The 45,915-nt window shown below is 67.6% G+C and carries 45 protein-coding genes; 19 read left to right on the top strand and 26 right to left on the bottom strand.

Annotation, left to right across the window (positions count from 1 at the left end; genetic code table 11):
• Positions 1–63: 63 nt before the first annotated feature.
• From D3261_RS15555 to D3261_RS15515, 10 genes are all read right to left on the bottom strand, one after another.
• Positions 64–1,698: a cbb3-type cytochrome c oxidase subunit I gene (locus D3261_RS15555; RefSeq protein ID WP_120073928.1), complete on the bottom strand. Its 1,635-nt coding sequence runs from the start codon at positions 1,696–1,698 to the stop codon at positions 64–66.
• A 6-nt stretch (positions 1,699–1,704) separates the two neighbouring features.
• Positions 1,705–2,982: a transporter gene (locus D3261_RS15550; RefSeq protein WP_120073926.1), complete on the bottom strand. Its 1,278-nt coding sequence runs from the start codon at positions 2,980–2,982 to the stop codon at positions 1,705–1,707.
• Positions 2,983–3,261: 279 nt separating this feature from the next.
• The gene (locus tag D3261_RS15545) at positions 3,262–4,713 is read right to left on the bottom strand and encodes a permease (RefSeq protein WP_120073924.1); all 1,452 of its coding nucleotides are present in this window, start codon (positions 4,711–4,713) and stop codon (positions 3,262–3,264) included.
• Between the two features lie 292 nt (positions 4,714–5,005).
• Positions 5,006–5,980, bottom strand: a complete 975-nt coding sequence (locus tag D3261_RS15540; protein WP_120073922.1) for a hypothetical protein — start codon at positions 5,978–5,980, stop codon at positions 5,006–5,008.
• Entirely contained in the window at positions 5,977–7,209 is a 1,233-nt protein-coding gene (locus D3261_RS15535; protein WP_120073920.1) for a hypothetical protein, read from the bottom strand. Before D3261_RS15535 ends, D3261_RS15540 begins: the two co-directional genes overlap by 4 nt.
• The gene (locus tag D3261_RS15530) at positions 7,206–8,282 is read right to left on the bottom strand and encodes a TIGR00341 family protein (RefSeq protein ID WP_233554015.1); all 1,077 of its coding nucleotides are present in this window, start codon (positions 8,280–8,282) and stop codon (positions 7,206–7,208) included. The genes D3261_RS15535 and D3261_RS15530 overlap by 4 nt, the downstream gene beginning before the upstream one ends.
• Positions 8,283–8,421: 139 nt before the next feature.
• On the bottom strand, positions 8,422–8,622 hold the full coding sequence (locus D3261_RS20105; protein ID WP_158589407.1) for a hypothetical protein: 201 nt from the start codon (positions 8,620–8,622) through the stop codon (positions 8,422–8,424).
• Between the two features lie 93 nt (positions 8,623–8,715).
• On the bottom strand, positions 8,716–8,970 hold the full coding sequence (locus D3261_RS15525; RefSeq protein ID WP_120073918.1) for a hypothetical protein: 255 nt from the start codon (positions 8,968–8,970) through the stop codon (positions 8,716–8,718).
• A gap of 115 nt (positions 8,971–9,085) precedes the next feature.
• On the bottom strand, positions 9,086–9,643 hold the full coding sequence (locus tag D3261_RS15520) for a hypothetical protein (protein ID WP_120073916.1): 558 nt from the start codon (positions 9,641–9,643) through the stop codon (positions 9,086–9,088).
• 323 nt (positions 9,644–9,966) lie between these two features.
• Positions 9,967–10,803 carry a DUF2182 domain-containing protein gene (locus D3261_RS15515; protein WP_120073914.1) on the bottom strand — a complete coding sequence of 279 codons (837 nt, stop codon included), beginning with the start codon at positions 10,801–10,803 and terminating at the stop codon, positions 9,967–9,969.
• A gap of 440 nt (positions 10,804–11,243) precedes the next feature.
• Between D3261_RS15515 and D3261_RS15510 the strand changes: the two genes are divergently transcribed.
• Complete coding sequence (locus D3261_RS15510) at positions 11,244–11,621, top strand: metal-dependent transcriptional regulator (protein ID WP_120073912.1); 378 nt, start codon at positions 11,244–11,246, stop codon at positions 11,619–11,621.
• On the opposite strand, the gene D3261_RS15505 is transcribed toward D3261_RS15510, so the two are convergent.
• Positions 11,591–12,949, bottom strand: coding sequence for a cytochrome P450 (locus D3261_RS15505; protein ID WP_120073910.1), 1,359 nt, complete (start codon positions 12,947–12,949; stop codon positions 11,591–11,593). The two genes, D3261_RS15510 and D3261_RS15505, sit on opposite strands and share 31 nt — an antisense overlap.
• Positions 12,950–13,075: 126 nt before the next feature.
• Here D3261_RS15505 and D3261_RS15500 point away from each other — a divergent pair, with 126 nt between their 5' ends.
• From D3261_RS15500 to D3261_RS15460, 10 genes are all read left to right on the top strand, one after another.
• A complete protein-coding gene (locus tag D3261_RS15500) occupies positions 13,076–13,747 on the top strand; it encodes a helix-turn-helix domain-containing protein (protein WP_120073908.1) in 672 nt (223 codons plus the stop codon).
• A gap of 60 nt (positions 13,748–13,807) precedes the next feature.
• Positions 13,808–13,960 carry a hypothetical protein gene (locus D3261_RS20100; protein WP_158589406.1) on the top strand — a complete coding sequence of 51 codons (153 nt, stop codon included), beginning with the start codon at positions 13,808–13,810 and terminating at the stop codon, positions 13,958–13,960.
• The gene (locus tag D3261_RS15495) at positions 13,961–15,385 is read left to right on the top strand and encodes a sodium:solute symporter (RefSeq protein WP_120073906.1); all 1,425 of its coding nucleotides are present in this window, start codon (positions 13,961–13,963) and stop codon (positions 15,383–15,385) included.
• Positions 15,386–15,584: 199 nt separating this feature from the next.
• On the top strand, positions 15,585–16,346 hold the full coding sequence (gene glpR / locus D3261_RS15490; protein ID WP_120073904.1) for an HTH-type transcriptional regulator GlpR: 762 nt from the start codon (positions 15,585–15,587) through the stop codon (positions 16,344–16,346).
• The gene (gene pfkB / locus D3261_RS15485) at positions 16,343–17,224 is read left to right on the top strand and encodes a 1-phosphofructokinase (protein ID WP_120073903.1); all 882 of its coding nucleotides are present in this window, start codon (positions 16,343–16,345) and stop codon (positions 17,222–17,224) included. Before glpR ends, pfkB begins: the two co-directional genes overlap by 4 nt.
• Positions 17,225–17,344: 120 nt before the next feature.
• Complete coding sequence (locus tag D3261_RS15480) at positions 17,345–18,517, top strand: PTS fructose transporter subunit IIC (protein ID WP_120073901.1); 1,173 nt, start codon at positions 17,345–17,347, stop codon at positions 18,515–18,517.
• 51 nt (positions 18,518–18,568) lie between these two features.
• The gene (locus tag D3261_RS15475) at positions 18,569–19,036 is read left to right on the top strand and encodes a PTS sugar transporter subunit IIA (RefSeq protein WP_120073933.1); all 468 of its coding nucleotides are present in this window, start codon (positions 18,569–18,571) and stop codon (positions 19,034–19,036) included.
• Positions 19,029–19,298 carry a phosphocarrier protein HPr gene (ptsH1, locus tag D3261_RS15470; protein WP_120073900.1) on the top strand — a complete coding sequence of 90 codons (270 nt, stop codon included), beginning with the start codon at positions 19,029–19,031 and terminating at the stop codon, positions 19,296–19,298. The genes D3261_RS15475 and ptsH1 overlap by 8 nt, the downstream gene beginning before the upstream one ends.
• A 10-nt stretch (positions 19,299–19,308) precedes the next feature.
• Positions 19,309–21,024 carry a phosphoenolpyruvate--protein phosphotransferase gene (gene ptsP, locus D3261_RS15465; protein WP_120073935.1) on the top strand — a complete coding sequence of 572 codons (1,716 nt, stop codon included), beginning with the start codon at positions 19,309–19,311 and terminating at the stop codon, positions 21,022–21,024.
• On the top strand, positions 21,021–21,512 hold the full coding sequence (locus tag D3261_RS15460; protein ID WP_120073898.1) for a PTS fructose transporter subunit IIB: 492 nt from the start codon (positions 21,021–21,023) through the stop codon (positions 21,510–21,512). Before ptsP ends, D3261_RS15460 begins: the two co-directional genes overlap by 4 nt.
• Before the next feature lie 46 nt (positions 21,513–21,558).
• Here D3261_RS15460 and D3261_RS15455 read toward each other — a convergent pair whose 3' ends face one another.
• The 6 genes from D3261_RS15455 to D3261_RS15435 form a co-directional block, all read right to left on the bottom strand.
• Entirely contained in the window at positions 21,559–22,395 is an 837-nt protein-coding gene (locus D3261_RS15455; protein WP_120073896.1) for a fructosamine kinase family protein, read from the bottom strand.
• A 112-nt stretch (positions 22,396–22,507) separates the two neighbouring features.
• Positions 22,508–23,080, bottom strand: coding sequence for a peroxidase-related enzyme (locus tag D3261_RS15450; protein WP_120073894.1), 573 nt, complete (start codon positions 23,078–23,080; stop codon positions 22,508–22,510).
• 42 nt (positions 23,081–23,122) lie between these two features.
• A complete protein-coding gene (locus D3261_RS20095) occupies positions 23,123–23,275 on the bottom strand; it encodes a hypothetical protein (protein WP_153300669.1) in 153 nt (50 codons plus the stop codon).
• A 65-nt stretch (positions 23,276–23,340) separates the two neighbouring features.
• Positions 23,341–23,592 (bottom strand): MTH865 family protein, encoded by a 252-nt coding sequence (locus tag D3261_RS15445; RefSeq protein ID WP_120073892.1) that lies wholly within the window; start codon positions 23,590–23,592, stop codon positions 23,341–23,343.
• 74 nt (positions 23,593–23,666) lie between these two features.
• Positions 23,667–24,455, bottom strand: coding sequence for an HAD-IIA family hydrolase (locus D3261_RS15440; RefSeq protein WP_120073890.1), 789 nt, complete (start codon positions 24,453–24,455; stop codon positions 23,667–23,669).
• Between the two features lie 55 nt (positions 24,456–24,510).
• Positions 24,511–25,494 carry an NAD-dependent epimerase/dehydratase family protein gene (locus D3261_RS15435; protein ID WP_120073888.1) on the bottom strand — a complete coding sequence of 328 codons (984 nt, stop codon included), beginning with the start codon at positions 25,492–25,494 and terminating at the stop codon, positions 24,511–24,513.
• 131 nt (positions 25,495–25,625) lie between these two features.
• On the opposite strand from D3261_RS15435, the gene D3261_RS15430 reads away from it, so the two are divergent.
• On the top strand, positions 25,626–26,765 hold the full coding sequence (locus D3261_RS15430; RefSeq protein ID WP_120073886.1) for a glycosyltransferase family 4 protein: 1,140 nt from the start codon (positions 25,626–25,628) through the stop codon (positions 26,763–26,765).
• A gap of 18 nt (positions 26,766–26,783) precedes the next feature.
• Here the strand turns inward: D3261_RS15430 and D3261_RS15425 are convergent, their stop codons facing one another.
• Entirely contained in the window at positions 26,784–28,250 is a 1,467-nt protein-coding gene (locus D3261_RS15425) for a sulfatase (RefSeq protein WP_120073884.1), read from the bottom strand.
• Positions 28,251–28,392: 142 nt separating this feature from the next.
• Positions 28,393–29,199 carry a glycosyltransferase family 2 protein gene (locus D3261_RS15420; protein WP_158589405.1) on the bottom strand — a complete coding sequence of 269 codons (807 nt, stop codon included), beginning with the start codon at positions 29,197–29,199 and terminating at the stop codon, positions 28,393–28,395.
• A 133-nt stretch (positions 29,200–29,332) separates the two neighbouring features.
• Between D3261_RS15420 and D3261_RS15415 the strand changes: the two genes are divergently transcribed.
• The 3 genes from D3261_RS15415 to D3261_RS20090 all read left to right on the top strand — a co-directional run bounded on the left by D3261_RS15415 (position 29,333) and on the right by D3261_RS20090 (position 33,074).
• Positions 29,333–30,577, top strand: coding sequence for an O-antigen ligase (locus D3261_RS15415; protein WP_120073880.1), 1,245 nt, complete (start codon positions 29,333–29,335; stop codon positions 30,575–30,577).
• A 232-nt stretch (positions 30,578–30,809) separates the two neighbouring features.
• Complete coding sequence (locus tag D3261_RS15410) at positions 30,810–31,730, top strand: hypothetical protein (RefSeq protein WP_120073878.1); 921 nt, start codon at positions 30,810–30,812, stop codon at positions 31,728–31,730.
• Between the two features lie 93 nt (positions 31,731–31,823).
• Entirely contained in the window at positions 31,824–33,074 is a 1,251-nt protein-coding gene (locus D3261_RS20090) for a glycosyltransferase family 4 protein (RefSeq protein WP_158589404.1), read from the top strand.
• On the opposite strand, the gene D3261_RS15400 is transcribed toward D3261_RS20090, so the two are convergent.
• Positions 33,047–33,859: a MarR family transcriptional regulator gene (locus tag D3261_RS15400; RefSeq protein ID WP_120073876.1), complete on the bottom strand. Its 813-nt coding sequence runs from the start codon at positions 33,857–33,859 to the stop codon at positions 33,047–33,049. The two genes, D3261_RS20090 and D3261_RS15400, sit on opposite strands and share 28 nt — an antisense overlap.
• A 161-nt stretch (positions 33,860–34,020) precedes the next feature.
• Here D3261_RS15400 and D3261_RS15395 point away from each other — a divergent pair, with 161 nt between their 5' ends.
• The 4 genes from D3261_RS15395 (at position 34,021) to D3261_RS15380 (ending at position 37,507) form a co-directional block, all read left to right on the top strand.
• Positions 34,021–34,485 (top strand): Hsp20/alpha crystallin family protein, encoded by a 465-nt coding sequence (locus D3261_RS15395; RefSeq protein WP_233554014.1) that lies wholly within the window; start codon positions 34,021–34,023, stop codon positions 34,483–34,485.
• A 221-nt stretch (positions 34,486–34,706) separates the two neighbouring features.
• Positions 34,707–35,555, top strand: coding sequence for an alpha/beta fold hydrolase (locus tag D3261_RS15390; protein ID WP_120073872.1), 849 nt, complete (start codon positions 34,707–34,709; stop codon positions 35,553–35,555).
• A 98-nt stretch (positions 35,556–35,653) separates the two neighbouring features.
• A complete protein-coding gene (locus D3261_RS15385) occupies positions 35,654–37,174 on the top strand; it encodes a sulfatase (protein ID WP_120073870.1) in 1,521 nt (506 codons plus the stop codon).
• A 66-nt stretch (positions 37,175–37,240) separates the two neighbouring features.
• Positions 37,241–37,507, top strand: a complete 267-nt coding sequence (locus tag D3261_RS15380; RefSeq protein WP_120073868.1) for a hypothetical protein — start codon at positions 37,241–37,243, stop codon at positions 37,505–37,507.
• Positions 37,508–37,524: 17 nt separating this feature from the next.
• On the opposite strand, the gene bglX is transcribed toward D3261_RS15380, so the two are convergent.
• The 6 genes from bglX to D3261_RS15350 all read right to left on the bottom strand — a co-directional run bounded on the left by bglX (position 37,525) and on the right by D3261_RS15350 (position 45,872).
• Entirely contained in the window at positions 37,525–39,717 is a 2,193-nt protein-coding gene (gene bglX / locus D3261_RS15375) for a beta-glucosidase BglX (RefSeq protein ID WP_120073930.1), read from the bottom strand.
• A gap of 125 nt (positions 39,718–39,842) precedes the next feature.
• Positions 39,843–40,913, bottom strand: a complete 1,071-nt coding sequence (locus D3261_RS15370; protein WP_120073867.1) for an ABC transporter ATP-binding protein — start codon at positions 40,911–40,913, stop codon at positions 39,843–39,845.
• Positions 40,910–41,953, bottom strand: a complete 1,044-nt coding sequence (locus D3261_RS15365; RefSeq protein ID WP_120073865.1) for an ABC transporter ATP-binding protein — start codon at positions 41,951–41,953, stop codon at positions 40,910–40,912. Before D3261_RS15365 ends, D3261_RS15370 begins: the two co-directional genes overlap by 4 nt.
• Positions 41,950–42,966 carry an ABC transporter permease gene (locus D3261_RS15360; protein ID WP_120073863.1) on the bottom strand — a complete coding sequence of 339 codons (1,017 nt, stop codon included), beginning with the start codon at positions 42,964–42,966 and terminating at the stop codon, positions 41,950–41,952. The genes D3261_RS15365 and D3261_RS15360 overlap by 4 nt, the downstream gene beginning before the upstream one ends.
• A complete protein-coding gene (locus D3261_RS15355) occupies positions 42,959–43,990 on the bottom strand; it encodes an ABC transporter permease (RefSeq protein ID WP_120073861.1) in 1,032 nt (343 codons plus the stop codon). The genes D3261_RS15360 and D3261_RS15355 overlap by 8 nt, the downstream gene beginning before the upstream one ends.
• 1 nt (position 43,991) lies before the next feature.
• Positions 43,992–45,872 (bottom strand): ABC transporter substrate-binding protein, encoded by a 1,881-nt coding sequence (locus D3261_RS15350; RefSeq protein ID WP_120073859.1) that lies wholly within the window; start codon positions 45,870–45,872, stop codon positions 43,992–43,994.
• Between the last annotated feature and the right edge of the window lie 43 nt (positions 45,873–45,915).

Below are 45,915 nucleotides of genomic sequence, written 5' to 3'. Positions count from 1 at the left end.
GTGGTCACGACGGCTGGTGCCGTCGACGGCGCGCCCGGGGCTCGAACCCGGTCGCCGGCCTGGTTACCGGTCGCGGTGGGTGGGGCGGTCAGCGGGGTCGTCCTCGGTGTCGGTGTCGGGGGCCTCGGCCGCCAGTCGTCGCTCGAACGCCCGCCACTCGCGTGTCAGCCCGCCGTTCTCGCGGAGGTCCCAGACGTCGGCCGACTCGACGACGGGACCCGCACGCCACGAGGCGACCACGTTCCAGGCCCAGAGCACCTGGGCGAAGCCGATGAGGAACGCGCCGAGGGTGATCACCTGGTGGAACCCGGCGAAGCGAACGGGATAGGTCGCCATCCGGCGTGGGAGCCCCGCCGCCCCGAGCGCCAGCATCGTGAGGAAGGCGACCGCGACGCCGACCGTCGTCAGCCAGAAGTGCGCCCGTGCGAGCGTCGGGTCGTACAGCCGCCCGGTGAAGAGCGGGAACCAGAAGTAACACGCCGCGAACAGCGCGAACACCACCATCCCGACGAGAACGAGGTGGAAGTGGCCCACGACGTAGTAGGTGCCGTGGTAGACGAGGTCCACCGGAACCGCCGCGAGGAAGACGCCCGTGACGCCGCCGAGAACGAAGTTACCGATCGCCCCGACACAGAACAGCATCGGGACGGTGAGTCGGATCCGCCCGCCCCACATCGTGGCGAGCCAGTTGAAGACCTTGACCGCGCTCGGGAGCGCGATCGCGAGCGTGACGGCCATGAAACTCGCCCGGATCCGGGGGTCGATGCCCGTCGTGAACATGTGGTGGGCCCAGACCCCGAAGGCGAGCACCGCGATCGCGAGCGTCGAGTAGACGATGTACTCGTAGCCGAACAGCTCTCTCCCGCTGAACTTCGGGATCAGGTGGCTCAGGATCCCCATCGGCGGGAGCGCGAGGATGTAGACCTCGGGGTGACCGAAGAACCAGAAGAGGTGCTGCCAGAGCAGCGGCCCGCCGCCCTCGACGGCGAAGAAGGTGGTTCCCAAATTCCGGTCGGCGAGCAGGCAGATGAGGGCAGTTCCGAGCACGGGGAAGGCGACGAGGACGAGGCCGCTCGTGGCGAGCATCGTCCACGAGAAGACGTCGAGTCGGTGCCAGCCGACCTCGCGTTCGGCGACGACCGTGACGGCGAGGTTCGCCGCGCCGAGCATCGTGGCGACCCCGCTCAGGTGGAGCCCGAGCAGCGTGCAATCGAGGCCGACGTTGGTCGAGACCGTCGAGAGCGGCGGGTAGAACGTCCAGCCGGTCGCCGGCGGGGTGATCGAGCCGACCCCGAACACGTCGGCGACCGTCCCGGCACGCACCAGGAGGAAGGCCGGCGGGAGGAGCCAGAACGCGACGGCGTTGAGTCGCGGGAACGCCATCTCGCGGGCCCCGACCAGCGAGGGAACCACCCGGTTCGCCAGCCCGAACGTCACCGGCGTGACGAACAGGAACAGCATCGTCAGGCCGTGGGTGGTGAACAGTTCGTCGTAGGTTCCCGCCCCCCAGACGTCGGCGGCTGGTGTGAGCAGTCCGGTTCGGAGGAGGAGCGCGTCGAGGCCGCCGAGCAGCCCCGCCGCGACCCCGAAGACGACGTACAGCACGCCGATATCCCGGTGGTCGAGGGTGGTGAGCCACCCGAACGCGCCGGGAAGCGTGCGACGGTCCGCGTCGGTCGGCGATTCTTCGCGGGTCATCGGTCGTCAGGTCGACTCCACGGGCCAGGTGGCCCCCACGAGGAACTCACGCACCCCGACCGCGCCGACCACGGTCGCGAGGCCGAACGCGAGCGTCGGGCTCGCGGCGTAGACCACCCCGCCGACCAGGGCGGTCGGAACGCGAACCGTCGCCCGGAGCAGTCGGTAGCGGTCGACGTCGTCGGCGTCGAGGGTCGATTCGACGGCGCGCCGACCGAGCGGGAGCCCGGCGTGATAGAGGCCGAACGCCGCGAACAGCGCCGCGACGACCGCGGGGTTCGCGGGCGCGGCGACCAGTGCGACCGGGAACAGCGCCGCGACGAGGAGCAGTGCCGTCGCGACGCGTTCGCGGCCGAGCCGGTCGGCGAGGTGGTCGAGCGGGCGGGGGGCGACGAGCGCGACCAGGGTCTCGGCCAGCAGACAGAGCCCGAAGAACGCGTCGGGCCGGAACCGAAAGCCGAGCAGTACGATGTCGATCCGGAGCACGCTCGTCACGGTGATGACGAGGAACACCGACACCATCCCGACCGCGAGCGCGACCAGGGTCTCGCCGAGGGCGAGCTGTCGCGACGCGCGTGGCAGCGAGCGGAACGCGGCGAGCGCCCCACGGAGCCGCCTGCGGCGAGCGGTCGACGGCTCGCCGGACGGGCTGGACAGCACCCCGATCGTCGAGTCGTCACGGACCGCGAGGAACACGGCGGTCGTCAGCCCGAGCCCGGCCGCGAGCCCGAGCACGACCTGGATCGCGGCACGCGCCGGCGAGACCTCGACCAGCACCCAGACCACGGCCGGGAGGCCGAGCAGGATGGCGGCGTACCGCGAGGCCCGGTCGTGTCGCAACGCGTGCGGAACGCGTTCGGCGACGTGCCGTGGCACGACCGCGTCGAGGCCGATACCGAGGTCGAAGGCGGGCCACAGCCCGACGAGGAGCAGCCCAACGAACACCAGTGTCGTGGGTCGGCCCGCCCCGACCTGTGGGACGAGGAGCCAGCAGACCAGGCCGAACGAGGCGAGTCCCGCGAGCACCGGACCGGCCAGCGAACCGAGCCGGTCCAGTCCCGCATCGAACGCGGGGTACACCAGCCCGATCAGGGCCGCGAGGCTGCCGAAGAGACCGATGAACAGCGGGCCGTTGCCGAGCAGCCGGAGGTACTCCGGGGCGTACCGGAGCGCCGCGAAGACCGCGACGTCGAAGCCGACGACCGCCGCCGCGGCCGCGGGACGACCGGTCACGATATCGAGGTGGTCGGGATCGGTGCGGCGGCGGATGCTGTCGGGTGTCATCGAGTGTGGTCAAAAGCGGCGTCGTCGTGTCGGTCGGAAGCGGTTCGGCGAGCGGCGATACCGGACCGAGGGTCAGTCGGTCCGGTCGAGCGCGCGCTTGCAGCGCTCGACCGCGTCGGCGATGGTCTCGCGGAGCTGTGCAGCCGTCGAACGAAGTGGGTTCTCTTGCATGGGTTCAGGAGTCGTCGGATTCTCGTCAGTCGGTCAGCGATTCGATTCTCGGTCGGTTTCCGCTCGATGCTCGGTCGTCGTCGATCCGACGACGACGGCCGCGGGCAGCTACCGGAGCTCCCGCCCCGCCGTGTAGAGCGCGGCACAGGCGTCGTAGACGGCGACGAGCGCCAACCGAACCGCGCCGGCGATGGTCGCGACGCCGCCGCCGACCGAGCGCGCGCCGTCCCCGAAGGTACGGCCCGCGGTCGCGAGGTCGGCACCGAACGCGCGGCCGATCCGGGCGAGGAAGCCGCCGGCGTCGAGCGCGGTCTCGCCCGCCCGCCACACGGCGAACGGCAGCGACCGCACCGCCGCCTCCAGTCGCTCGGGGCCGTAGGTCATGTAGAGCTGCCAGACGAACACCGGCGTGAACACGAGGTTCAGGATGGTGGTGTACTCGCCCGACAGCGTGCCGCCAACGGCGGACTGAGTAGGGATCAATCCGAGCCCGCCCATCAGGTAGTGGACCGCGATACCCGCCACGACCGCCGCGAGCGCCAACGACCCGAACAGCACCACCGCCATCCGGGTCCCGTAGTAGCGTCGGTAGGTCCTCGCCAGCGGCGGGATGATGAGGTCGGCGTAGATGAACGAGAGCACGCTCCCGAACGGGAGGCCGTTCGTCCAGAGCACCAGCGCGAACGGGACGTTCCCGACCGAGCACATGAACGTCACAACGCCGATCCCCACCGCGAGCAGTGTCGCGACCACGACGGACGCGAAACCGTGCTCGGCCCCGAACAGCGTGCCCCACCACGCGCTCGGGACGAACGCGCCGATGACCCCCGCGAGGACGAACCCGAGCGCGATGTCCGTCCAGAGCATCTCCCACTCCTTGATGGTCTTCGCGCACGCGGCGTCCCAGCCGTCGATGGTGAGGAGCTTCCGGCTCCAGGGGACGTCGTCGCCGTCGACGTCGTCGTGCTGGCTCTCGTAGGCCCGCCGGCAGCCGCCACAGCAGAAATACCTCGTTCCGCCGGTGGTTTCGAGGGTCGCGGTGTCGTCGTCGGTTGGAGCCGCGTCCATCCCGCAGGCCGCACAGGTCGTCTCCTCCACCTCGTGGAGGTGTTCGCGCGCGGCCTCGAACCAGCTCGCCGGGACGACGTGCCGAAAGAGCGTGACGAGGACCGCGATGGCGACGATCCCGCCGAGATACTCCCCGACGACGAACTGCCAGCCGAGCAGCACCCAGAGGACTAACCCGAGTTCGATCACGAGATCGGTGCTCGCGAACATGAACGCGCCGAGGCTCGCGGTTCCGGACGCGCCCTTCTTGAACAGCGACTTCGCGGTGCCGACCGCGGAGTACGAACAGCTCGAGGAGGCCGCGCCGAACAGCGAACCCAGCGCGACCTCGCGCCGGCCGTCGCCGCCGAGGAGCTCGGTCATCCGCTGCTCGCTCACGAACACCTCGACGACCCCGGAGATGGTGAACCCCAGCACGAGCGCCCACCACGTCTCCCAGGTCATCCCGGCGATGCGACTCAACGCGTCGACGACGGTGGCAGTGACTGACATCAGTGGCGCTCGGGAAGTGAGTCGACCCGCTCGGGGCGAGTCGTCGGTTTCGAATCGGTTCGTCGACCGTCAATCGATCCACGCCCATCGGTTCGCGTCGAACGAGGTCCGCGGTCGCGGGACTCCCGATCGAATCGAAGTCGCAGAAATCGCTGGATAGCGGCCCGCGAGTCATCCGCGTTCGGCGGTTCGAACGCGTCGTCCCGGGTGGGCGTGTATCGTTGCGTAGATTCTCGGATGTAATAAAACGTTGCGATCGTCGATATTTTCGTCACGTCGGCGCGGGCCGTCCTCACGCGAAGTTCTCCAGAACGGTTCCATCGGCACCGACGGCGACGTCGGCGTACTCGACGGTCCCGAGCGCGACACCGTGGAGCGTCGTCGAGACCGGTGTCTCGGACGTCGTCCACTCGGTGCCGTCGGCCGCCACGACCGTGCCACCGGGGCCGACGGCGGCACCGCGGCCGCCACGGCGGTCGACCGCGTGGAGCGCGTTCCCAACCGAGGCGACCGCGAGCCAGTCGTACCCATCATAAACGAACACCGAGCCGTCGTCGCCGACGACCGTGACCGTCTCCGCGTCGAGCATGGCGACGTCGTGGAGGGTCGTGCTCACGTCGTCGATGCCCACCGACCGCCACTGGCCGTTCGCGGAGCCGCGGTAGACGCTCCCGGTCGAGTCACAGAGGTAGCTCGCCCGCGGGCGGGCGGCGATGGCGTCGGCGCTGTCCCCGCCGGAGGGTTTCGTGATGGTGCCCCACCGAACGGACCCCCCGGAGACGCGGCCGGTGAGGAGCTCGCCGGAACCGTTGAGGAGGAGAACGCGCTCGTCGCCCGCGCGGCCGACGACCGCGACGTCCGCCCACGAACTCGTCTTCCCCTTCGGGGCGGAGTGGTCGGTGATCGCCTCGCTCCGGACGTCGTAGCGCCCGACCGCACCGCTGTCGCCGCAGACCCAGACCCGCTCGCCGTCGCCCGTCGTGGCCGCGCCGGTGAGGCCGTTGCTCGCGTTTCCGGGACCGCGCTCGACGACCGTCTCCCAGTCGTCGTCGGTGCGGGCGAGCACGCGACCGCCCTCGCCGGCCGCGACCGGGCCGCGGCCGGTGAACACCACGTCGCGGAGCGCTTTCTTCGTCGGGGAGGAGACCCGCTGCCAGCCGTGGGTGGTGGTCGAACCACCCAGACAGCCCGCGAGACCAACCGTGACGCCGCCCGCGAGCGCGAGCGCCGCCCGGCGCGTGTAGCCGTGAGCGGTGTCGGGACTCATGGGCGCTCCCGCGAGGAATCCCGGAGGGCCTCGATATAGTCCGGGGTCTCGCCGCGCGGCGTGAACGCGCCCGGCGCGGCGGTGCGTTTCGCGATGGTGGCGATCCGGACGATGAAGGCGAAGAAGACCGCGAAGGGGAGCGAGGCCACCCCGAGCGCAGCACTCACGACGAACAGCATACCGGTGCCGTAGCCGCCCGCCGGAACCCCGTTGGCGAACAGCAGGATCAGGAACAGCGAGACGAGGAACGCGGCCATGCCCGTGTAGGCGATCAGCCGCGAGAGCCGCGCGAGCTCCTGTTTGATGTAGAGCGCCTTGAAGTACTGCCGGATGACGTCCATCGAGACGAAGAGGTCGCGGAGGTCGGCGAGGAGGTCGTCGGCGCGCTCGGGGAGCTCGTACTCGGTCTGGATCCGGCGCGCCTCGTTGACGTTCTCGGAGTAGCCGTCGCCCATCATCGGCAACAGGACCTCCATCAGCCGGAGGCGGTCGCCGTCGAGGCGGCCTTCGAGCCGCGTGGTCGCGGTGATGACCCGCCGGGCGTAGCGTTCGACCCGTGTTTCGAGCGCCTCGTCGCCGATGTCCGTGCAGGCGCGTTCGAGTTCGGCGGCGCGTTTCGAGAGCACGCCGTTGGCGAGCGCGGCGAACCGCCCGGGGTCGGTGGGGCTCACCGCGGTGTCGGGGAGGCGGTCCTCGATGGTGGCGCGAAAGGCCGCGATGCCGTGGATCTGTTCGCGGAGGTCGTCGGGCGTCCCGAAGAGCTGGGAGATCGTGAGCTGGTTGACCGCGATGATGATCGGGACGAACGAGAACAGCCCCGCGATCACGGTGGTGAAGATGCTCGTCACGAAGTCGCTCCGGTCGATCCCGAACACCCCCGTGAGGCTCAGCCCGAACGCGACGACCACGATGCCGCCGACCAGCCCGCCGACGATCGCCCAGCGTCGCCCTTCGAGCAGGAACCACCGTTGGGCGCGGATCCGGCGCTCGCGTTCGGTGAGGAACGAGACCGCGAGCCGGCCGCCCACCACCACCAGTCGCCCCACGAGCCAGAGGAGCTCGACGAGGAGCGTCGTGACTACCCGGGCGACGGGGTGGAGCGATTCGAAAGTGGAGCGGTGCGGTTCGTCGGTGTCGGCCGTGTCGTTCGCGTCGCTATGCGTCGGTTCGGTCGGTTGGGTCGAGCTCGTCCCGTTCGTCGGATCCGGGGGTTGGGTGTCGTCGGTCATAGGTCGGGAACTATCGCGATGAGGTCCGCGAGGCTGCCGGTCGCGAGGTGGGCGAGGAAGGTCACGAGCATCACCACCGCCGCCGCGAGCACGACCGCGCGGCGCAGCATCGTGCTCCGGGCCTTCCGGAGTTCGGACCAGCTCCGTGGGTGGTAGCCGAGATACCAGAGACAGATGATCGCCGCGAGGTTGATCGAGAGCACGTTCAGGAGGACCACCGCCATGGAGCCGACGACGGCGGTGGGCCGGCCCCAGGCGATACCGACGCCGACCACGCCGAGCGGCGGGATCATCGCGGCGGCGATCATCACGCCGACCAGCCCGATGTTGGCGGAGGTCGAGAGGCTGATCGCGCCCGCGAAGCCCGCGCTCAGCGCCACCACCACGAGCAGGAAGCTCGACGCGGTGTAGTTGCTGAGGCCGAGCACCGCTTCGAGGTCGATGCCGGTGGGGACGAGATGTGTGGTTCTGACGACCAGCGCGAACCCGACCGCGCTCGCGACCGCGACGGCCGCGCCGAGCGCCTGGAACTTCAGGCTCCGGACGAAGAGCTTCTGGTCGTCGATCACGGTCGCCACGGAGGTCGCCATCGGCGGGCCGATCAGCGGTGCGATCACCATCGCGCCGACGAGCACGGAGACCGATTCGAGCATCACCCCACCCGTCGCGACCACCGCGCTCACCGCCGTCAGGAGCGAGTAGATCGCCGGGTCGGGGATCAGGTCGGCGGCCTTCGAGTGGAGCTCGCCGCGCGAGATCCCTTGGTGGCCCAGCCCCTCGACCTGCTCGAAGCGGTCGTCCGAGGGCCCCAGCCGCTCTGAAGTGACGGTCTCGGGTTCGACGACCACCGTGTACATGTCCGCACCGAGGTCGAGGTTCGCGAGTTCGGTCTGGATCGGTTCGACGGCGTTCGCCGGCACCGGAAACGAGACCGTCGCGGAGGTCTCCGGGTCGTCGGTACGGTCGGAGACGGTGTAGTCCAGGTCGTTGTCGTCGAGTACCTCCATCACGGTCTCGCGGGTCGAGCGCGACATCGTGATCACCTCGACGAGCCGCATGTCCTTTCGCGCCATCGGGCTCACACCCCCCGGCCGCGCGCCCGTCGGTCGGGGGCGCACGGCCGTCGTGTCGCGTGATTCGTTTCGATCGTCGTGACTTGTCGTTGTAGTGATGTATGCATGCGTCGGGGAGAACATCGTGCCGCGCCCGCCGTCATCGGGCGGGCGTGGCGTCCGGGTCGTCGGCGTCGTCCGGTTCGGAGCCGTCGAGCTCCGATCCGTCGGTCGTTCGTCGTCGATACAGCAGGTAGAGTGCGAGTAACAGGCTCACCATCGGTCGAAATGCGTCACCGGTCGGTGGGTCGCCCGGGCGGTCATCCACAACCGCTGCGTCGGCCCGGTCCGTAACGCCCATCGACGACGGGGGCTGAAAAACACCGTCGGCCGTCCGCCGCGACAGTCAGTCCCGCCGGACGGAACACCGGTTCTCGTGCGAGGTCGCGAGCTCTCAGGGCTCCCGGTCGGACTCCATCTCGATCTCCGTGACGCCGTCGGAAGCGGGCTCGACGGGTTCGAGCAGCGACTTCACGGCTTCGAGGGTTTCGAGGCGGTCGCCGACCTCGGCGAGGAGGGCCGCGCGGCGCGCGCGAAAGCGGGCCTCGGTGTAGCCTTCGGGGTCGTCGGGTTCGTCGAGCAGGTCGACTAGCTCCGTGAACAGCTCGCGCTCGGACAGCCGTTCCGGCGGCGTCTCGGGTGGGTTCATGGTCGATTTTACGCACGAACCCCGACGACTTCGGTTTTATGGCATCGGCAGTGCAACTATCGACACCGTATCGGGGAGCAACGGCCCGGACGTCGTCCGGTGAGCGGGACGCGGCTCAGAACTGGACGAACGCGTCCGGGTCGACCGCGTCGTCGAACGCGCGGCCGTAGAGGGCGGCGACCGTCTCGCGGATGGCGGGGAGCTGGTCGGCCCCGTCGTCGCAGCCGCTCACACACCGAGCGGTGATGCCGGTCTCGTACTGTTCGTACCGAAGCCGACCGTGACACCGCGGACACCGGGGCTCGACGTGGGCGTGCATCCAGTCGACGTCGTAGCCGGCGGTCGCGAGCCGGCGTCGGAGCGCGTACCAGACGTGGACGTCCCAGGACTCGGCCCCCTCGCCCACCCGTTTGAGGCGTGCGAGCGCCAGCGCCGCCTTTCGGTAGAGCCGGTCGTCGGCGGGCCGGTGACGGTCGTGGCAGTCACGGAACCGGTTGAACAGCGCGGCCTTCGAGGACCGGACCGCGCCGGTCGTGAACTCGCCCGCGGCCTGGGCCGCGAGCGAGCGCTCGTCCGCGGTGACGACCCGCTTCGGTCGCCCGGTCTCGTCGTAGTATCGTTCGTCGGAAAGCGATGCGCCCGTCTTGGGACAGAAAGCGTCTTCTCCTATCATTGTTCGTCCTCCCGGTCGGGATGTCCGGAGCCGTTCCACGGTCCGGTGAACGGAACCGTGGCAGTGCCGGGGCTGGCACCCGTCCGGTCGATGCCGCGGGGGGTGGCCCCCCTCGGGGGAGTGGCGAGAGAAGTCGCCGGTCGGTGGTGGCCACTCCCGATCGGCGGCACGACCGCTGCACTGGGCCATGGGACGTCATCCGCGCAGGAGTGCGCGTCATCCGGTCCGGTCCTGTGATAAACCAAATTTAATCCTTTCGTAAAAAACGTTTCGTCGGTATAGAACGATGGGCTATTGTGGGAAAGCGGTGGCCGACGCGGAGCCTACATCCCGAAGGCGATCGGGAGCGGAGGCTGGACGAGGAGTACCGCGAGGCCGGCGAGGAACGCCGCGAGGCCCGTCGCGGTCGCGATCTCGCGGCCCCAGTCGGGGAGGCGTTCGAGCGCGACCACGCCGGTCAGGACCACCATCCAGACGAGGTTCATCTCGCCGAAGAACGGCATGAGGAGGAAGAAGGGCCCGAAGCAGACCAGCACACAGCTGCCCCCGTGGACCAGCCCGTTGGCGAAGCCGGCGCCGAGGCCGTTCGTGTGGGCGTCGACGGACGCACAGCACGTCCGCAGCCGGGACTGCTTGAACGACGAGAGCTGATAGAGCCCACAGCAGACGAGAACCCCCCCGACGACGAGGCTGGTGTGGGCGCGCGTGAGCCCGTAGATGCCGCCCGGCAACACCGCGTCGAGCCCGAGCGGGAGCACGCCGGAGCCCAGCCAGACGAGGGAGTAGCCACCGAGAAAGCCCGTGACGGCGGTCGTGACCGCGAGCGCCGACCCCTCGTGGGCGGCGGCGTACTCCCGGACGAACCGGGTCATCGCGGGGTGCATCATCGCCCACATCATCACGCCCCACATCACGAGATAGCCCGCTATCGCACCGAGCGTGCCGACGTGGAAGACGCCGCGTTCCATCGCGCCCGGCGCGGCCATCGGGATCCCCTGATCCATGAGCCACATCATCCCCGGCATCGGGAGGTGGCCGTCGACCACCAGCAGCCACCAGCCCACGTCGAGGAGGACCATCGCCGCCACGGCCGCGGTCGTCCGGTCGAACGAGACGTCGAACCGGGCGGCGAGCCACGACCCGGTACCCTGGTCGGTCATCGACCACCCACCGGCCGCTCGGGCGGTCGTCCACCGCCAGTCGGTTCGCGTTCGTCACGTCGGCCGGAACGCGAAACTGAGCGATCGTTTTCGGTCCATCTCGCACGGTCCGCGAGGGGTTTCGTTCCCATCTCCGTTCGTGAACGCGCTCGATCCCGGGTTAAAGTGTAAACATACTGTTGTGAGATGCTCCGTTCGAGCGAGTGGTCGGGCGTCGGCACCGTCGAGTTCGCCGTGACCGGGGAACCGGAACGGTTAACAGTTTTTAGGTTTGCCTAAAGGTATGTCGCGCGACGGCACGAAACCAGCGGGGTCACGGCAAGGGGCAGTCACGTGACCGAGCTCGGCGGGACCCGGCCGTACATCGACGGTTCGCGAGCCCTTCCGCTCGGTTCTGGAGGGGGTCCGGGGACGAGCGAGCGCCGGCCCGTCGAACGCCGATGAGCGGAACGGCGCAGTACCTGCTGGCGGTCTACATCCTCACACAGCGGGGGGAGCCGCCGGTCGCGCCGGGTGCCATCGGCGACCTCCTCGGGAAGTCGCCGGCGACGGTCACCGAGATGCTCCAGCGGCTCGAAAGCGAGGGGTCGGTGACCTACGAGCCGTACCAGGGGGCGACGCTGACGGAACCGGGCCGCGAGCGCGCGGCGACGCTCCACGAGACCTACGTCACCGTCTCGTGGTTCTTCCGGAGCGTCCTCGAACTCGACGAACACGAGGCGGAGGCGATGGAGATGGCCGGACTGGTGAGTCCGTCGGTCGCGAGGCGGCTCGCGGCGACGCTCCCCTACGACGACCCGGTCGCGGACCGTTCGTGAACCACCATCGAGACGGGTTCCTTCGGTCGGGAGGTCACCGTCGGGACCACCTCGAGGTTCCGGTCGGAGGCGAGTTCGAGGTGGTAGTCCTGGTAGACCGTCGCCAGCAGCAGGCGGGCTTCGAGCATCGCGAACCGGTCGCCGATACACCGGCGCGGGCCGGCCGAGAACGGGAAGTACGCGAGGTGTGGCAGCGACTTCTCGAACGTCCGCGTCCAGCGGTCGGGGTCGAACGCCAGCGGGTCGTCGTACCAGCGGGCGTCGCGATGAACCACCCACTGGTTCATGAAAACCTTCGCGCCGGCCGGGATCGGGTAGCCGCCGAGTTCGTCGGCCGCCTCGGCCTCCCGGACGATCCCGGGGACGGGCGGGAAGAGCCGCATGGACTCCTTCACGACCCGTTCGGTGTAGGTGAGGTCGGGGAGGTCGGCCATCGTCGGGCGCTCGCCGTCGAGGACCGAGTCTATCTCCGCGACGAGTTTCGCCTCGGCCTCCGGGTGCTGGGCGAGGAGGTAGGTGGTGTACGTGAGTGAAACCGCCGTCGTCTCGTGGCCCGCCGTGATGAGGGTGATCACCTCGTCGCGGATCTGTTCGTCCGAGAGGGGGTCGCCGTCGTCGTCGCGGGCGGCGAGCAGCATCGAGATCACGTCGTGTTCGCCGGGGTCGGCGCGTTTCTCGCGGATGATCTCGTCCACAACGCCGTCGAGGGTCTCGCGGGCGCGAGCCATCTTCCGGCGGGAGGGCAGGGGAACCGCTTCCGGGAGCAGGAGGTTCGGGAGGCTCGAGGTCGCCGGCAGGAAAGCGTTGACGGCGCGTTCGATGTCGTCGACGTACCGGTCGATGTCGACACCGAACAGCGCCTGCGAGACGATCCGGAGGGTGAGTTCCATCATGTCCTCGTGGATCGCGCGCGTCTCGCCGTCCTGCCAGTCCGCGAGCATCGTATCGGTGAACTCGGTCATCATCTCGGCGTAGACCTGGATCCGCTTCGGGTGGAAGGACGGCTGGACGAGGTGGCGGTTGCGACGCCACGCCTCGCCCTCGCTGTTGAGGATACCGTTGCCGGTGAGCGGACCGAGCACGCGCTGGAACTGCTGGCCCTTCACGTAGTTGGTGTTGTTGTGGACCAGCACGTGCTCGATGTCGTCGGGGTGGTTGAGCTGGTAGACCGGTCCTTGTGGGCTCTCCCAGTGGACGACGTCGCCGTACTCGTTCGCCATCCGCTCCCTGAACGCCAGCCCTTCGAGGACCGACCTGGGCATCGACCCGACCACGGGAAGCCCCGACGGGCCGGGCGGGTACTCGACGTCCGCTGTATCGTTGCTCATTCGATCCACCCTACACGGGCGGCGGGGTTGGGAGTTCCCCCTAGCATGATGGAACCCATTATACGACCACCGAACCGGCACGACCCGAAGCCGAGGAGCTACCGGGGTGGGTCCCGAAGCGGTGGCATGGCCGCCGAGACCCTCCGTTCCGCGACGGTGTCGCTGACCGGGATGGCAGCGGACCCCGTCGTCGCCCGGTTCGACCGGTCGGAGACGGTGTCGATCGAGTCGACCCGGTACCTCGGGCCGGTCGACGACGGGCGGTACGTCGGGCTCTCCGACCTCCGGGGCGACCTCGACGTCGCGCAGGAACTCCTCGCTGCGAGCGACCGGGTCGAACGCTACGACGTCGCCGGCACCGGCGAGCACGGCATCGTCTACGCCCACTACCGGAGCGCGGGCCTCATCGGCGACCTGCTCTCGATCCTGTATCGGAACGACATCGTGGTCGACTGGCCGATCGACCACCGGATCGCGGACGGGGAATCCGAAGCGCGGGTCACGGTGGTCGGCACCGCCATCGGCATCCGGCGGGCGGTGGCGGCGCTGCCCGAGCGGGTCTCGCTCTCGGTCGAGCGGGTGGGGCAGTTCGATCCGGCTGGAGACGACGCCCTCCTCACCGAGCGCCAGGCGGCGCTGCTCGACCTGGCGGTCCGCGAGGGATACTACGAGGTGCCGCGCGGGACGACCCACCGCGCGCTCGCCGAGCGGCTCGACCTCGCGCCGGGCACCGTGAGCGACCGGCTCCAACGGGTCGAACGCCGGGTGATGATCGCCTACGCCACCGACGGGTTCTGAGGGAGGAGAAACGAACCCCGGCCGGTGGATTTATTTTGGGTGTCGGGGATGGGTTGTGGCGTGATACCGATACTCGACGTGTTCGGACTCCCGACGACGACCTTCGTGATGGCGGTCGCGACGGTTCTCGCGGGAAGCCTCGGCGCGATCCACTACGTGGTGGTCCACACCATTATGGGCAAGCCGTTCCCCGGCGAGGAGGCCGCCGAATAGATGGTCAACCAGGTCTACCTCGGCGCGTTCATCGTCTACCTCCTCCTCGTGCTCGGGATCGGGCTGTGGGGCTACACCAGGACGAAGACCAAGGACGACTTCTGGGTCTACGGCAGAAATCTCGGGAAGTGGCTCGCGACGTGGTCGCTGGTGGCGAACTTCTTCAGCGCCGTCGCCGCCATCGGCGTCATCGGCGAGACCTCGCAGGTGGGTTATGCGATCCTCGTCGGCGTCAACTTCGGGCTGGCGCTCGGTATTAGTGGACTGTACTTCGTCTCCCACAAGGTCAGAGCGCTCGACAAGGTCACCCTCTCGGATATCGTCGCCAACGTGACGGGCCGGGAGTACGCCCGTCCCGTGACCGGCGCGATCCTGTTCGGCAACGCTTGGGTCTACCTCATCATCCAACTCGTCGGCGCGAGCGTGCTCGTCACCGCCATCACGGGAGTTCCCTACGAGTACATGGTCTGGGTCATCGGGATCGTCTTCATCGCCTACACGGTGCTCGGCGGGCTCGTGAGCGTGGCCTGGACCGACCTGCTCCAGGGGACGGTGATAGTGGCGCTGATGACCCTCACAGCAGCCTACCTCGTCGTCGACCTGGGTGGGTTCACCGCGACGAACACCCAGTTCGCCGCCATCGACCCACAGAACGTCACCCCGCTCGGCGGCCAGTACACCCTGATCACGATCGTGAGCTCGATCCTCGGCTTCTTCGGGACGATCTTTACTGGGCAGAACGTCATCATCCGAATCAACGCCACGAAGGACGTCGAGACCACGAAGTTCCACCTCGCGGCCGGCGGGGTGATCATCGGGAGCTTCCTCGTCGTCACAACAGTTTTGGGTGCTGCAACGGGTGTCACGCTCGACAACGCGGGAGTCACGGTCACCAACACTGACCGGGCGTTCCCGATACTGATCACCGAGTACATGCCAACGCTGATCGGCACAGTAGTCATTCTCGGGATCATGAGCGCCATCCTCTCGACCACCGACACCCGTCTCCACGCGCTCGGGGTGACGGTGAGCCGGGACATCTACGACTACTTCCGACCGAACACCTCGGACGAACACCAGCTCAAAGTTTCGCGGTACGCCACGGTGGTCTTCGGGCTGCTCGCGACCGCCATCAGCGCGAACCCGCCGGGAACGATCTTCGACCTCTACAGCTTTCGAGCGGTGTTGCTCACCACCGGGCTTCTTCTACCTGTGTACGTCGCGCTCTACTGGCGCGGGTTCGACGGCCGCGTCATCCTCGTCTCGATGGTGCTCGGCGGGGTGGTCGGCGTCGGCACCGCGCTCGCGGGCGGAGCCCTGTTCGGCGTGCCCGCGACACTGCTCGGTGTCGGCGTCGGTGCGCTCGTCCTCCTGGTCGGTCGCGTAGTGCTCTATCAGGTCCCAACGTCACAGTCGACGTCCTGACGTACGCGAACGCAGCTGACCGCTCGTGATTGGCCACTCCGCTCCCGGGAGGACACGACCGAAAGTGTGTGGAGAGCTGTCAAAGAGACTGACGACGGTCGGCGACGTGGGATCGACGTTCGTACGCTATATTTCGATCGGAAACGAACGGGAAAACGACTAAGATTGCAGAAACGAAAACGGTAGCCGACGACCATTCATGCTACCCGCCACGCGGAGACGGACGGTCATCGAGCTGGTGTCCGAGAACGGGGGCTGTTCGGTGAACGAGCTCTCCACGGAACTCGAGGTCTCGAAGGCGACCGTTCGTCGCGACCTCGGCGCGCTCGCGGACGAGGGCTTGGTCGAGCGCACCCACGGCGGCGCGGTGCCGGTGACGAGCGTGGGCCGCGAACGGAGCCACCAGCAAAAGGGGATCCGGAACCTCACCGAGAAGGCGACGATCGCCGAGCGCGCGGCCGCGGAGATGGTCGGCGAGCAGGTGGTCTTCTTCGACGCGGGGACGACCACGATGGAGGTCGCGAAACGGCTATCGACCGACGAGGCCGCCCTGGCGGTCACGAACTCGCCGCTGGTCGCGCTCGAACTCGCCGCCGAGGACCGCGAGGTGAAGCTCACCGGCGGGACGCTGCGCGGCAGAACGCGAGCCCTGGTGGGCCCGACCGCCGAGGGGTTCATGGAACGGATGCGCTTCGACCTCCTCGTGCTCGGGACGAACGCGATGGACGCCGACGGGCTGATGACGCCGAACGAGGCGGAGGCCCGGATGAAGGAGCTCATGATCGAGCGCTCGAAACGGGTCGTGCTGGTCGCCGACCACACCAAGCTCGGCGAGCGCAGCGTGGTCCGGTTCGCCGACCTCGCGGCCATCGACACGTTCGTCACGGACCGACCGCCCGGCGAGACCGAACGCAAGTCGCTCGAGAACGCCGACGTCCGGATGCTAGTGGGTGAATCGTGATACTGACGGTGACGCTGAACCCCGCCGTCGACCACACGGTTCGCCTCGACGAGGCCCTGGAAGCCGGACGCGTCCAGCGCGCGAGCGAGGCGCGGTTCGACGCCGGCGGGAAGGGGATCAACGTCGCGAAGTACCTCGACGGGCTCGGTGCCGAGACGCTGGCTACAGGAGTTTTAGGTGGCTTCCTCGGGGAGTTCGTGGCGAGGCGGCTGACGGTCGACGGGATCCCACACGACTTCGTCGAGACCGACGGCCGAACCCGGCTGAACACCACCGTTCTCACCGACGCGGAGTACAAGGTCAACCACCGCGGCCCGTCGGTCGAGGGGGCGGTCGTCGACAGGGTGATCGACCGGATCGAGGCGCACGACCCCGAGACGGTCGTCGTGGCGGGGAGCCTGCCCCCGAGCCTCGGGATCGAGGCCATCGACCGGATCGCGGCCTCGACGGACCGGGAGACGGTCGTCGACGTCGGCGGCGAGCAGCTCGACCGTCTCACGGGGAGCTACGCGCTCTGCAAACCGAATCGAGCTGAGCTGGCGGCGGCGACCGGCGCGCCGACCGCGACCGTCGAGGAGTGCGCCCGGGCCGCGGAGACGCTTCGGGCGACCGGCTTCGAGCGGGTCGTCGCCTCGCTGGGTGCTGACGGCGCGCTCGTCGCCACGCGGTCCGGAACCGTCCACGTTCCGGCCCCCGAAGCCGAGGTGGTCGATACGGTCGGGGCGGGCGACGCGCTGCTCGCAGGCGTGTTGGCGGCGCTCGCCGAGGGAGCGACCGACGAGGACGCGCTCCGGCGCGGGGTCACCGTCGCGTCCCGCGTCGTCGGCGTCCCCGGCACCACGATCCCCGCTCGGTCGTCCGTCGGTGACGTGGGCTGAGCCCGGAGTCGGGACGGATCGACCGTTTGCACAGTTTCCCGTCGTTCACGGCATCTCGATCGAAAACGATCACGTTCGGTAGTATTTAGGCGATATAGAACGATCGTCGAGGAGAGTTCCATGGCCACCAGCGATTCGATGGAGGCGGCGATCAGGTCGTATCTCACGTCGGTGAAGGAGGACCTGATGACCGGCGTATCGCACATGATCCCGTTCGTCACGATCGGCGGGATCTTCCTCGCGCTGGCCTACGCGTCGGCGTCGGTCTTCGGCGACGTCAGGTCGGTGTTCGACGCGACGGGGACCCTCGGCTGGTTCCTCGCGCAGGTCGGCAACGCGGGGTTGACGATCATGGTCCCGATCCTCGGGGCTTACATCGCGTACGCGATCGCCGACAGACCCGGGCTCGCCCCCGGGTTCCTCCTGTCGTACATCATCCAACAGGGCGAGGTGCTCAAGGCGGCCGGCGACGTCGTCGGGCTCTCGGGCGGTGAGGCGGGGGCGGGCTACCTCGGCGCGCTCGTCGCCGGGCTGCTCGCGGGCTACGTCGCGCGCTGGTTCAAGCGGCGCTCGGTGCCGGAGTTCATCAAGCCGATGATGCCCGTGCTGATCGTCCCGGTCCTGACGATGGTGATCCTCTCGCCGATAGTGATCTTCGTACTCGGCGTGCCGGTGGCCATCGCGAACGCCGGGCTCACGAGCTTCCTGAGCGGGATGCAGGGGAGCCAGGCGCTCCTCGTCGGTGCGATCCTCGGCGGGATGATGGCGCTCGACATGGGTGGGCCGATCAACAAGGTCGCCTACGTCTTCTCGGTGGGGCTCATCACCGAGCAGATCTACGCGCCGATGGCGGCGGTGATGATCGGCGGGATGATCCCCCCGCTGGGGCTCGCGCTCTCGAACTTCGTCGCGCCGCAGAAGTACACCGCGGAGATGTACGAGAACGCCAAGAGCGCCGTCCCGCTCGGGCTCTCGTTCATCACCGAGGGGGCGATCCCCTACGGCGCGGCCGACCCGCTCCGCGTCATCCCCGCGATCGTCACCGGGAGCGCGGTCGGCGGCGCGGCCTCGATGGGGCTCGGGGTCACGATGCCGGCCCCGCACGGCGGGATCTTCGTGGTCCCGCTCTCGAACCAGCCGTTCGCCTTCCTCGGGTGTATCGTCCTCGGAACGCTCGTGACGGCCGTGATCGCGACGCTCCTCAAACCCGACTTCGAGGTCACCGTCGCGGACCTCGAACGCGGGAGCGGGACGACCGGGGCGGCGGAGACACCGCGGTCGGCGGACGACTAACGCCACGATCGAACACAACACACATCATACAGCCACGAGATGGAACATGCAATGCTCTACGACATCGACCAACTGATGCCGACCGACCTGATCACGCTCGACGAGCCACCCGCCGAGAAGGAGGCCGCGATCGAGTCCCTCCTCGACGTGGTGGTCGATGCCGGGCGCGTCGACGACCGCGAGGCAGCGCTCGCGGCGCTCCTCGAACGCGAAGAGGAGACGACGACCGGCGTCGGCAAGGGGATCGCGATCCCCCATGCACAGACGGACGCCATCGACCAGGCTTCGGTGGCCTTCTGCCGATCGTCGGCGGGCCTCGACTTCGACTCGATGGACGACGAACCCGCCCACCTGGTCTTCATGATCCTCGTCCCCGAGGGTGGCAGCGACGAACACCTCGGGATCCTCGCGTCGCTCTCGCGCTCGCTGATGCACGACGACGTTCGCGAGTCGCTCTACGAAGCGGAGACCGCCGAGGACGTGCAGGCCACGATGGAGGCGGCGATAGACGATGACTGAACGCACGGTGACGGTGGTCCCCGAGGCCGGCCTCCACGCTCGGCCCGCCTCCGAGTTCGTCCAGACCGCGAACGAGTACGACTGTGACATCGAGGTCGGCCCCGTCGACGGTGACCTCGTGGACGCGCGAAGCATGCTCGCCGTCACGAGCCTCGGCGTCGGCCACGACGAGGAGGTACGGCTAGTCGCCGAGGGCGAGGACGAGGAGGCCGCGCTCGACGCGCTCGAAACCGTGCTCTCGACGCCGGAGGGCGAGGAGTGACTTGTCGTTCATGACCGAACGAACCCTCCGTGGTATCGGCGCGACACCGCTCTCGGCCGTCGGTAGCGTCGTCTGGTATCAGCCCGACGAGGCCGTCGACCTCTCGGACCCGCCGGTAAGCGAGACGGTCGACTCGGACACGGAGCGCGAACGGTTCGAATCGGCGCGGGAGCGGGCGCGGGAGGAGTTGGAGACCGAACGCGACCGGGCGGCCGAGCGCGTCGGGAGCGACGAGGCGGCGGTGTTCGACGCCCACATCCAGTTCCTCGGCGATCCGCAGATCGAGGGAGCGGTCGAGGACGAGATCGATAGCGGGCTGCCGGCCGAACACGCCGTCAAGGAGGGGTTCGCGAGCGGTATCGAGCAGTTCGAGGGGATGGAGGGCCGGATGGCCGAGCGCGCCGACGACCTCCGGGACGTCCGCGACCGCCTCGTACGGCTCCTCGTCGGCGCGGAGCGGCTGGACCTCTCGGGGCTGGCCGACGGAACGGTTGTATTCGCCGAACGGCTCACCCCGAGCGACACCGCCCAGCTCGACCCCGACACCGTGGCGGGGTTCGTCACCGCCACGGGCGGGCGGACCTCCCACGCCGCGATCTTCGCGCGATCGCTCGCGCTGCCCGCCGTCGTCGGCGTCGGTGACGAACTCTCCGAGGTCAAGGAAGGCACGACGGTCGTCGTCGAGGGCGAGGCGGGCGAAGTAGTCGTTGAACCGGACGAGGGAACCCGCGAGCGGGCGGCCGAGACCGACCGTGCCGAGGTCCGCCACGAGCCGGTGACGACGGCGGATGGCCGGGGGATCGAGGTGGCCGCGAACGTCGGCCAGCCGGTCGAGATAGAGGGCGCGACCGAACGCGGGGCCGACGGGGTGGGACTCTACCGCACCGAGTTCCTCTTCCTCGATCGGGAGGAGCCTCCCAATGAAGAGGAGCAGTACGAGGCCTACCGCGAGACGCTCGCGGCGTTCCCCGACGGACGCGTAGTGGTCCGGACCCTCGACATCGGCGGCGACAAGCCGATCCCCTACCTCGATCTCCCCGAGGAGGAGAACCCGTTCCTCGGCGAGCGCGGGATCCGGCGGTCGCTCGGAGTAGACGAAAAGCTGTTCGAGACCCAGCTCCGGGCGCTGATCCGTGCCGCGGGCGAGGCTGAAGGGGATTTGGCCATCATGTTCCCGCTGGTCGCCACGGTCGAGGAGTTCGAGGCCGGGCGCGAGCGGGTCGAAGCGGTGGTCGCGAAGCTCGAATCGGCGGGCGAACCCGTCGCACGACCCGAGGTCGGGACGATGATAGAGACGCCGGCGACGGCGTTTCTAGCACCCGATCTCGCCGCCCGAGCGGACTTCCTCTCGGTCGGCACGAACGACCTCACGCAGTACGTGATGGCCGCCGACCGGGGTAACGAACGCGTCGCCGACCTCCACGACCCCCGTCAGCCCGCCGTGGTGCGCGCGCTCCGGCAAGTCGTCGCGGCCACCGAGGGTACCGACGCGTGGGTCGGGATGTGCGGCGAGATGGCGGGCGACCCCGCGCTGACCGAGCTCCTCGTCGGCCTCGGGTTCGACGAGCTGAGCATGAGCGCCGTCACCCTCTCCGAAGTCAAAGCCCGGATCGAGGCGATCGATTCGACCGAGGCCGAACGGCTCGCCGAGCGCGCGCTGGACGCGAGCACGAAAGGAGAAGTAGACGAACTGCTCACAGAAGCCAACGGAGACCGAGACCAATGAAACTCGTCGCAGTCACGTCCTGTCCGACCGGTATCGCACACAGCCAGATGGCCGCCGAGAGCCTCGAACAGACCGCCGAACGGCTCGGCCACGAGATTCAGGTCGAGATCCAGGGGGCGATGGGGGCCGAGAACGAACTCGGCAAGGCAACGATCGCCGACGCGGACGCGGCGATCATCGCTGCCGACACCGCGGTCTCGCGCGACCGGTTCGAGGCCGCGGACGTCCCCGTCGTCAAGGCCACCGTGAAGGCCGCGATCAACGACACCGAGTCGTTGTTCGAGCGCGCCGAGGAGACCGGCGGGGGAGCGGAAGCAAGCGACACGGCCGAAACGGAAACGACGGAGACCGAACCCGCCGAGTCGAGCGTGGACGAGGACGAGGCCGACGCGAGCGCGCAGACGGGCTACGACGACCTCAGCCCGGACCAGATCGGCGGCGACCCGCGGAAGGGGCTGTTCGCCCGGATGAAACGTCGGTTCTCGTAGCGACGACAGTCGGATTGTTTCCGACCGACGACGGCGAGATGACGCCTTAGTAGCCGAGTCGGTCGAGGGTCCGGTCGAGCGCGTCGTGATACTGACCACCGAACAGCGAGACGTGTATCAACAGTGGGTAGAGCCGGTAGACGTAGCGACGGTGCTCGAAGAAGCCGGGCTCGATCCCGCGATGTTCCCGATAGCGCTCGAAGAACGCCTCGCCGAACGTACCGGTCCAGTCGATATACGCGAGTTCGATCTCGGGGTGGGCGTAGTAGACCGCGGGGTCGAGGAACGCGGTGACGCGGCCGTCGCGCGAGAGGACGTTCGTGGTCCAGACGTCGCCGTGGATCAAGGACGGGGAGTCCGGTTCGGCGAGGAGGCCATCGAGGTCGGCACAGACGGCTTCGACCCGTTCGCGAGTCTCCGGGGCGAACTCGCGGGCCGAGAGGACCTGACGGAGCCGGTGGTCGCGGTAGAACGCGACCCAGGAGTCGGTCCAGGGGTTCGGCTGGTGAACCGGTCCCACGACCGTGTCGCGTTCGAAGCCGTAGCTCGAAGCCTGCCGGTCGTGGAGCGCGGCGAGACGGTCGGCCGCGTCCCTCGCGACGGCCGCGTCGTGGCTCGTTTCCCCGTCGACGTACTCGATGACCAGCAAGTCCGACGAGGCGTGGTGGACGGCGGGAACCGGGAGGTCGCTGTGGCTGGCGAGGAATCGGAGCATCCAGCCTTCGAGGTCGAGCGGTGTTTCGCCGACCTTCGCGACGACCCGTCGACCGTCGGCGAGGCGCGCGCGATAGACCGTCCCGATCTGTCCACCCGAGAGCGCCGTGAACGAGACGGGAGCCGAGCCGAGGGCCGCGTCGACTTCGGCTTCGGGGGGAGTCGTCATCCGAGGGGAGTCCGGTCCGTGTAGGGATGAACGTGGTCCATCGAGTCGGTCGGACGGTTCGTCGTCACGTCGGTCGCGACACGAACCGGTGGGGTGGATCTACGAACCCTGGTCAGCTGGACGGGTCGCGGCCGAGGGTGTGGAACACCTCGTTCGGGCGGATGTCGGCGAACGTCGACATCCGATTCGAGAGGTTGAAGAAGGCGGTGACGCTCGCGATGTCCCAGACCGCCTTCTCCGAAAAGCCCGCCTCGCGGAGGCGCTGGACGTCCGCCGAGTCGACTTTGCCCGGTGAGTCGGTGAGTTTCACCGCCACGTCGAGCATCGTGCGATGGGGTTCGGCGAGGTCGGCGGACCGGTGGTTGGCGGCGAGCTGGTCGGCGAGCAGCGGGTCGTCGCCGTAGATCCGGAGGAGTGCGCCGTGGGTGACGACACAGTAATAGCAGTCGTTCGCGCCGCTGACCGCCACGATTATCATCTCTATCTCCTCGCGTTCGAGCGCGGTGTGTTCGACCAGCGCGTCGTGGTAGGCGAAGAAGGCCCGGAAGTGCGAGGGACGGTAGGCGAACGCCGAGAAGACGTTCGGCGTGAACCCCGCGTCCTCGGTCTCGCGCTCGATGCGCTCGCGGACGTCGTCCGGAAGTGTCTCAGGATCGGGAACGGGAAACTCGCCCATTGGTTCCATATCCGACCGACGACGGTCGGTGTGGGCTTCAAGCTTCGGGGCTCAGCGGTACGAATCCAGCCACCGGCTGAGCACGAACAGCACGCCGTAGCCGATCAACCCGAGGACGAACACCGTCGCGGGGATGACGAACGGTCCGAACGTCCGGAACAGCGTATCGACGACCGTCTCGAACGCCATCGCCAACCCCGTCATAGTCGGGTCTCGGCAGCCGCGGGCTTAACTCTTTGACTCCGACGCGACGAACCTCGAACCCCGATTCAGAGCTCGTCCTGGGCCTTGAGCTGCTCGATGACGTCGTCGACGAAGTTCTCGGGGCTCTCGTAGGGGAAGTTCCCACCGGAGAGTTTGGTGTTGAGCTCCATCGCAGTCATCGAGAAGTCGCCCGACTCGAACTTCGTCGACGGCCCGTTCGGGAGCGCCGGCACGAGGTCCATCGGGCTCGAGATCGGGTAGTCGGCACCTTCGAACGCGTCTATCATCTGGGATCTGAGTTCGTCTTCGTCTGCCATAGCACCCACGAGTTTGCCGAGTGTCAGTAAAAACGTTCGGGAACCCCGAGTCCGTTGGTCGGAATTGTCGGGGGCTACCGGAGCGCGTCGAGCACCGAACCGATCTCCCCAAGGTTCTCGATCACGTGGTCGGGTTCGACCGAGGTCGTGGCGAGCGTGGTCCCGTCGGTGACGCCCGAGCGAACCAGGACGGTCGTCAGCCCGCCGCGCTCGCCGAGCGCGATGTCGGTGTCGAGCCGGTCGCCGACCACGAGGCACTCCTCGGGGTCGGACAGAGCCGCGAGCGCCGCGTCGAGGGCCTCTCCGGAGGGTTTGCCGACCACGATGTCGGGCTCGCGTTCGGCGACGCCCGCCACCGCGTTGATGATGGCCCCCGACCCCGGCACCGACTTCCCATCAGCGGTGGGGATCGTGACGTCGGGGTCGGTACCGACGAACGCCGCGCCGGCTTCGAGCGCCCGGAGCCCCGCGGTCATGTCGTCGTAGGTGAACCCCCGGTCGTAGGAGGCCACCAGCACGTCACAGGTCTCGGGGGCCTCGACTAGCGCCAGCCCCGCCTCCTCGAACAGGGAACGGAGCCCCGACGAACCGATGAGGAAGACCCGGTCGTCGGCGTGTTCGCGCGTGAGGTAGTCGGTCGTCACCGTGGCGGCCGACCGGATGCGTTCGGGATCGACGTCGAAGCCCATCCCCGCGAGCCGGTCGGCGAACCCCGCGGCCGATCTGGTCGGGTTGTTCGAGAAGAAACAGGGGGTGTAGCCGGCGTCCCGGAGGGCGTCGATGCCGCGCCGTGCCCCCGGAACCGGCGTCTCGCCCCGGTAGACCGTGCCGTCGAGGTCGATTATCGCGCCACGGGTGGTCATGGGAACGCTGGGGGGCGAAGCGGCTAAATCCTGGCGTTTCAGCCCGACAACGGACTCACGACGAGCGAACGAGCGGTTCGTACCACTCCCGGTTGTCCCCGTACCAGTCGATGAACCGCTCGACGCCGCTCCGGATGTCCTCGGTCGGTTCGTAGCCGATCAGCTCCCCGGCCTTCGAGACGTCGGCGTGGGTGTGTTCGGCGTCGCCGGCCTGTCGCTCGCCGTACTCGATCTCGAGGTCGGGCGCGATGGCGTCCCGGACGGTCGTCGCGAGCGTCTCGATCGAGACGTTGTCCGTGCTCCCGATGTTCATGGTCTCGCCGTCGGCGGCGTCGGTTTCGAGCAGTTTCGCGTTCGCGCGGACGATATCCGCGACGTAGGTGAAGTCCCGTGTCTGGGAGCCGTCCCCGTAGACGACGGGCGGTTCGTCGTTCGTACACCGCGAGACGAAGTTCGAGATGGCCATGTTGGGTCGCATTCGCGGGCCGTAGACCGTGAAGTAGCGGAGTGCGACGGTCGGGATGTCGTAGAGGTCGCCGTAGACCCGGACGTAGTTCTCGGCGGCGAGCTTCGAGACCCCGTAGGGACTCACCGGCGTCGTCGGCTGGTCCTCCTGGTAGGGCAAGGAGACGGGTTTGCCGTACACCGACGATGAACTCGCGAACACCAGACGCTCGACCCCCGACTCGCGGGCCGCGTCGAGCACGTTGAGCGTCCCCTCGACGTTGATGTCGTCGACCTTCCGGGGGTTCTCGACGCTCGTGCGGACCCCCGCCTGTGCGGCCTGGTGGAACACGTACTCGGCGTCCACGACGAGGTCGTGGACCGTCTCGGCGTCCCGGACGTCGCCCTCGACGAACTCGTAGCTCCCGCCACCCTCCTCGGCCGCGGCGCGCGCGGCGTCGATGGTCCGTCGTTTGATGCCGACGTCGTAGAACGGTTCGAGGTTGTCGAGCGCGACCACGTCGTGGCCCTCGCGGGCGAACGTCTCGGCGAGATGGCCGCCGATGAACCCCGCGCCACCCGTAACTAAGATCATTTTCGGATGCGAGAAAGCCAGGCGCATAAAACCTACCGAATGTCGCTCGGTCGGACCCCGGGGACCGTCATCGCCACACGCGACGGCCACGTATCGAACCGTTTTTGCCCCGCCTGCGTTTCGAACGACCGATGCGAATCCTCCGAGTCGCACAGAAAGTCTATCCGGACGTCGTCGGCGGCGGCCCTTACCACGTCCACGCGCTCAGCCGCGACCAGGCCGCGATGGGCCACGACGTGACGGTACTCACGATCGGCGAGGACGGCCCGCGCCGCGAGGAGCGCGACGGCTACACCGTGGTCCGTCGGCCGGCGACCGCCGAACTCCTCGGCAACGACATCTCGGTCGGGGTCGCGCGATTCCTCCGGCAGGCCGACGACTACGACGTCGTCCACGCCCACTCACACCTCTACTTCTCGACGAACCTCGCGGCGCTGAAACGCCGACTCGACACGACCCCGCTCGCGATCACGAACCACGGCCTCTACTCCCAGTCCGCCCCCGAGTGGGTGTTCAGGCTGTACCTCCGGAGCCTCGGCCGGGCGACGTTCAACACCGCCGACGCGGCGTTCTGTTACACCGTCGAGGACGCCTCGCGCCTCCGGGAGGTCGGCGTGCGGACCGACATCAACGTGGTCTCGAACGGCATCGACGAGACGCGGTTCTCGCCGGACGGCCCGGCGCGCTCGGGGATCGGCGGCGACCCCGCGGTGGTGTTCGTCGGCCGCCTCGTCGAGGGGAAACGACCTGGCGACGCGCTGGCGGCCATCGAGCGCGTTCGCGAGACGCACCCGAACGCGCGGCTCTGGTTCGTCGGGACCGGGCCGCTCCGGGCGGATCTCGAGGACCGCGTCGCCGAGCGTGGACTCGACGAGGCGGTGGGGTTCCTCGGCGAGGTCGACTACGAGGCGATGCCGGCGGTCTACCGCGCCGCCGACCTCTTCGTACTCCCCAGCCGCGCCGAGGGGCTCCCGCGGACGGTGCTCGAAGCGCTCTCGACGGGCACGCCGGTCGTGACGAGCGACCTCACCCAGATACGGTCCGTGGTCGACGGTGCTGGCGTCACCGTCTCCGTCGGGGACCAGGAGGGCTTCGCGAGCGCGATCGCCGACCTCGCAAGCGACGAGGAGCGGTACGCACGCTACAGCGAGCAGGGTCGCGAGCGGATCGCCGAGGAGTACTCGTGGTCGGCGACCGCGAGGAAGACGACGGAGCATCTGGCGGAACTCTGTGGTGCCGACCCGCGAACCGACGAGCGGGCTTCGGACTGACTCGCGCTCCTTGGAGGGTCAGAGATAGCCGAGGTCTTCGAGGCGGTCCTGTGTCGCGTCGGTCATCGACACCGACCCCGAGGCCTCGCTGTGCTCGAACGAATCCAACCAGTCGTCGAGAACGGTTTCGAGTTCGTCCACCCGGTCGGGAGTCTCGGCGGCGAGGTCGGTCGATTCCTCCGGGTCGGCATCGACCGCGTAGCGTTCTCGGCTGCCGTCCGACCCACGGATCAGTTTGTCGTCGTCGGTCCGAACCGCTCGGAGCGACCGGTCGAACGGGAACCCGTCAGGGAGGGGACCGACCTGCTCGCGGAGCGCGTCCATCGAGGGTTGTGGGGCCATGTACTCGGCGATGGCGTGGGTCCGTGGGTCGGTGGTCGTGGCTGGGTGGAACGACCGGCCCTGGATGGACTCACGCATCGCAGGTGCGTCGATGTCGGCCGCGTCGAGCAGCGTCGGCGCGAGGTCGGTGAGCTGGACGAGGTCGTCGACCGTTCCACCGCCGTCGAACGCGCCGCCGGCCACGACGAGCGGGACGTGGAGGAGGCTATCGTAGAGGCAGTACTGGTGGTCCATCAGGTCGTGGTCGCCGACGTTCTCGCCGTGGTCGCCCGTCACCACGAGGATCGTGTCCTCCCACTCGCCGGTGGCTTCGAGATGGCCACGGAGGTCGCCGATACGACGGTCGAGGTAGGCAATCTCGGCGTTGTAGAGCCCGTGAAGGACCTCGAACTCCGCCTCGGTGTGCGATTCGTGACCCGTGATGTAGGCCCACGCGTCCTGTGAGACCGTCATCGCCTCGTCGTAGGTCACGCCGTTCGGGAGGTACTGTTCGGCGAGGGCGCGCGGTGGGCGATATTCGAGGTGGGGTTCGAGGTAGTTGACGAACGTGAAGAACGGTTTTTCCGTAGTGCGGTCAGCGAGCCACCCCCGAAGCCACTCGTTGGTCCGACGTGCACCGTCGTCGGTTCGCTTCCTGAAGAACTGGCCGTAGACCGCGTTCGCGGCGTTGATGGCCGGGTTGCCGTCGAGCAGCCGCGCGGCGAGCGCTCGAACCATCTCGCTCCCGCGTTTCGTTCGTGCCACCTCGCCGAGGTCGGTGTCGGTCTGGACGTACTGCCAGGTCTTGTAGAGCGTTTCGAACCCGCGCGCGAACCCGAACTCCTCCGAGATCCAGGTGTTGTTCGAGACGGCCACCGTCTCGTAACCGTTCGACTGAAAGGCCTCGGCGAGCGTCGGAAGGTCGTCGTCGAGGTGTTTGTGTCCCGCGTGTGCGCCGTGTTTCGAGGAGTAGGTCCCGGTGAACAACCCGGCGTGGGAGGGTAGCGTCCACGGCGCGCTGGCGAACGCGTTGGTGTACTCGGTGCCCTCACTCGCGAGGCGGTCGATGGCCGGAAGCCGTGTCTCACGGTGCGCGGACCGGACGACGTCTCGTGCGCGCGCGGTGTCCATCACGACGAGCACGACGTTGGGGCGGGAGACCATCGATCGGATAGAACAAAGCGGGACGCGCCGGCCTAAATAGATTTTCAGTCGCGCCGAACCTCATTTGGGTTCGGTGAGCCGGCACGGACGCAGCGGTCGTCTGCGGATAGGACACCGGTTCACGATATCCAGTTGCTCTCGATCACCCGATCGACCCGATCACGCGTCCGACAGTGTATCCGGCAAATTGAGCCACTGCGGACCATGTACTCGACTCTGATATCACTGCGTTCGGGATCCCAAGCGCGACGTGCCAGCCGGGACGGAGGTCGTATTTGCCCTGTAGATACCCTTCCGTCCATCCCTGCGACCGCGGGTTCTGCGTCCGGTGGGCAAATCGAGCTTGGTGATTGAAGACCCAGAGGTAGCCTTGGGATTCGATATGGCGGCGAAGATACTGGTCCTCCCACACAGTGAGGTCCGCTGGGAACTTGACCCCGGCAGCCGCCGCATGACGGACGAGTGTCGCGTGGGTGCCGCCACGAAACGAGCGATGATGGACCCACGCCGAGGGATGGCGCTCGGTAGTTGTGTCCACAGTGGGTTCGGGATCCGCCGTCGTCGTCTGTGAGGTTTTCCGTCCCTGAAGCGCTCCGATACGTGGTGCGATGGCGCTCGCGTGGGCTTCGAGATAATCCTCCTCGATCCGGGCGTCGTCATCGAGAAACAGGAACCACTCCGTTTCGACGCGTTCGATGGCCTGCTCACGGGCGGCTGGGAGTGAACACGCTTCGGAAACGATGTCGAGACTCCAGCCGTATTCCTCCGTGCGATCGGTCGCGAGAGCGCATGTATCGTCCTCGCTCTCGTCATCGATGATGCGGAGACACTCGATCTCGATCGAGCTCGCTTCCTCGCTCCGAGCGAGATGGTCGAGCGTGGTTCCGAGAACTGATGCACTCTCATGGGTTGGTATGGCTACGTCGATAGTAGTGATAGTGCTCGCCATATCTGGCATCCGCTGTCGAAGGAATAAAAGCCAGCGTCTTGAAACCGCCTACAAATCGGATTTCGTGAGAAACGTCAACCAGAATACCAAATATCGATGGAGCTATCAGACACGCTTCCGGATAAACCGTTAGATGAAGCATGACGCAGTACTCGATTTCCTACTCCTCGTCTGTCTCTTGAGCAGTGTGCTGCTGGCGGCGACACCGATCAGTTCAGGAACTGGGTACATGCTTGCTACCGGTGTCTACATCATCGTACTCGCGATTTCATTCGCCCGTGGTACGCTCGCGGTCCGATTCGATCGTGCGATCCTCCTCCCGATCGTCGCACTGTGGGTGGTCTTCCTCGTCGAATATTGGTTTCATCCGGGCGGGAGAGCCACGTTCCGGACCGGCGCGTACATCGTTTTCTCGGCGCTAAACCTGTTCGTCATCCCCGCAACGTTCTCACGCGAAGGGTTCGTAGATGCGCTCGCAGCGATCGCGGCGGTAGTTGCTGGGATAGCATTGCCGCTTGTGTGGTTCGGTGTGACGTATCAAGGCGAGTTGCTCGGGCTGTGGCATGGTTCCACGCAGATGAACTCGATTCTCACGAATCCCAACTATCTCTCGGCGCTGTCGGCCTTCGGGTTCGTTGCGTGTTTCGGAGTGGCTCGATCGAGGCGTCGCAGGTGGCTAGCGGTTATCGGCGGGATATGCTGTCTCGTCGGATTCGGGGTATCCCAGGGCCGGGCTGCGATTCTCGGAACCGTCGCTGCGATCGTGATCCTCGCCGTCTACCGGACGTATGGGACACGCGCCGTCGCCGGTGTCGTAGCGATCGGCATTGCAGGCGCTGTCGTGGGATTCCGACTTACACTCGGACCGATCGCTGGTATCGATGTTACACAGAACATTGGAAACCAACTCAACAATCGTGGGGAGCTGTGGAACGCGGCGGTTAGAGCGATACTCGACCGACCGATCCTCGGATATGGGTTGGTCGATGACGGTCCGATCCTCGCCGCTTACGGAGCACCGACACCCGGTGATAACGTCTTCAGTGCGCACAACAGCTACCTTCGGATGTTTCTGATGACCGGAGTCGTCGGTGGTGTGCTGTATCTCCTCGTTTGTCTGGCTGCCCTCCGCCAGGCATTACGAACGATGGCTCGAAGTACGAGCACCGATTCGTTGTCCGTATTTCTCCCACTCCTCTGTGTGGTCCTCATACTGGAGTTGTTCAGCAACTCCCCGATATTCGGGGTGAGTTTCGTCTCGGTATTCGGCGCACTCGTTGTCGGGTACAGCCAGGGTGAAAGACGTATCCCGTTGCGTGCGGAACGGATCTGGATGGTGATGGTGAAAGCCGGACGAAACGAGCAGGACGGTACGTAGCGGTTCAATGGGACAACCAGGCTCGGAACGCTGGAACAGAGGGACATTTACCGAGCCCCTCCGATGGAGCGATGCTGTAACAGCTAGCCGAATCAGCCCACTCGCCGCTGACTGCTAGTTGAAATCAGAGCATCACTTCGAGTACGGAGCATTCTTTCGACGACGATTCATAATCGGGCGAATCGATTCGAATCAAAACCCTCATTGACCGTCCCGGTGGGGTTGTGGCATCATGGATACCCGAACCCGGTTGCGAAGGGCGCTCGGTAACCCGGTACTCTTCGGGCGACAAGCGAACCGGCTCTACCACCGGCGGCTCGGGCGGCGTACGTACAACACCGACGGCACCGCCATCTTCGAGGAGGACTGGGACTCGCTGCTCGTCCTCGATGCGTGTCGGTACGACCTGTTCGCAACACGATCGAGTCTTCCCGGCCGGCTCGAACGGCGGCGCTCGCGCGGCTCCGCGACCACCGAGTTCCTGCGTGCGAACCTCGACGGCCGTGATCTTCGGGACACGGTCTACGTGACCGCGAACCCGCAGATCCACCACAACAGCGACTCGATCCAAGTCGACTTCCACGACGTGATCCACGTCTGGCGCGATGGGTGGAACGACGACCACGACACCGTGCTCCCGGAGACCGTCACCGAAGCCGCTGCACGCGCGGCCCACGAGTATCCAAACAAGCGTCTCCTCGTCCACTACCTCCAGCCCCACTACCCGTTCATCGATGCCGGGGTCGCAGCCGATACGTTCCGCGGGTCGAACCCCAACATCTGGAACCAGTTGTTGACCGGTGCCGCGGACCTCGACCCCCACGAGGTCTGGGAGATGTACGCCGAGAACCTCGACCGCGCGCTGCCACACGTCGAGGAACTCATGGACGAACTCGGCGGCAAGACGGTCGTCACCGCCGACCACGGCAACATGGTCGGCGAGCGCGCCTTCCCGCTGCCGATCCGCGAGTGGGGTCACCCACGCGGCATCTACACCGACGAACTCGTGGCGGTGCCGTGGCTGGTCTACGAGAACGGGCCGCGGCGTAAGGTCACCGCCGAAGCCAGCACGACCGCGACGACCGACGAGGACGCGACGGACGACGACGACGTCGTGGCCGAACGGCTGCGCGACCTCGGCTACGCCGAGTGACGAATCGACGATCGACACCCCAAAGACCGGGTCGGTTCACCCAACGAGTATGAGTCGACCGGATTCACGGGCCATCGTTCGGGCAGATCGGCCATGAACACCGCGTTCGTCCACCCGAGCTACCCGCGTGGTGAGGGAACCGGGGCCGCCCACAGCGCCTCCCGGATCGTCACCGGGCTGGTCGAGCGTGGTCACGACGTCACCGTCTACTGTACCGAACAACCGCCGTCGGGGCTCGACGTCCCCGACGGCATGGAACTCGTTTCCCTCGACCTCTCCGGCTACCCGTACCACTCGGGCCACCAGCTGAACCGCGCGCTCCGCGACCGGATGGAGGAGTTCGACGCCTACGACCTCACCCACAGCTACCTCATGGGAGCGATCCCGGCGATGGGGGATGTCGCGACCGAGACGTCGAGCGCGACGGTGGTCACCCTCAACGCCTACGGCGGGGTCTGCCCGAAGAACGACCTCCGCTATCTCGACCGGGAGCCGTGTACCAGCAACGGTCTCGCGAAGTGTACGATGTGCTCGCTCGCCACCAGCCCCGGCCACGACGAGTTCGGCACCGCCTACCGCGCGGTGAGCCGGCTGGGCGACCTGAAACTGGTCCGCGAGGGCGAGCGCAAGAGCCACGACATCGACGGCTACCACGCCCTCTCCCCCCACGTCGAGTCGACCTACGCCGACTTCGGCTTCCCCGAGGAGCGGATCACGACGATACCGAACGTCCTCGACGAGCGGTTCTGCCGCCCACACGGAAGCGACTTCGAGGCCCCCTACGACCTCCTCTACGTCGGGTCGCTCGACGAACACAAGGGAGTCGACCAGCTCGTCCCGATCCTCGCCCGCCTGAACCGTCGGTCGTCGGACGCGTTCCAGCTGACGGTCGTCGGGGACGGTGGTCTCCGCTCCGAGCTCGAAGCCCAGACGCGATCCCACGGACTGGAATCGGCCGTCACGTTCGCCGGGCGCGTCCCGAACGACGACCTTCCCGAAACCTACGCCGCCCACGACGTCTTTTGCTATCCGGGGCGGTGGGACGAACCGTTCGGACGGGTCTTCCTCGAAGCCCTCGCGACCGGCACCCCGACCGTCGCCAGCGACGTCGGGAGCGTGGGCGACATCGTCGGTGACGGCGGCCGAATCACCGATGGCACGCCGGATGGGTTCGTCGACGCGATACTGGACCTCGTCCGCGCTGGCGAGCTTCGGACCGTCTCCGAGGCCGCGAGGGAGAAGGTCGAGGAGTACCGGGCCGAGACGGTCGTACCGCGGTTCGTGGCGCTCTACGAACGGTCGTTCGACGGGTCGGGTCAGGACCCGACGTCGACGACCTCGTAGCCGATGCCGCCCTGACGGAGTTCGTCGGTGTGGGCCGAGAGCAGGTCCGCCGTCGCGAGCACCAGCACGTCGAGCCCCTTCGTGGCCGCCTCGCGAACCGCGGGCGCGGTGGCGAACCGGATGTCGACGTCGACCCCCGCCGCACGAGCGGTCGCGAGGGCCTCGGTACCGGCGGTCGCCACGAGGTCGTGGTCCTCGGCGAGGTCGGTCACGGTCGCCGGGTCGACCGCCGAACTGCCGCCGCGCTGGACGCCGGGGACCGAGACCGCGGTCACCGACCCGACCTCGTGTTCGACGAGCCCCTCGAACTCCGTGACGCCGACGTCCTGACCGGGCTCGGCGTCGGTGATGGCGACCGCGGTGGCGCTCCCGGTCTCGCCCGCCGTCGCCGACAGCACCCCGTCACGCATCGTGAGCGAGACCGTCTCGTCCGCGGCGATCTCGGTGGTTGCGACCGCGGTCTCGACCTCGACGCGACCGACGACGTCCTCGGTGACGTGCCGGATGAACCCCCGGAGGTCGTCGGTCTGGCTCAGGAGCCAGTCGACGCCCTCCTTCGTGACCTCGTACCGGCCGCGACCGTGCTTCGCGACGTAGCCCTCCTCGGCGAGCCCCCCGAGGTACTCGCTCACGGCCTGAGCGGTGACGCCGATGGCGTCGGCGATCTCGCGCTGGCTCACCGCGGGCTGGCGGTCGGCGACCTCGACCAGGATCTGATAGCGCGTGGCGTTTCGCTTGCTCTCGAGAACGCCCGCACGACCGGCCTCGTCCGCGTTCGTCGGCATACCTGCTCCTCGACACCCATCCAGCAAGTAGTTTGGCGTCCACCGACCGGCACCCACACGGCCACTGGAAGACACCACGCGCCGCCGAAGCGGCCGATTGCTACCACACATCTCAGCTATTTTATATAGTCAGAAGTCGTATATAGGGGGTGGAGATTCACATGAGCTACAAAGACACTCCCTTCGAACGCATGGACCGGATGATGGACGAGATGAACCGCCGCTTCGCCGCGATGAACTGGGGTGATTGGCAGGACGCGGACTGGCGGATGCCCGCGCTGGAGAGCGGTTCCGACGACCACTGGGACCACAGCGAGTGGGACACCACCCTGAACGTCGAGCGCGATGCGGAGGGGTTCACGGTGCTCGCCGACACCCCCGGCTTCGAACGCGACGAACTCGACGTCCGGTTCCACGACGGGACCCTCCACATCGGCGGCACGCACGAGGACGACCACGAGGGCCTCCACAGCCGCCGGTTCAGCCGCGAGGTCACCCTCGACGGCGACGTCCTCGAGGACGATATCACCGCCCACTACCGCAACGGGATGCTCGAAATCCGGGTGCCCACCGAGGACACGCCCGAGGTCATCGACGAGGGCCATCGGATCGAGATCGAGAACTGAGCCCTCGACCTATGACGAATTTTTGGTGGTTTGGCTGATCGCTCGATTATCTGTTATTTATTCTCGAAACCCGCGCTCGGTCTTCGGGTGGAGACGGTCGGCGGTCAGCGCCGGTGGACTGCTCGGCGGATCGATTCGACGTTTCGTATAGTGAATAATCATATATGGGGCCCGACCTCCGGGAAGGGAGCACTTAACCACTCGGCTATCGAGCCGCATCTATGACCGACCCATCGACGGCGACGGCCGGGGCTTCGACCCCGGATCCGTCGGCTGCTACCGCGAATTGGCACCGGGGGTTCGTGACGACGAACGGGGTCGACCTCCACTACTACCGAACGGGAAACGGGGGCGGACCCACGCTGGTGTTCGCACACGGGCTCTACGACGATGGCCGGTGCTGGGCACCGCTCGCGAACGCGTTCGCCGACCGGTTCGACGTGGTGGCCTACGATGCACGAGGCCACGGCCGCTCGGACAAACCGCCGAACGGATACGCGGTCGACGACCGTATCGCCGACCTGCGTGGGCTCGTCGACCAGCTCCGGATCGAGAACCCGATACTGGTGGGCCACTCGTTCGGCGGGAACACGGTCGCCGCGACCGCCGCCACCTACCCCGACCTCCCACGCGCGCTCGTCCTCGAGGACCCAGCGGGGATGCTCGGGTGGGTCGACGACCAGCCGGCGGAGGCGCAGGTCGCGGCGATCGAGACCCAGATCGAAGCCTGGCACGAACGGACCGACGCGTCGCTCCGGGCGTCGTTCGACCATCCATGGTGGGCCGACCACCTCCTCGGCGCTCGGCGAGCGGTGAGTCCCAACGTCGCGCAGGTCCGGCGAGCGGGCTACGTCGACCCCACGGAGACGTTTCCGTCGATCCGTTGTCCGACCTTGGTGCTGCGAGCCGACGTGAGCGAAGCACAGCGACGGGCGGACAGAGCGGCCGTCGACCTGCTCGCCGACGGCCGACTGTACCACATCGACGGGGCCGGCCACTGCATCCGGCGGGACCGGTTCGACGTGGTGCGCACGGCCATCGAGTCGTTTCTCGACGAGGTCGTCGGATAACCGGTAGTCGATACTCGACTGGCCGTCGCGACGCCAACCGTCGACGCCGGACCACGCGACTGCAATCTTTAAGCCGTTCTCCCGAGGATCCGCGAGGGATGCGAATCGTCTACATCGACTGTGACTCGCTGCGTCCCGACCACCTCGGCTGCTACGGCTACGACCGGGACACCTCGCCGACCATCGACGCGCTCGCCGCGGACGGGATGCAATTTTCGAACGTCCACGCCTCCGACGTGCCGTGTCTCCCCTCGCGAACCGCGCTGTTCACGGGCCGGTTCGGGGTCCACACCGGCGTCGTCAACCACGGCGGTCTGAACGCCTCCCTTCGCCCGCGGGGGGCCGCCCGCGAGTTCAACACCGCGTTCGACGGCTACCGGACCTGGATGTCGACCCTGCGCCACGCGGGGTTCCACACCGCGCTGTTCAGCCTCTTTCCCCAGCGCCACGGGGCGTGGCACGTCGTCGACGGCTTCGACGAGTGGCACGACACGCCCGGCTACCGGAGCGACCACGTCTACCCGCTCGTCGAGGAGTGGCTCGACGCGAACGCGGAGTCCGACGACTGGTACCTCCACGTCAACTTCTGGGACCCACACACCCCCTACGACACGCCCTCGGAGTACGGCAACCCGTTCGCGGACGATCCGGCACCCGAGTGGCTCACCGAAGACGTGATCGAAGCCCAACGCGGGAGTTACGGCACCATGAGCGCCCGCGAGACGGGTGATGACGACCTCGAACGAACCCCCGACGAACTCGCCACGCGCGAGGACTTCGAGCAGTGGATCGACGGCTACGATACCGGTATTCGGTACATGGACGACCACATCGCACGGATCGTTCGACGACTGGAGGACGCCGGCGTTCGCGAGGAGACCCTTTTCGTCGTCTCGGCCGACCACGGGGAGAACCAGGGCGAGCTCAACGTCTACGGCGACCACCAGACCGCCGACGCGGTCAGCGCTCGGGTTCCGCTGGTGGTCAGCGGCCCCGGCGTCGAAGCCGGTCACGACGACGCGCTCCGCTACCAGCTCGACCTCCCACCGACGATCACCGAGTTCGCTGGCGGCGAGGTTCCCCAGCACTGGGACGGTCGGTCGTTTGCGTCGGCACTCACCGGGGGGTCGGATACGGGGCGGGAGTTCCTGGTCCTCTCCCAGGGCGCGTGGGCGTGCCAGCGCGGCGTTCGGTGGGACGACTGGCTGTTGCTCCGCACCCACCACGACGGGCTGAAGGACTTCGCGCCGGTCGAACTCTACGACCTGGCGGCGGACCCACACGAGACGACGGATCTCGCTCGCGAGCACACTGAGGTCGCGCGCGAGGGGCTCGCGCTCCTCGAACAGTGGCGGAGCACACGGCTCACGGAGTCCGCGATGGGCACTGCCGGTGGTAACCCCGATTCGCCGCGGGCGCTCACCGACCCGCTGATCGAGGTGATCGAGGAGGGCGGGCCGTACCACCCACGGGACGACGTCGACCTCGACGAGTGGGTCGAACGGCTTCACGCGGCGGGCGACGACGCGCACGCCGACAAACTGGCAACTCATGAGGGGGTCGTCCCGGAGGACGTCGACGCCTACCTCGACGGCGAGGACGTCTGGGCGCGCGACTGACTGCGCGCCGTCGACGAGCGCGACGGGGATCGGTATCGTCAACCGTCCGCGGGGCTATCGGGAGCTATGTCCGAATCGGAGTCGTTCGCCGACCGGTTCTGGAACGTGGTCTGTGCCTACCAGTCGTTGCTGTTCGTTCTACTCGGGGTCGAGGCGGTGTTGCTCGTCTTGCTCGGGTTCTCGGCGTGGGTCGGACCCCCGAACCCGGCTTCGAACGCGATACTCGTGCTCGACGTGGTTGTCGTGGGTCTCGGGTTCGTCGGGTCAGCCTACGCGCTGTTTCGCTGCCGACGCCGACAGGCCGCCCGCCGCGGGTACGAGCTCGATCCGTAGCGAGCGTCGAGAGACGGCTACTCGGAGACGGTGAACGACTCGGAGAGCCGCAGGTCGTCGGCCGCCCGCCCGACGAACGCCTCGAACGCCCCGGGCTCGACGCGCCACTCCTCCGCCGCGGTCCAGGTTTCGAGCCGCTCCGGACCGATATCGAACGCGACGCGACTGGTTTCGCCCGGTTCGAGGGCGACCTTCTCGAATCCAGCCAATCGGAGACCGGGCCGCGACCGGCTGCCGGCCTCGTCGCGAACGTAGCACTGGACGACCTCCGCACCGGCCACGGGGCCGGTGTTCTCGACCGAGACCGTGGCGGTGAGCGCCTCGTGCGTCGCGAGCACGTCGGTATCGAGCGCGAGGTCTCGGTACTCGAACTCGGTGTAGCTCAGCCCATGGCCGAAGGCGTAGAGCGGGTCGTTCGGGGCGTCGAGGTACGAAGTCGCCCAGCCCGGTTCGGCGGTCTCGGCGGGGCGACCGGTTGGGAGTTCGTCGTAGCTCATCGGCACCTGTCCCACGGTCCGTGGAAAGCTCATCGGCAGTTTTCCGGACGGATTCACGTTCCCGAACAGCACGTCGGCGACGGCGTTCCCGCCTTCGCTGCCGGGCTGCCAAGCGTCGAGCACGGCGGGCACGTTTTCCGCCGTCCACGGGATCGCGAGCGGCCGACCATTCAATACCACCGCCACGACCGGCGTCCCCGTCTCGACCGCGGCCTCGAGGACCCCGCGCTGGTCGCCTGGAAGCGAGATGTCGGTCCGGCTGGAACACTCGCCCGAGAACTCCCAGGGCTCGCCGACGACGAGCACCGCGATGTCGGCCATCTCGATGGTTTCGACCAGTTCGTCGCGGTCCTCGGGTCTCGCCTCGCCGAAGCGGTCGTAGCCACGCGCGAACGTCACGTCGGCGTCGGTGGCGTTCCGGAGCCCGTCGAGGACCGTCACCGCCTCGTCGCCGTCGCCGCGGGCGCGCCACTCGCCGAGCACGTCGGTCCCCTCGTCGGCGAGCGCCCCGCCGACCGCGATGGTGTCGGGAGCCGAAAGCGGGAGCGTCCCGTCGTTTTCGAGCAACACCATCGACTGCCGCGCGCTGTCGCGGGCGGTCTCGCGGTGTCGCTCGCTGCCGACCACCGAGTCCCGTCGGTCGTCGTCGAAGTAGCGGTACGGGTCCGCGAACAGCCCCAGTCGCCGTTTGGCTTCGAGGACCCGTCGAACGGCATCGTCAAGCGACGACTCGGGGACCGTGCCGTCCGCGACGAGCGCTTCGAGCGCGGCGGTGTAGACGTGACCGACCATGTCGACGTCCGTGCCGGCTTCGACCGCCAGCCGGGCGGCCTCGCGCTCGTCCGTCGCGACGCCGTGGGGGAGGAGCTCGCGCACCGAGTTCCAGTCCGAGACCACGACGCCATCGAAGGCCCAGGTCCCCTTGAGCAGGTCACGGAGTAACTCCCGGTTGGCTCCGACGGGGATCCGCTCGAAGTCCGTGAAGGCGGTCATGACGGAGCCCACGCCCGCCTCGACCGCGGCCTCGAACGGTGGAAGGTGGCGTTCCCGGAGGGCCGTCTCGGAGATATCGACCGTGTTGTACTCCCGGCCGGCGAGCACGTCGCCGTAGCCGACGAAGTGTTTCGCGCACGCGAGCACCGTGTCGGGGGCGGTGAGGTCGTCGCCCTGGTAGCCCCGGACGCGCTCGCGGGTGAGTTCGGCGGTGAGGAACGGGTCCTCGCCGCTCGACTCCATCGAGCGGCCCCAGCGGGCGTCGCGCGCGACGTCGCACGGTGGCGAGAAGGCCCAGGTGATGCCCGCGGCGGCGGCCTCGTTGGCGGCGACGGCGGCGTCGACCCGCGCGACCTCGCGGTCCCAGCTCGCGGCCTCCGCGAGCGGCGTCGGCAGGATGGTCTCGTAGCCGTGGACCACGTCGAACCCGAACAGGAGTGGAATGCCGAGCCGTGACTCCTCGACCGCGAGCCGCTGGTAGCGTTCGCGGGCGGCCATCCCGTCGACGTTCAATACCGACCCGACCGCACCCGCGGCGATCTCGGTGTCGAGGTCGACCTCGCCGACCGCCGGCCCGGTCTGGTCGGTGCCGTTGAGCTGGTTCAGCTGGCCGACCTTCTCGGCGAGGGTCAACTCGCCGAGGAGGGTCTCGATTCGGTCGTCGGCGGTTCCACTGGTGTCGGTGTCGAGCGCGTCTCGATCGGGTGGAGTGTCGTGCATTCGTGCTGTCGTCGTTTCGAAACCGGTCCGTGGGTCGGCGGCGAACCGGAGCGTCGTCCGGTCGTTTCCTGTTCGTCGTTCGGTTCTCACCGCGGGCGGACATAGTCGTCCCGGTCCGCTCGGCGTCAGCGGTCGATCTCGGCCCCGTCGAGCGGGCGGTGCTCCCAGTAGTCGCTCTCGGGTTGAGTCCGATAACACGCCGCGACGTGGTCCCCGCCGACGGCGAAGCGTTCGGGAGCGTTGGCGCGACAGAACTCGGTCGCGTTCGGACATCGAGTGTGGAACCGGCAGCCCGAGGGCGGATCCACGGGGTCGGGAACGTCGATCGACCGGATGGGCGGGTCGTCCGTCTCGTCGGCCTCGATCGACGGTGTCGCCCACCGGAGGACCTTGGTGTAGGGGTGTTGGGGATTCGAGAGCACGTCCTCGGCCGGCCCGAGTTCGACGAGTTCGCCGAGGTACATCACACCCAATCTCCCGCCGGCGTGTTCGGCGAGGTAGCGGGCGTTCGAGAGGTCGTGGGAGATGAACAGGAAGCTGGTGTCGAAGCTCTCGCGGAGGTCGAGCATCAGGTCCATCATCTCCACCCGGAGCGAGACGTCGAGCGCGCTCACGGCCTCGTCGGCGAGGATCACGTCGGGGTTCATGAGGAGGGCGCGGATCAGCGCCACGCGCTGTTTCTCGCCGCCCGAGAGCTGGTGGGGATAGCGGTCGGCGTAGTCGTGGGGTGGGTTCATCCCGACGCGTTCGAGCATCGCGAGCACGCGCGCCTCGCGGTCCTCCGGCCCCAACTCCTCGTTCCACTTCTTCAGCGGGGCTTCGAGGGTGCGCTGGATCGGCTGGTGGGGGTTGAGCGAACTCCCCGGGTCCTGGTGGATGATCTGGAGCGAGCGCCGGATCTCCGAAAAGGGGATGTCGGGGTTCGAAAAGCGCTTCTTCGCCGCCCAGATGTCCTGGCCGCGGTAGCGCACGGTCCCCGCGGTCGGGCGCTGGAGGCCGACGGCGGTCTTGCCGAGCGTGGTCTTCCCCGATCCCGACTCGCCGACGATCGCGACCACGTCGCGCTCGCCGATGTCGAGGTCGGCGTGCTCAACGGCGTGGATCTTTCGGGTAGCGCCGAAGGGGTTGAGCCCCGCCTCGGTCTCGAACGTCACGCCGATGTCGGAGAGCGAGACGACCGGCTGGTCGGCGCTCATCGCGTTCCTCCGGTGGTGAGGTCGATGCTGTCGACTTCGTCCTCGTGGTGACAGGCGGTGTCGTGGGTTTCCGAGACTGGTTCCATGGGTGGTTTGACGTCGGCGCATTCGGCGGTCGCGAGCGGACACCGTTTGTGGTAGGGACAGCCCGACGGCACGTTGACGGGGTCGGGAGCCGAACCCTGGATCGGCCGCATCGCCGACAGCGGCGCGTCGAGGTTCGGCGTCGAGTTCAACAGCGCACGCGTGTAGGGGTGGCGTGGGTTCGTCACGACTTCGTTGGTGGTGCCGAGTTCGGCGAGTTCGAAGGCGTAGAGCACGCCGATGCGGTCGGCGAGCTTGGTGACCAGCGGCAGGTCGTGGGTGATGAACAGCATCGTGAGGTCGTACTTCGCCTGGAGGTCGGCGAGCAACGAGACGATCGAGCGCTGCATCAAAAGATCGAGTGCCGCTGTGGGTTCGTCCATCACCAGCACCTCGGGTTCGAGCACCAGTGAGAGCGCGATCAACGCGCGCTGTTTCATCCCGCCCGAGAGCTCGTGCGGGTAGCTACTGAGGACCCGCTCGGGGTCGAGATAGAGGTCGGAAAGGAGCTCGCGGGCGCGCTCCATCCCGGCGTCGAGCGGGTAGCCGTGGGCTTCGATGGTCTCCTCGAAGTGGCCCCCAATGTCCATCGTCGGGTTGAACGAGGAGAGCGCGCCCTGGAACACCATCGCGACGTGTTCCCAGCGGTAGCGCCGGCGCTCCTCTTCGGTGAGGTTCAGCACGTCGGTCGTGCTCCCGTCGGCGGCCTCGTACTCGACCGAGCCCTCGGTGACGCCCGGCGCGACGACCGCGTCGAGCAAGGCCGAGGCCAGCATCGACTTCCCAGAGCCCGACTCGCCGACCACTCCGAGGATCTCGCCGCGACGGATGTCGAGGTCGACGCCGTTGAGCACCTGCGAGGTGCCCCGCCCCATCTCGAAACGAACCGAGAGGTCACGGATCCGCATCGCGGTGTCGGCGTCCGCGTCGACGACCGAGAGCGTGGCGTCGCTCATCGCTCGCCCCCGTCGGTGACGATCTCGTCCGTTTCCTTTGTCGAGCTGGCGTGACGCGCCCGGACGCGGGGGTTGAACATTCTATCGGTCCCCTGTGAGAGCATGATCAAGCCGAACGAAAGCAAAACGATGGTGAACAGCGGCGCGAGCAGCCAGTGAGCTGCGGCGAGCGAGAGGAGCGCGCCGCCGTTGCTGTAGGCGAGCTGGATCATCACGCCCCAGTTCACCGGGCCGCTGTAGGGCAACACGCCGATGAAGTAGAGCCCGACCGAGGCGAAGATCACGTTGCGCGAGGCGTTGACGAAGTTGATCATCACGTAGGGCATCACGTTCGGGAGCACGTCGCGGCGGATGATCGTCGGCGTCGAGAGACCGATCGCGCTCGACGCCTCGACGTACGACGCCCGCCGGATCGAGAGCACCTGCGAGCGGATCGAGCGCGCGAGCCCCGCCCACGCGTTAATGGTGAGCAACACCCCGAGCACCACCGGGTTCTCCGGGCTGAACGCGGCCGCGAGGATCACGACGAGCGGGAGCCCGGGGATCGTCATCACGATGTCGGAGATGCCCGAGAGCACGCGGTCGACGCGTCCACCGACGTAGCCCGAGACCGTTCCGACGACCGTCGCGACGACGGTCGTGAACAGCCCGCCCGCGACGATCATGATCAGCATGTTCGGCGTGGCGTGGACGAGCTGTGAGAGCACGTCGCGCCCGAGGTTGTCGGTACCGAGCGGGTTGGCGAGCGATTGGAAGGCCCCGAGCAGTCGAGGGCCCTGGTTGACGCGTGGTTCGGCGACCACGAGCGGGCCGACCGTCCCGAGGAGGGCGTAGAATGCGACGATCACCACGCCGACCCGGGCCCGGCGGTCGTCCCAGACGATCCGGGCGGGCGCGAGGACGCCGCGGTCGAACCACCGTTGGTAGCGTTCGCGCGTGGTGAGGGTGTCCTCGGCCACCGTCTCGAAGGCGTCGGTCGAGACCCCCGACCGGCCCGCGGTCCGTTCACTCATCGGCTCCACCCCCCGTGGCGCTGGCACGCGGGTCGATGAGTCCGTAGGTCAGGTCGGCGAGGTAGACCGCGACCGCGACCGTGATCGTGATCACGAGGAACACGCCCATCATCAGCGGGTAGTCCCGACTGTTGAGCCCCTCAATCATGTAGTAGCCCATCCCGGGGTAGCTGAAGACCTGTTCGATGATCACCGAGCCGCCGAGCAGGAAGCCGAGCGTGATCAGCATCGAGGTGTACATCGGGAGGACGGCGTTGCGGCCGACGTAGCGCAACGCGATCCGGCGTGAGGGAAGCCCGCGAAGCTGGGCCACGCGGAGGTAGTCCTCGCCCAGCACCTGGATGCTGTTGCCGCGCATCCCGAGCGCCCAGCCGCCCCAGGTGACGAGCGCGACCGAGAGGATCGGCATCGCAGCGTGCCAGAGCGCGTTGCCGACGAACTGGAGGGTCTCGGCGGGCGCGAAGACGTTGAGCGTCGGCTCGACGCCCGCGGAGAACCGCCCGCCCGTCGGGAACACCTTGAAGACGTAGCCGAGCAGCCAGAGCAGGAGTATCCCGTAGATGTAGTTGGGAATCGAGTTCATCAGGATCGAGACCACGGTGCTCGACCCGTCGAACCGGCTCCCCTCGCGGTAGGCCATCGTCGCGCCCATCGAGATGCCGACGACGAACGCGATCAGGAGCGCACTGCCCATCACGAAGATCGTCCACGGGGCCGCACCCGCGATGACCGAGGCGACGCTCGCGCTCTGTGAGGTCGACTCGCCGAGGTTGCCCTGGAGCAACGAGCCCAGGTAGTCGATGTACTGGACGTACGTCGGGGCGTCGGGTGCGAGGTTGAGCTGGCTCTGGACGGCCCGGGTGATCTCGGCCTGGCTCATCCCCGGGTTCGACTGGGTGAGCTGCGCCCGGAGGGCGTCGGCCGGCCCGCCGGGGAGCAATCGGATCATGAAGAAGGCGAGCGTCATCACCGCGAAGACGGTGATGACCGCCTGGAGGGTTCGTTCGAGGTAGTATCGGCGCATCTTATCGCTCCGTTGTATTTTTCGTACTCGTCGCGTTGGCGCTGGCGAACGCGGCGCTCCGGTTAGTCGGGGTGACGGTGCTCGATCGATTCCCGTCGGCGGCTTTGAGCTTGCCGACCCGCGGGAGGTACGTCGGCGGTCGGTCGACGTTTGCATCCGGGTCCTTCGAGGTGACCGTGTTCCAGTCGTCGGTCACGATGTACGACTGGTCGATGGTCTCCTGGAGCGGGAGCGCCGGGAGGTCCTGGTTGACGATCCAGGCGAAGCGCTGGATGAGCTTCGTCTCCTTCTCGCTCCCCGGTTCGACCGTCGCGAGGTCGGGCAGCATCTCCGCCGGGCGATAGGTCGTGGGGTCGCCGTCGGGGTTCTCGACGGGCGGGAGCGTGGTTTCTTTGGGGTAGTGACGGATGTCCGCTTGTACCGGGCTGTCGAAGAGGAATGCGAAGTTGAAGTAGGGGTACGCCCGCCCCGTCGTCCACTCCAGCATACAGATCTCGAAACCCGCCGAGCCGTAGAGGTCCTGGCCGTAGTAGGCGCTCGAATCGCGCGCGACGAGTTCGGTCACGAGGCCGAAGTCGCTGAGGTGCTGGTTGAACGTCTGGACCGCGGCGACGTAGTCGGTCCACCCACCGGGGACCTTCACCGAGAAGGTCAGCGGGTCGCCGTCGCCGTCGTACCACGTCCCGTCGTCCTTCTGAAAGCCCGCGCCTTCGAGGAGTTCGGCGGCGCGCTCGAAGTTCTGGCCGCGGTAGGGTTCGTACTGGTCGATCCGGTCGCCGAGCCACTCGTTCGCCGGGAGCCGACCGCCGCTGTCGTCGGAAATGTTGCCGACGATCCCGGTTGGAATGTCGACCGCCCGTTTCGTTCGCGGTCCCGAGTTCCCCGCGACGGCCTTTCGGTCGACGGCGTGGGCGATGGCCTGCCTGACGGCGCGCTGGCCGTAGTGTTTGTGCTCGAAGTTCCAAGTGATCGCGACCCCCCAGTTCGGCGTCGTGAGGTACTCACGGACCGAGTCGGGAAAGCCGTCGACGATGTTCGGCGGGGCGTACAAAACGGGGACGCCATCGATCGTCCCGTTGTTGAGCGCCTGCCAGGTTCCCTGGTTGTCCTGGAGGTAGCGGATCCGGTACTGGGGGAAGTTGATGTCGGCGGCGTCCGGGTGGCGCGCGACGCGTTCGAGGACGAGTTCGCGTTCGGTCCGTCGCTCGAACGCGAACGGTCCGGTCGCGTTCGGGTTCCGGACGACGTAACTGGCGAGCGCGGTTCCCTCCTCGTTGACGCCGTCGCCGCCGTCCTCGAAGTCGTCGAGGAAGGGCTGGAAGGCCGCCTTCGGGGTGTCCATCGCGATGCCGACCATCTCGTTGATGAAGATCTCCTCCGAGATCGGCGTCTCGAAGGGGAGTTCGACGGTGTACCGGTCGGTCGCCGCGACCCCGTCGACGGGGATGTAGTTCCCGAGGCTACTGCCGTTGTAGAACTCGATCTTGAGCTTTCGAGCGACGTCCTCCGCCGTGACGTCGCCACCGTCGTGCCACGGCACGCCCTCGCGGACCGAGAGCACGACTCGTTTCTCGGTGACGTCCCAGTCCGCCACGACGCCCGGCAGAAACCGATCGTCGCGCGACTGGTAGTAAATGAGGTTGTCGAAGAGGTACTCGGAATCGGCGAGGTTGTTCTGGTTGTAGCTATTGAACTGGAGGTCGTCGATCGGGATGCCGGTGACGCTGACGAACGCCCGTCCGCCGGAACCGCCGTCCGAACCCGAGTCGTCCTCGGCATCCCCGGCGCTACAACCAGCAAGCATCCCCGCCCCGAGCACGCCGGCGGCTCGAAGCATCTCCCGACGGCCGAGACTGGTCGGCCGAGTACGGCTGCCTGCCATTCCTGATCATGGATGAGGCAAAGTATATAAATATATCTAATCG

The sequence above is a fragment of the Halococcus sp. IIIV-5B genome, assembly GCF_003602035.1.
Classification (GTDB): domain Archaea; phylum Halobacteriota; class Halobacteria; order Halobacteriales; family Halococcaceae; genus Halococcus; species Halococcus salsus.
The sequence above is the reverse complement of the archived record's forward strand: the minus strand, read 5'-3'. Positions and strand labels throughout refer to the sequence as shown.

Bases quoted from the DNA above. Each gene is read 5' to 3' on its own strand.
- D3261_RS15420 (WP_158589405.1), bottom strand. From the start codon at position 29,199: ATGGCGAGCACTATCACTACTATCGACGTAGCCATACCAACCCATGAG.
- D3261_RS15530 (WP_233554015.1), bottom strand. From the start codon at position 8,282: ATGGCGCGAAAGGACATGCGGCTCGTCGAGGTGATCACGATGTCGCGC.
- D3261_RS15495 (WP_120073906.1), top strand. From the start codon at position 13,961: ATGGTCAACCAGGTCTACCTCGGCGCGTTCATCGTCTACCTCCTCCTC.
- D3261_RS15525 (WP_120073918.1), bottom strand. From the start codon at position 8,970: ATGAACCCACCCGAGACGCCGCCGGAACGGCTGTCCGAGCGCGAGCTG.
- D3261_RS15440 (WP_120073890.1), bottom strand. From the start codon at position 24,455: ATGACCACCCGTGGCGCGATAATCGACCTCGACGGCACGGTCTACCGG.
- D3261_RS15390 (WP_120073872.1), top strand. From the start codon at position 34,707: ATGACCGACCCATCGACGGCGACGGCCGGGGCTTCGACCCCGGATCCG.
- D3261_RS15360 (WP_120073863.1), bottom strand. From the start codon at position 42,966: ATGAGTGAACGGACCGCGGGCCGGTCGGGGGTCTCGACCGACGCCTTC.
- D3261_RS15535 (WP_120073920.1), bottom strand. From the start codon at position 7,209: ATGACCGACGACACCCAACCCCCGGATCCGACGAACGGGACGAGCTCG.
- D3261_RS15415 (WP_120073880.1), top strand. From the start codon at position 29,333: ATGAAGCATGACGCAGTACTCGATTTCCTACTCCTCGTCTGTCTCTTG.
- D3261_RS15410 (WP_120073878.1), top strand. From the start codon at position 30,810: ATGGATACCCGAACCCGGTTGCGAAGGGCGCTCGGTAACCCGGTACTC.
- D3261_RS15515 (WP_120073914.1), bottom strand. From the start codon at position 10,803: ATGACCGACCAGGGTACCGGGTCGTGGCTCGCCGCCCGGTTCGACGTC.
- D3261_RS15350 (WP_120073859.1), bottom strand. From the start codon at position 45,872: ATGGCAGGCAGCCGTACTCGGCCGACCAGTCTCGGCCGTCGGGAGATG.
- ptsH1 (WP_120073900.1), top strand. From the start codon at position 19,029: ATGACTGAACGCACGGTGACGGTGGTCCCCGAGGCCGGCCTCCACGCT.
- D3261_RS15365 (WP_120073865.1), bottom strand. From the start codon at position 41,953: ATGAGCGACGCCACGCTCTCGGTCGTCGACGCGGACGCCGACACCGCG.
- D3261_RS15450 (WP_120073894.1), bottom strand. From the start codon at position 23,080: ATGGAACCAATGGGCGAGTTTCCCGTTCCCGATCCTGAGACACTTCCG.
- D3261_RS15540 (WP_120073922.1), bottom strand. From the start codon at position 5,980: ATGAGTCCCGACACCGCTCACGGCTACACGCGCCGGGCGGCGCTCGCG.
- D3261_RS15555 (WP_120073928.1), bottom strand. From the start codon at position 1,698: ATGACCCGCGAAGAATCGCCGACCGACGCGGACCGTCGCACGCTTCCC.
- D3261_RS15500 (WP_120073908.1), top strand. From the start codon at position 13,076: ATGGCCGCCGAGACCCTCCGTTCCGCGACGGTGTCGCTGACCGGGATG.
- D3261_RS15545 (WP_120073924.1), bottom strand. From the start codon at position 4,713: ATGTCAGTCACTGCCACCGTCGTCGACGCGTTGAGTCGCATCGCCGGG.
- D3261_RS15370 (WP_120073867.1), bottom strand. From the start codon at position 40,913: ATGAGCGCCGACCAGCCGGTCGTCTCGCTCTCCGACATCGGCGTGACG.
- D3261_RS15475 (WP_120073933.1), top strand. From the start codon at position 18,569: ATGCTCTACGACATCGACCAACTGATGCCGACCGACCTGATCACGCTC.
- D3261_RS15460 (WP_120073898.1), top strand. From the start codon at position 21,021: ATGAAACTCGTCGCAGTCACGTCCTGTCCGACCGGTATCGCACACAGC.
- D3261_RS20095 (WP_153300669.1), bottom strand. From the start codon at position 23,275: ATGACGGGGTTGGCGATGGCGTTCGAGACGGTCGTCGATACGCTGTTC.
- D3261_RS15480 (WP_120073901.1), top strand. From the start codon at position 17,345: ATGGCCACCAGCGATTCGATGGAGGCGGCGATCAGGTCGTATCTCACG.
- D3261_RS15400 (WP_120073876.1), bottom strand. From the start codon at position 33,859: ATGCCGACGAACGCGGACGAGGCCGGTCGTGCGGGCGTTCTCGAGAGC.
- D3261_RS15430 (WP_120073886.1), top strand. From the start codon at position 25,626: ATGCGAATCCTCCGAGTCGCACAGAAAGTCTATCCGGACGTCGTCGGC.
- bglX (WP_120073930.1), bottom strand. From the start codon at position 39,717: ATGCACGACACTCCACCCGATCGAGACGCGCTCGACACCGACACCAGT.
- D3261_RS15550 (WP_120073926.1), bottom strand. From the start codon at position 2,982: ATGACACCCGACAGCATCCGCCGCCGCACCGATCCCGACCACCTCGAT.
- ptsP (WP_120073935.1), top strand. From the start codon at position 19,309: ATGACCGAACGAACCCTCCGTGGTATCGGCGCGACACCGCTCTCGGCC.
- D3261_RS15380 (WP_120073868.1), top strand. From the start codon at position 37,241: ATGTCCGAATCGGAGTCGTTCGCCGACCGGTTCTGGAACGTGGTCTGT.
- D3261_RS15510 (WP_120073912.1), top strand. From the start codon at position 11,244: ATGAGCGGAACGGCGCAGTACCTGCTGGCGGTCTACATCCTCACACAG.
- glpR (WP_120073904.1), top strand. From the start codon at position 15,585: ATGCTACCCGCCACGCGGAGACGGACGGTCATCGAGCTGGTGTCCGAG.
- D3261_RS15435 (WP_120073888.1), bottom strand. From the start codon at position 25,494: ATGATCTTAGTTACGGGTGGCGCGGGGTTCATCGGCGGCCATCTCGCC.
- D3261_RS15455 (WP_120073896.1), bottom strand. From the start codon at position 22,395: ATGACGACTCCCCCCGAAGCCGAAGTCGACGCGGCCCTCGGCTCGGCT.
- D3261_RS15355 (WP_120073861.1), bottom strand. From the start codon at position 43,990: ATGCGCCGATACTACCTCGAACGAACCCTCCAGGCGGTCATCACCGTC.
- D3261_RS15445 (WP_120073892.1), bottom strand. From the start codon at position 23,592: ATGGCAGACGAAGACGAACTCAGATCCCAGATGATAGACGCGTTCGAA.
- D3261_RS20105 (WP_158589407.1), bottom strand. From the start codon at position 8,622: ATGGGCGTTACGGACCGGGCCGACGCAGCGGTTGTGGATGACCGCCCG.
- D3261_RS15425 (WP_120073884.1), bottom strand. From the start codon at position 28,250: ATGGTCTCCCGCCCCAACGTCGTGCTCGTCGTGATGGACACCGCGCGC.
- D3261_RS15395 (WP_233554014.1), top strand. From the start codon at position 34,021: ATGAGCTACAAAGACACTCCCTTCGAACGCATGGACCGGATGATGGAC.
- D3261_RS15385 (WP_120073870.1), top strand. From the start codon at position 35,654: ATGCGAATCGTCTACATCGACTGTGACTCGCTGCGTCCCGACCACCTC.
- D3261_RS15520 (WP_120073916.1), bottom strand. From the start codon at position 9,643: ATGATAGGAGAAGACGCTTTCTGTCCCAAGACGGGCGCATCGCTTTCC.
- D3261_RS20090 (WP_158589404.1), top strand. From the start codon at position 31,824: ATGAACACCGCGTTCGTCCACCCGAGCTACCCGCGTGGTGAGGGAACC.
- D3261_RS15505 (WP_120073910.1), bottom strand. From the start codon at position 12,949: ATGAGCAACGATACAGCGGACGTCGAGTACCCGCCCGGCCCGTCGGGG.